At 67.1% G+C, this 57,671-nt stretch carries 49 protein-coding genes and 1 pseudogene (2 of these 50 cut by a window edge); 28 read left to right on the plus strand and 22 right to left on the minus strand.

The window, feature by feature from the left end; genetic code table 11:
* From ASD87_RS17465 to ASD87_RS17475, 3 genes are all read left to right on the plus strand, one after another.
* Positions 1-427, plus strand: partial view of a cyclase family protein gene (locus tag ASD87_RS17465; protein ID WP_056324183.1) — the 3' end only. It extends 578 nt beyond the left edge of the window; 427 of the gene's 1,005 nt are visible here — the last part of the coding sequence; the start codon falls outside the window, past its left edge; the stop codon is at positions 425-427.
* 65 nt (positions 428-492) lie between these two features.
* Positions 493-1,491 (plus strand): tripartite tricarboxylate transporter substrate binding protein, encoded by a 999-nt coding sequence (locus ASD87_RS17470; protein WP_056324186.1) that lies wholly within the window; start codon positions 493-495, stop codon positions 1,489-1,491.
* 66 nt (positions 1,492-1,557) lie between these two features.
* Positions 1,558-2,004, plus strand: coding sequence for a carboxymuconolactone decarboxylase family protein (locus tag ASD87_RS17475; RefSeq protein WP_056324655.1), 447 nt, complete (start codon positions 1,558-1,560; stop codon positions 2,002-2,004).
* Positions 2,005-2,061: 57 nt separating this feature from the next.
* On the opposite strand, the gene hpnE is transcribed toward ASD87_RS17475, so the two are convergent.
* From hpnE to hpnC, 3 genes are read right to left on the minus strand one after another with little or no spacing between them, the layout of a single operon-like run.
* Positions 2,062-3,384, minus strand: a complete 1,323-nt coding sequence (gene hpnE, locus ASD87_RS17480; RefSeq protein ID WP_056324188.1) for a hydroxysqualene dehydroxylase HpnE — start codon at positions 3,382-3,384, stop codon at positions 2,062-2,064.
* On the minus strand, positions 3,381-4,244 hold the full coding sequence (gene hpnD / locus ASD87_RS17485; RefSeq protein ID WP_056324191.1) for a presqualene diphosphate synthase HpnD: 864 nt from the start codon (positions 4,242-4,244) through the stop codon (positions 3,381-3,383). The genes hpnE and hpnD overlap by 4 nt, the downstream gene beginning before the upstream one ends.
* Before the next feature lie 13 nt (positions 4,245-4,257).
* Positions 4,258-5,088, minus strand: coding sequence for a squalene synthase HpnC (gene hpnC, locus ASD87_RS17490; RefSeq protein ID WP_056324193.1), 831 nt, complete (start codon positions 5,086-5,088; stop codon positions 4,258-4,260).
* A 149-nt stretch (positions 5,089-5,237) separates the two neighbouring features.
* Between hpnC and alr the strand changes: the two genes are divergently transcribed.
* From alr to ASD87_RS27360, 6 genes and pseudogenes are all read left to right on the plus strand, one after another.
* A complete protein-coding gene (gene alr / locus ASD87_RS17495; protein ID WP_056324196.1) occupies positions 5,238-6,365 on the plus strand; it encodes an alanine racemase in 1,128 nt (375 codons plus the stop codon).
* A gap of 127 nt (positions 6,366-6,492) precedes the next feature.
* On the plus strand, positions 6,493-7,212 hold the full coding sequence (locus ASD87_RS17500; protein WP_056324199.1) for an SDR family oxidoreductase: 720 nt from the start codon (positions 6,493-6,495) through the stop codon (positions 7,210-7,212).
* 134 nt (positions 7,213-7,346) lie between these two features.
* Positions 7,347-7,898 carry a sigma-70 family RNA polymerase sigma factor gene (locus ASD87_RS17505; RefSeq protein WP_235512732.1) on the plus strand — a complete coding sequence of 184 codons (552 nt, stop codon included), beginning with the start codon at positions 7,347-7,349 and terminating at the stop codon, positions 7,896-7,898.
* A complete protein-coding gene (locus tag ASD87_RS17510) occupies positions 7,895-8,878 on the plus strand; it encodes a FecR domain-containing protein (protein ID WP_056324203.1) in 984 nt (327 codons plus the stop codon). Before ASD87_RS17505 ends, ASD87_RS17510 begins: the two co-directional genes overlap by 4 nt.
* Before the next feature lie 87 nt (positions 8,879-8,965).
* Positions 8,966-11,392: a TonB-dependent siderophore receptor gene (locus tag ASD87_RS17515; protein ID WP_056324206.1), complete on the plus strand. Its 2,427-nt coding sequence runs from the start codon at positions 8,966-8,968 to the stop codon at positions 11,390-11,392.
* A gap of 2 nt (positions 11,393-11,394) precedes the next feature.
* A pseudogene (locus ASD87_RS27360) lies at positions 11,395-12,546 on the plus strand (PepSY-associated TM helix domain-containing protein); the annotation flags it as partial.
* A gap of 23 nt (positions 12,547-12,569) precedes the next feature.
* On the opposite strand, the gene hpaI reads toward ASD87_RS27360, so the two are convergent.
* The 3 genes from hpaI to ASD87_RS17530 form a co-directional block, all read right to left on the minus strand.
* A complete protein-coding gene (gene hpaI, locus ASD87_RS17520) occupies positions 12,570-13,370 on the minus strand; it encodes a 4-hydroxy-2-oxoheptanedioate aldolase (protein ID WP_056324208.1) in 801 nt (266 codons plus the stop codon).
* Between the two features lie 37 nt (positions 13,371-13,407).
* On the minus strand, positions 13,408-13,869 hold the full coding sequence (hpaR, locus tag ASD87_RS17525) for a homoprotocatechuate degradation operon regulator HpaR (protein ID WP_056324211.1): 462 nt from the start codon (positions 13,867-13,869) through the stop codon (positions 13,408-13,410).
* A 107-nt stretch (positions 13,870-13,976) separates the two neighbouring features.
* Complete coding sequence (locus ASD87_RS17530) at positions 13,977-14,663, minus strand: hypothetical protein (RefSeq protein WP_056324214.1); 687 nt, start codon at positions 14,661-14,663, stop codon at positions 13,977-13,979.
* Between the two features lie 419 nt (positions 14,664-15,082).
* On the opposite strand from ASD87_RS17530, the gene radA reads away from it, so the two are divergent.
* From radA to ASD87_RS17545, 3 genes are all read left to right on the plus strand, one after another.
* Entirely contained in the window at positions 15,083-16,444 is a 1,362-nt protein-coding gene (gene radA, locus ASD87_RS17535; protein ID WP_056324216.1) for a DNA repair protein RadA, read from the plus strand.
* Between the two features lie 28 nt (positions 16,445-16,472).
* Positions 16,473-17,252, plus strand: a complete 780-nt coding sequence (locus ASD87_RS17540; RefSeq protein ID WP_056324218.1) for a sulfite exporter TauE/SafE family protein — start codon at positions 16,473-16,475, stop codon at positions 17,250-17,252.
* A 146-nt stretch (positions 17,253-17,398) separates the two neighbouring features.
* On the plus strand, positions 17,399-17,617 hold the full coding sequence (locus ASD87_RS17545; RefSeq protein ID WP_056324221.1) for a hypothetical protein: 219 nt from the start codon (positions 17,399-17,401) through the stop codon (positions 17,615-17,617).
* A gap of 161 nt (positions 17,618-17,778) precedes the next feature.
* Here ASD87_RS17545 and ASD87_RS17550 read toward each other — a convergent pair whose 3' ends face one another.
* From ASD87_RS17550 to ASD87_RS17560, 3 genes are all read right to left on the minus strand, one after another.
* Positions 17,779-18,735: a 2-hydroxyacid dehydrogenase gene (locus ASD87_RS17550; RefSeq protein WP_056324223.1), complete on the minus strand. Its 957-nt coding sequence runs from the start codon at positions 18,733-18,735 to the stop codon at positions 17,779-17,781.
* Between the two features lie 131 nt (positions 18,736-18,866).
* Positions 18,867-19,838, minus strand: a complete 972-nt coding sequence (locus tag ASD87_RS17555) for a tripartite tricarboxylate transporter substrate binding protein (protein ID WP_056324225.1) — start codon at positions 19,836-19,838, stop codon at positions 18,867-18,869.
* 75 nt (positions 19,839-19,913) lie between these two features.
* Entirely contained in the window at positions 19,914-20,915 is a 1,002-nt protein-coding gene (locus ASD87_RS17560) for a tripartite tricarboxylate transporter substrate binding protein (protein ID WP_056324658.1), read from the minus strand.
* Positions 20,916-21,138: 223 nt separating this feature from the next.
* On the opposite strand from ASD87_RS17560, the gene ASD87_RS17565 reads away from it, so the two are divergent.
* From ASD87_RS17565 to garL, 5 genes are all read left to right on the plus strand, one after another.
* Positions 21,139-22,068, plus strand: a complete 930-nt coding sequence (locus ASD87_RS17565; RefSeq protein WP_056324227.1) for a dihydrodipicolinate synthase family protein — start codon at positions 21,139-21,141, stop codon at positions 22,066-22,068.
* Positions 22,069-22,183: 115 nt separating this feature from the next.
* Positions 22,184-22,957, plus strand: coding sequence for a FadR/GntR family transcriptional regulator (locus tag ASD87_RS17570; protein ID WP_142054650.1), 774 nt, complete (start codon positions 22,184-22,186; stop codon positions 22,955-22,957).
* 47 nt (positions 22,958-23,004) lie between these two features.
* Positions 23,005-24,117 carry an Ldh family oxidoreductase gene (locus ASD87_RS17575; protein ID WP_056324233.1) on the plus strand — a complete coding sequence of 371 codons (1,113 nt, stop codon included), beginning with the start codon at positions 23,005-23,007 and terminating at the stop codon, positions 24,115-24,117.
* A gap of 84 nt (positions 24,118-24,201) precedes the next feature.
* A complete protein-coding gene (gene araD, locus ASD87_RS17580; RefSeq protein ID WP_056324236.1) occupies positions 24,202-25,947 on the plus strand; it encodes an L-arabinonate dehydratase in 1,746 nt (581 codons plus the stop codon).
* 49 nt (positions 25,948-25,996) lie between these two features.
* Positions 25,997-26,764, plus strand: a complete 768-nt coding sequence (gene garL / locus ASD87_RS17585) for a 2-dehydro-3-deoxyglucarate aldolase (protein WP_056324238.1) — start codon at positions 25,997-25,999, stop codon at positions 26,762-26,764.
* Between the two features lie 13 nt (positions 26,765-26,777).
* Here garL and lysA read toward each other — a convergent pair whose 3' ends face one another.
* Positions 26,778-28,010, minus strand: coding sequence for a diaminopimelate decarboxylase (gene lysA / locus ASD87_RS17590; RefSeq protein WP_056324660.1), 1,233 nt, complete (start codon positions 28,008-28,010; stop codon positions 26,778-26,780).
* Between the two features lie 114 nt (positions 28,011-28,124).
* On the opposite strand from lysA, the gene ASD87_RS17595 reads away from it, so the two are divergent.
* On the plus strand, positions 28,125-29,042 hold the full coding sequence (locus tag ASD87_RS17595) for a LysR family transcriptional regulator (RefSeq protein ID WP_056324240.1): 918 nt from the start codon (positions 28,125-28,127) through the stop codon (positions 29,040-29,042).
* 127 nt (positions 29,043-29,169) lie between these two features.
* Here ASD87_RS17595 and rpsT read toward each other — a convergent pair whose 3' ends face one another.
* The 10 genes from rpsT to ASD87_RS17645 all read right to left on the minus strand — a co-directional run bounded on the left by rpsT (position 29,170) and on the right by ASD87_RS17645 (position 37,395).
* Positions 29,170-29,433 carry a 30S ribosomal protein S20 gene (gene rpsT / locus ASD87_RS17600; protein WP_043542310.1) on the minus strand — a complete coding sequence of 88 codons (264 nt, stop codon included), beginning with the start codon at positions 29,431-29,433 and terminating at the stop codon, positions 29,170-29,172.
* A gap of 264 nt (positions 29,434-29,697) precedes the next feature.
* A complete protein-coding gene (locus ASD87_RS17605; protein WP_056324243.1) occupies positions 29,698-30,669 on the minus strand; it encodes a FecR domain-containing protein in 972 nt (323 codons plus the stop codon).
* Between the two features lie 195 nt (positions 30,670-30,864).
* Complete coding sequence (murJ, locus tag ASD87_RS17610; protein ID WP_056324247.1) at positions 30,865-32,424, minus strand: murein biosynthesis integral membrane protein MurJ; 1,560 nt, start codon at positions 32,422-32,424, stop codon at positions 30,865-30,867.
* Positions 32,425-32,527: 103 nt separating this feature from the next.
* Entirely contained in the window at positions 32,528-33,286 is a 759-nt protein-coding gene (locus ASD87_RS17615) for a 3-hydroxyacyl-CoA dehydrogenase (protein ID WP_056324250.1), read from the minus strand.
* Between the two features lie 134 nt (positions 33,287-33,420).
* A complete protein-coding gene (gene adk, locus ASD87_RS17620) occupies positions 33,421-34,077 on the minus strand; it encodes an adenylate kinase (protein ID WP_056324253.1) in 657 nt (218 codons plus the stop codon).
* A gap of 91 nt (positions 34,078-34,168) precedes the next feature.
* On the minus strand, positions 34,169-34,933 hold the full coding sequence (gene kdsB, locus ASD87_RS17625; RefSeq protein WP_056324255.1) for a 3-deoxy-manno-octulosonate cytidylyltransferase: 765 nt from the start codon (positions 34,931-34,933) through the stop codon (positions 34,169-34,171).
* Between the two features lie 10 nt (positions 34,934-34,943).
* Positions 34,944-35,126, minus strand: a complete 183-nt coding sequence (locus tag ASD87_RS17630) for a Trm112 family protein (protein WP_056324258.1) — start codon at positions 35,124-35,126, stop codon at positions 34,944-34,946.
* Positions 35,127-35,195: 69 nt separating this feature from the next.
* On the minus strand, positions 35,196-36,365 hold the full coding sequence (gene lpxK, locus ASD87_RS17635; protein WP_056324261.1) for a tetraacyldisaccharide 4'-kinase: 1,170 nt from the start codon (positions 36,363-36,365) through the stop codon (positions 35,196-35,198).
* Positions 36,362-36,775 carry a biopolymer transporter ExbD gene (locus tag ASD87_RS17640; protein WP_056324263.1) on the minus strand — a complete coding sequence of 138 codons (414 nt, stop codon included), beginning with the start codon at positions 36,773-36,775 and terminating at the stop codon, positions 36,362-36,364. Before ASD87_RS17640 ends, lpxK begins: the two co-directional genes overlap by 4 nt.
* Positions 36,772-37,395 carry a MotA/TolQ/ExbB proton channel family protein gene (locus tag ASD87_RS17645; protein ID WP_056324265.1) on the minus strand — a complete coding sequence of 208 codons (624 nt, stop codon included), beginning with the start codon at positions 37,393-37,395 and terminating at the stop codon, positions 36,772-36,774. Before ASD87_RS17645 ends, ASD87_RS17640 begins: the two co-directional genes overlap by 4 nt.
* A gap of 350 nt (positions 37,396-37,745) precedes the next feature.
* On the opposite strand from ASD87_RS17645, the gene xseA reads away from it, so the two are divergent.
* The 6 genes from xseA to pcaF all read left to right on the plus strand — a co-directional run bounded on the left by xseA (position 37,746) and on the right by pcaF (position 47,950).
* Positions 37,746-39,113 (plus strand): exodeoxyribonuclease VII large subunit, encoded by a 1,368-nt coding sequence (xseA, locus tag ASD87_RS17650; RefSeq protein ID WP_056324268.1) that lies wholly within the window; start codon positions 37,746-37,748, stop codon positions 39,111-39,113.
* A gap of 45 nt (positions 39,114-39,158) precedes the next feature.
* On the plus strand, positions 39,159-42,362 hold the full coding sequence (locus ASD87_RS17655) for an ankyrin repeat domain-containing protein (RefSeq protein WP_200952204.1): 3,204 nt from the start codon (positions 39,159-39,161) through the stop codon (positions 42,360-42,362).
* Between the two features lie 154 nt (positions 42,363-42,516).
* Entirely contained in the window at positions 42,517-43,095 is a 579-nt protein-coding gene (gene sodB, locus ASD87_RS17660) for a superoxide dismutase [Fe] (RefSeq protein ID WP_056324270.1), read from the plus strand.
* Positions 43,096-43,373: 278 nt separating this feature from the next.
* Positions 43,374-45,089: a methyl-accepting chemotaxis protein gene (locus tag ASD87_RS17665; RefSeq protein WP_056324273.1), complete on the plus strand. Its 1,716-nt coding sequence runs from the start codon at positions 43,374-43,376 to the stop codon at positions 45,087-45,089.
* Between the two features lie 94 nt (positions 45,090-45,183).
* Positions 45,184-46,578 (plus strand): chloride channel protein, encoded by a 1,395-nt coding sequence (locus tag ASD87_RS17670; RefSeq protein WP_056324665.1) that lies wholly within the window; start codon positions 45,184-45,186, stop codon positions 46,576-46,578.
* A 166-nt stretch (positions 46,579-46,744) separates the two neighbouring features.
* Entirely contained in the window at positions 46,745-47,950 is a 1,206-nt protein-coding gene (gene pcaF / locus ASD87_RS17675; protein WP_056324277.1) for a 3-oxoadipyl-CoA thiolase, read from the plus strand.
* A 97-nt stretch (positions 47,951-48,047) separates the two neighbouring features.
* Here the strand turns inward: pcaF and ASD87_RS17680 are convergent, their stop codons facing one another.
* Positions 48,048-48,491, minus strand: a complete 444-nt coding sequence (locus ASD87_RS17680) for a DUF192 domain-containing protein (RefSeq protein ID WP_369818551.1) — start codon at positions 48,489-48,491, stop codon at positions 48,048-48,050.
* 195 nt (positions 48,492-48,686) lie between these two features.
* Positions 48,687-48,932 (minus strand): cold-shock protein, encoded by a 246-nt coding sequence (locus tag ASD87_RS17685; protein WP_006220277.1) that lies wholly within the window; start codon positions 48,930-48,932, stop codon positions 48,687-48,689.
* 226 nt (positions 48,933-49,158) lie between these two features.
* Here ASD87_RS17685 and clpS point away from each other — a divergent pair, with 226 nt between their 5' ends.
* The 4 genes from clpS to clpA all read left to right on the plus strand — a co-directional run.
* Positions 49,159-49,473 (plus strand): ATP-dependent Clp protease adapter ClpS, encoded by a 315-nt coding sequence (gene clpS / locus ASD87_RS17690; RefSeq protein ID WP_056324280.1) that lies wholly within the window; start codon positions 49,159-49,161, stop codon positions 49,471-49,473.
* A gap of 167 nt (positions 49,474-49,640) precedes the next feature.
* Positions 49,641-54,863 carry an alpha-2-macroglobulin gene (locus ASD87_RS17695; RefSeq protein ID WP_082586339.1) on the plus strand — a complete coding sequence of 1,741 codons (5,223 nt, stop codon included), beginning with the start codon at positions 49,641-49,643 and terminating at the stop codon, positions 54,861-54,863.
* Positions 54,860-57,070, plus strand: coding sequence for a penicillin-binding protein 1C (gene pbpC / locus ASD87_RS17700; RefSeq protein WP_056324282.1), 2,211 nt, complete (start codon positions 54,860-54,862; stop codon positions 57,068-57,070). The genes ASD87_RS17695 and pbpC overlap by 4 nt, the downstream gene beginning before the upstream one ends.
* 55 nt (positions 57,071-57,125) lie before the next feature.
* A protein-coding gene (clpA, locus tag ASD87_RS17705) for an ATP-dependent Clp protease ATP-binding subunit ClpA (RefSeq protein ID WP_056324674.1) crosses the window boundary here: on the plus strand, positions 57,126-57,671 show its beginning. The gene runs 1,767 nt beyond the window's last position; only the first 546 of its 2,313 coding nucleotides appear in the window; the start codon lies at positions 57,126-57,128; its stop codon lies off the right edge, out of view.

Consider the following 57,671-nt stretch of genomic DNA (forward strand, 5'->3'; position numbering starts at 1 on the left):
GATGCGCGCCGATGGCGTCGAGGTCCGGCCCGGCGATGTGCTGTGCTTGCATACCGGCCTGGCCGACCTGGCATTGACGCTGGGCGATGACGAGCAGGAGCGGCTAAAGACGAGCTGCTGCGTGCTGGACGGCGCGGATGCGGACCTGCTGGCGTGGATCAAGGACAGCCGCATCGCGGCCATTGCCGCCGACAACCACGCGGTCGAGCTGCGCAACCATCACCTGGACGCGGGCAAGGGGGCGCTGCTGCCCCTGCACGAACAATGTCTTTTCAAGCTGGGCCTGCCCTTGGGCGAGCTCTGGCACCTGACCCCGCTGGCGCAATGGTTGCGCCAGCACGGCCGGCATGCCTTCTTCCTGACCGCGGCGCCCATGTATGTGCCCGGTCTGGTGGGCGCGCCGGTCAACCCCATCGCGACCGTCTGACGACGGATCGCGCCACGACCCTTGAACGATTGAACATCCCCGCAGGGGAGATCCGAGGAGCACACATGAAGAAAACCCGCCGCACGGCCCTGGCCGCCATTCGCCCGCTGGCAGCCGCCATCGGCCTGGCCACCGCATTTGGCGCCACGTTTGGCACCGCCAACGCCGCCGGTTATCCGGAGCAGCCCATCACCGTGGTGGTGCCGTATTCCGCAGGTGGCGGCGCCGACAACGCCGCGCGCATCATCGCGCAAGGCATGGGCGAGGTCGCCGGCCAGAGCGTGGTGATCGAGAATAAGGGCGGCGCCAGCGGTTCCATCGGCGCGGCGTTCGTGGCGCGGGCCAAACCCGACGGCTACACGGTGCTGTTCGACGCGTCGTCCTTCGCGATCAATCCGGTGCTGCGCAAGCTGCCCTACGACGCCAAGAAGGACTTCATTCCGGTTTCGCAGGCCATCAGCGTGCCCAACATCCTGGTGGCCGCGCCGGGCTCCAGTTTCAACAACCTGCAGGACTTCATTGATGCCGCGCGCGCCAAGCCCGGCCGTCTGACGTTCGCGTCCTATGGACCGGGCAGCCTTGCGCAGATGGCCGCCGAGCTGCTCAAGAAGGATGCGGGCCTGGATATGGTGCACGTGCCCTACAAGGGCGGCGCACCGGCCATCGTGGACGTCATGGGCGGTCAGGTCGACGTCTACTTCGCCAACGCCGCGTCCAGCCTGAACTACGTCAGCGGCGGCAAGTTGAAGGCGCTGGCGGTCTCGTCGGACAAGCGCATGCCCGAACTGCCCAATGTGGCAACGGTCGGCGAAGCCGGCATCAAGAACTTCAACGTGGTCGAGTGGAATGGCTTCTTCCTGCCGGCCGGCACCAGCCCGGAAGTGGTGGCCAAGCTGCAGGAACTCGTGCAAAAGGCGCTGACTCGTCCCGATACCCGCGAGAAGCTCGCCAAGCTGGGCCTGACGCCGGTCGGCAGCAGCGCCGCGGACTTCGCCAAGTTTGTCGACGCGGAACAGACCCGCTGGGCCGAGGTCGTGAAAACCAATAACATCCAGGTGAATTGATCCTCCGGGGGCGGGCGCGGCATCGTTTGCACGCGCCAGCCCCCGATCCGAATGGAGATTGACCTGATGAGCCGGCAAGACGATTTCGAACGCGGCCTGGCGAACCGCCGCGCCGTGCTGGGCGATGAATGGGTGCAGCGATCGCTCGATCGCGCCACCACGTTCACCGCCGACTACCAGAACATGATCACGCGCTACGCCTGGCACGACATCTGGAGCCGCCCCGGCCTGCCGCACAAGGCGCGCCGCATGATGGTGCTGGCGGTGACGTTGTCGCTGGGCCGCTGGGAAGAATTCGAGCTGCACGTGCGCGCCGCGCTGACGGCGCAGGATGCCTCGCGCCTGACGCCCGACGAGCTCAAGGAAGTGCTGCTGCAGAACGCCATCTATGCAGGCGTGCCGGCGGCCAATACCGCCTTCAATCTTGCGCAGAACATCCTGCGCGAGGTCGCCGCGCAGATCGGCTATGAGCTGGCCCCGGCGGACCCGCGCCAAGCCGATCTGTTCGACTAGCAGGCCGGCTGACCGGCCCTTTCAAGGCAAGGGCGACGCACGATTCGCCCGGCCTTTTCAGTCCGCGCGGGGGTTGAGCACGCGGGCAGCCAGCAAGCCGCTGCGCACGGCGCCTTCCAGCACCCCGGGGTAGCCCGTGTCGGTCCAGTCGCCGGCCAGCGCCAGCGTGGGCCACGGCGTGGAGTTCAGCGGGCGGATAAGTCCTGGCACCGCGGCGAACGTCGCGCGCTTTTCAATGAAGAGTTCGGCGGCCGACACGTCCGGCATCGGCGGCAGCCTGAGCGGATGTGCGGCGGCCTGTTCGGCCACCTGGTCGATCAGGGCTTCGATCACCTGCCGCCGGTTGCGTTCGCCCAAGCCGACCGCGGCGCTGGCCACGAGCGCCAGTTCGCCGGCCTTGGTGTCGCCGGCAAGCTGGGCGCGGTCGAACACCCACTGGCCGGCATGACCGCGGGCCGCGTCCTCGCGCAGCATCATCATCGGCTCGGGCAAGCGCCACGGGCTTGCCAGGCGGATGTTCAGCGTCGCGATGGGCAGGTAATCGAAGGCCTTGAGCGCATCGAGCAGCCCGGTGGCGCCGGCCTTGCGCAGCGGGCCGTCCAGCAGCCGCGCGGCGAAGGTGGGCGGCACGGCCAGCACGGCGGCGTCAAAGCGTTCCTGGTTGATGTCGATGCCATCGGCTGACGGATGCAGCTGGCGCACCGTGCTGCCATATCGCATGGTGACCTGGCGGGCGGCAGCGTCCGGCCACAGCGCCGACAGGTCGGTGCAGGGCAGAAGCAGATCGCTGTCCTCGCGCGCGCCGGCCAGGCTGTCGCGCAGCACCCGGGCGAACAGCACGGCGCTCGCCGTGGCGATCGGCGTGTTCAGCGCGGCCAGGCATAGCGGTTCCCATACCTGCCGGATCAGCACGTCGGACTGCGCGTGATAGTGCAAGAGATGCAGCACCGTCCAGTCGCGCGGCGGCGTCCAGGACATGGTCTTCAAGCCGCGCATCAGGCGCAGCATCGCAAACCGGTCGCCCCACGAAAGGCCGCGCGCACGCAGCACGGCCAGGGCCATGTTCAGCGGCGCCGGAATGCGAGGTGCGGACAGGTTAAAGCGCCCATCCAGGCTGGCAAGCCGCAAGGGGCGCCGCATCAGCAGGGCGTCCGGGTTGCGGCCCACGCGGCGCATCAGCGCCAGGGTTTCCTTGTAGGCGCCGCACAAGAGGTGCTGGCCGTTGTCCAGCGGCGCATCGAATTCGTCGTGAAAGACGCGCCGCGCGCGTCCGCCCGGGGTGTGCCCGGCCTCGAACACCGTGACTTTCGCGCCGGCTTCACGCAGGGCGACGCTGGCCGCCAGCCCGGCCCAGCCTGCGCCAATGACTGCCGCCTTCACCGCGCCAACCGGCGGACCAGGCCGCGTCCGCCGCCCACCCAGGTTTTCCAGGCAAGCCAGAGTTTGCGCAGGGGCGTGAGCGAAATGCGCTGGTGCAGCACCTGCCAGTTGTCGCGCTCGATCTCGTCGAGCAGCGCGTGGTAGATGGCGGCCATCATGAGTCCGGGCCGCTGCGCGCGGCGGTCCGCCTCGGGCAGGTTGCTCATCGCCTCGCGGTACAGCTCGCGGGCGCGGTCGGCCTGGAACTTCATCAGCGCGCTGAAGCGGTCGGAGTACTCGCCATTCAGGATGTCCGAGGCCTTGACCTCGAACTGCTGCATGTCGTTGACCGGGATATAGATGCGGCCGCGGCGGGCGTCGTCGCCCACGTCGCGGATGATGTTGGTCATCTGGAACGCCAGGCCCAGCTTTTCGGCGTACACCAGCGTCTTGGGGTCGGAATAGCCGAACACGCCGGCGGACAGCTCGCCCACCACGCCGGCGGCATGCCAGCAATACTTGCGCAGGCCGGGCCAGTCCAGGTAGCGGGTCTGGTCCAGGTCCATTTCCATGCCGTCGATCACGGCCAGCAGGCGGGCGCGGGTGATCGAACAGGTCTCCAGATGCGGCTGCAGCGCGCGCGTCACGGGGTGATCGGGCTTGCCGTCGAACATCTGGTCGACCTGCGTGCGCCACCAGGCGAGCTTAATGCGCGCCAGCGACGGATCGGTGCATTCGTCGACCACGTCGTCCACCTCGCGGCAGTACGCGTACAGGGCCGTGATGGCGCGCCGGCGCTCGGGAGGCAGGAACAGGAAGGAATAGTAGAAGCTGGAACCGCTTTTGGCGGCTTTTTCCTGGCAATACTCGTCAGGGGTCATTAGGCACGGCCTGTTACTTGATGGAGCGCCACAACATGATGGCCCAGTCATTGGCGCCCAATTCGGGGCGATTCATGAAAACATCGTAGCCGCTCGCCTCGATCCGCTCCAGGACGCGCAGCCCGCCTTGCACCACCAGGCGCAGCTCCAAACCGATGCGGCCGGGCAGGCGGCGCGCCAGCGGAGCGCCGAAGTGTAGCAGCGCCCGCGTGCGTTCGACCTGGAAGGCCATCAGCTCGCGCCAGGCGGGCGTAAGGCGGCAGGCGGCCAGGTCTTCGTCCGAGACGCCGTGGCGGCGCAGGTCTTCCTGCGGCAGATAGACGCGGTGCTTGTGCCAGTCCACCCGCACGTCCTGCCAGAAGTTCACCTGCTGCAGGCCCGTGCAGATGGCGTCGGACTCGGTGATGTTCTGCGGCGTGCTGGCTTCAAAAAGGTGCAGCATCAGGCGCCCGACCGGATTGGCCGAGCGGCTGCAGTAGTCCATGAGGGCAGGGTAGTCTTCGTAGCGCTTGACGGTCAGGTCCTGCTCGAAGGCGGACAGCAGGTCGTAGAAGGGCGTGATCGGCAATTGGTGCCGGGCGATCGTCTGGGCCAGCGGCGCGAAGATGTCGGACAGGGGCGGCAGGCCGGGCGCCGGGGGCGTGCCGGGTTCGGCGCCGATGCGGTGCAGCTCGGTGCGGAACGCGGCCAGTTGGGCCAGGCGCTCCTCGTCGGTCGCGCTGCCTTCGTCGGCAATGTCGTCCGCGGCGCGGGCGAACCGGTAGATATCGGTCACGGCGCCGCGCAGCCTGCGCGGCAGCAGCAGCGAGGCAACGGGAAAATTCTCGTAGTGATCGATGGACATGGAAAGTAGCCTGTGAACAGACCAGGTCTGCAAAGACGGCGCAAAGCGGAAAACGGTCTCATTTTAGAGTAGTCGCCCGCGCTTGATCTGACCGCCTGCCGTCGGGGGCGCCGGATCAGTTAGACTTGGACGCCACAGGATCTCACACCATGCCGCGCCCAATCTCCGCTACCGTTTCCGTTTCTGCCCTTGCGCACAACCTTGACGCCGTGCGCCGCCACCTGGACCAGACCGCCGCCGCTGCCGGCGGGGTGCCGCCTTCGATCTGGGCCGTCATCAAGGCCAACGCCTACGGACACGGCATCGAGCAGGCGGTGGCCGGCTTTTCCAAGGCGCAGGGCCTGGCCATGCTGGACCTCGAAGAGGCCGTGCGCTGCCGCGAGGCCGGCTGGGGCGGGCCGATCCTGCTGCTCGAAGGGTTCTTCAACCCATCCGACCTGGACATCGTCGACCGCTACCACCTCAGCACCACCGTCCATCAACGCGATCAGCTCGACATGCTGGCCCGGGCCCGCCTGTCGCGCCGCGTGGACATCATGCTCAAGCTCAACAGCGGCATGAACCGCCTCGGTTTCACCCCGGCGGCCTTTCCCGCCGCCTTCGAGCGCGCCATGCTGCTTCAGCAGCAAGGCACGCTGGGCTCGGTCGGCAAGATGACCCATTTCGCCTGCGCGGACGGTCCGCAGGGCGTGAACGAACAACTCAGCGTCTTCAATTCGGTGACACATAAGCTGCCGGGCGCGATCAGCGTGTGCAATTCGGCCGCCGCCTTGCGCTTTGCCGACATCGCCGTCGGCTCCGAGAGCCAGTCGCACTGGGTGCGCCCGGGCATCTGCCTCTACGGCGCGTCGCCCTTTGCCGACGCCGAAGCCGCGTCGTTCGGGCTCAAGCCCGCCATGTCGCTCAATTCGGAAATCATCGCCGTCCAGGAAATCAAGGCCGGGGACTCGGTGGGCTATGGCGCCTTGTTCCGCGCGGAACGCGCCATGCGCATCGGCATCGTGGCCTGCGGCTACGCCGACGGCTACCCCCGCCACGCCTCCACCGGCACGCCGGTCGTGGTCGCCGGCATCCGCACCCAATTGCTGGGCCGGGTGTCGATGGACATGCTGGTCGTGGATCTGGGGCCCGTGCCGTCCGCAGGCGTCGGCTCGCCGGTTTGCCTTTGGGGCGAAGACGGCCCCTCCGTGGATGAAGTCGCCAGCGCGGCCGGCACCATCGGCTACGAATTGCTCTGCGCGCTGGCCCCGCGGGTGCCCGTCACCCGGGATGCCTGACGCGTCCGGTGGGCAAGAATTGCTACGCAAATTACAAGACACACGACGCCGGATGGTGTCTACTTTGAAAACCGGGCGCTCAGGCGCCCGTTTTTGACCAAGAAAACAGACTGCGAGGTTTCATCCCATGAAGGACAAATGTGTGCTCATCACGGGCGCCACCAAAGGCATAGGCTGGGCGCTTACTCAGCGGTTGTCCGACATGGGCTGTCATGTGGTGGGCATCGCGCGCAACACGGCCGACGTCGATTTTCCGGGGTACCTGTACGCCTGTGATCTGGCGGACGCCGGCCGTACTGAAGAAGTCCTGCGCGAAATCCGCGAAAAATTCCCGGTCGACGCCGTCGTCAACAATGTGGGCATCGTGTCGCCGCAGCCCCTGGGCGAAATCGACCTGGCCACGCTGTACAACGTGCTGGACTTGAACGTGCGCGTGGCGGTGCAGGTCACGCAGGCGTTCATCGAATCCATGAAGGCCCGCCGCGCCGGGCGCATCGTCAACGTGGTCAGCCGTTCCATTCACGGCGCACTGGACCGCACCGCCTATTCGGCCGCCAAGAGCGCGCTGGTGGGCTGCACGCGCACCTGGGCACTGGAACTGGCCGAATACGGCATCACCGCCAATGCCGTTGCGCCGGGCCCCATCGAAACCGAAATGTTCCGCGCCACCCGGCCCGCCGGCAGCGACAACGAAAAGCGGGCGCTGGCATCCGTGCCCATGAAGCGGCTGGGCACCCCCGCCGAAGTGGCGGCTGCCATTGCCTTCCTGCTGTCGGATGACGCCGGCTTCATTACCGGGCAGGTGCTGGGCGTGGACGGCGGCGGCAGCCTGGCCGGCCGTTCGTGAACCCGGCACTACCCGCATGAACCCACGCACCTTCGGGTGCGTTTTTTTTGCCTGCCGCAAAGGGAGATCCCGGCCAACCCGCCCAGCCGTTGTTTGTATAATAATAACTATCATTTCCATTTTGGATGCTCGCCGTGTCGGACCGAGAGCACGCAGTTGCCGCATCGCTTTCTGCCCTGTACACCGCGCATTGCGGCTGGTTGCAGAAATGGCTGAATCGCCGTCTTCAGGACAATCATCAGGCCGCCGACCTGACGCAAGACACCTTCGTGACCTTGCTGGTGCGACGTCATGCGCTGGCCGACGTGCGCGAGCCGCGCGCGTTCCTGACCACCATCGCGCGTGGCCTGCTGGTCGATTTCTGGCGTCGCCGCGACATCGAGCACGCATGGGCCGAGACCCTGGCGGCGCGTCCTGAAGTCACCCACCCATCCCCCGAAGTGCAGGTCCAGGCGCTCCAGGCGCTGGTCGAGATCGATCGCAAGCTTCATCGCCTGGGCGTGCGCGCGCGCGCAGCCTTCCTGATGCATCGCATCCACGGCATGACGCACGAGGCGATCGCGGCGCAATTGCGGGTGTCCGAACGGACCGTCCGCAACGACATTGCACAGGCCATGCTGTGCTTTCTGCTCGACACCGATCTGCAGCCGGACGGCTTGAGCCGCGGCACGGCGAGTAGCCGATGAGCGCCGCCGCCGTCGACTCACGCATCCTGGAAGCGGCCGCCCATTGGTATGCGCTGCTTACCTCAGGCGCTTCCAGCGCAGAAGAACGCGAGCGCTGGCAGGCTTGGCTGGACGCCGATACGGCGCATCGCCGGGCTTGGCAGCGCGTCGAGGACGTTGGCGCGCACTTCGATGCGTTGATCGCGCAGCCGATGGGCCGTGAAGCCAGCGTGGCAAGCCTGAACGCCGCGGCGCAGGGCCGGCGTGAGCGCCGCAGGTTGTTGACGGTTGCGCTGATCGGCGGCGCAGCAGGATTGTTGGGATTGGGCGTCGCGCAGTCGCCAGTGGGGCGCCGCACGTGGGCGGCCTGGCAGGCTGACCTGGTCACGCCGGTGGGCGGCTCACATGAGGCCCGGCTTGCCGACGGCACCCGGGTCCGGCTCAATACCGATACCGCTTTGAAGGTGGACTACACCCGCGACCAGCGCCGCCTGGTGCTGCTGCGCGGCGAGGTCATGATCGCCACCGCAGCCGACCCGGGGCGCACCTTCGTGGTGGACACGCCCGAAGGCCGGATGCAGGCGCTTGGCACGCGGTTCAACGTGCGCAGCCATGATGGAGAAACCACGCTGGCGGTGCTGGAGGGCGCGGTGCAGGCGCATTTCACGGGCGCGCCGCCGGCGGGCTATCGGGTCGACGCCGGCATGCGCATGCGCGGCGGCGCGCAAGGCATCGAGGCGCCCGCGGCGCTGCGAGCCGCCGACCACAACTGGACGCGCGGCATCGTGCAATTCGAAGAGGCGCCGCTGGCGCAGGTCGTGGCGGAACTGGCGCGATACCGCCGCGGGCATCTGGGCTGCGCAGACGACGTGGCCGCGCTGCGCGTGACGGGCACGTTCCCTCTGCATGACAGCGATCGCGCGCTGCGCCTGCTGAGCGAGGCCTTGCCGCTGCGGATCAGTCAGCCGATGCCGTGGTGGACGACCCTGCAGCCACGCTGAGATCCCGCCGTTACAAATTAGTTTGCCGCTTTTGCCGCGCTCATCCGGCCTATGGGCAATTCAACACCCATATCGCGGATTCGTGGCATGACCAACCCCCTGATTGTTTTTCCCCTCCGTCCGATCCGCCGTGCGCGCATCCTTCCGCTGGCGCTCGCGGTCGGCGTGGCGCTGGGCGTCGCGGCGCCCGTCAGCGCCGTCCACGCGCAGGCGGCCGAAACCCAGGTCCGCCAGTTCGACATTCCACCCGGCCCATTGAGCCAGGTGCTCAATCTGTACTCCGCCGAAGCCGGTCTGTTCGTCAGCGGCCACGGCGACCTGAGCGCCGGCCGCCATAGCCCCGGCGTGCGCGGCCGCTATTCGCCCGAGGCCGGCATGGCGGCGCTGCTGACCGGCACGGGCCTCGTGGCCGAACGCCTGCCCGACGGCGGTTTTGTGCTGCGCCAGGGGCGCCAGGACGTGACCTTGCTGGAACCGATTGCGGTCACCGCCCAGATCGAACGCCCGGACGGCCCGGTGCTGGGCATCGCGGCCACGCGCAGCGCGACAGCCACCAAGACCGACACGCCGATCATCGAAACGCCGCAATCGATTTCCGTGGTGAGCGCGGCGCAGATCAGCGATCAAAAGGCGCAGAGCTTGCAAGAGGCGCTGGGCTACACCCCTGGCATCATGCCCGGCCTCGTCGCCAAGAGCTCGGTCTTCGAAGACACCATGTTCATCCGCGGCTTCGAGGCCAACCCGCAGACCGGCAGCTACTACCGCGACGGCATGCGCTACATGATCAATCAGTACAACGGCAAGCAGGAGCCGTACGGCCTGGAACGCGTGGAGGTGCTGCGGGGGCCGTCATCGGTGCTGTACGGCGCCGCCGCGCCGGGCGGCATCGTCAATACCGTGACCAAGCGCCCGCCCGGCGAATCGATGGGCGAAATCAATGTGGACGGCGGCAGTTTCGACCGCCGGCAGATTTCCGCGGACATCGGCGGCCCCATCGATGAGGCTGGCGTGTGGTCCTATCGTCTGACCGGCCTGTTCCGCGAAAGCAAGCAGTTCGTCGATTACGGCTCCGACGATCGCACCTACTTCGCGCCCGCCCTGACGTGGCGTCCGACGACGGCCACCTCGGTCACGCTGCTGGCCAACTATCAGCGCAGCAAGACGTTCAATCCGCCGGAAGTGCCGGTCACCGGCTCGCTCTGGACCAACCCGAACGGCCAGATCCCGCGGTCGCGCTTTCTGGGCGAGCCCAACCACAATCGCTTCGATATCGAATCGACCTCGCTGGCCGTGCTGATCGAGCACGCGTTCGACGACACGCTGAAGTTCCGCCAGTCGATGCGCTATTACGACGCAGACCTGAACATGCGCTATGTGCTGTTGCAGGGCGACGTGGATGCGGCGACGCAGCGCCGGGTGACCCGCTCCGCACGCGGCTTTAACGACCGCACCACGGTGCAGACGATCGACACCAACATCGAGAAGCGGTTCGAGACCGGCCCCGTCACGCAGACGTTTCTTGCGGGCTTCGACTACACGCGCTCGACCTATAACAGCGACCGCCTGCGCGGCAATCTGCCGCCCATCGATGTCTTCGATCCGGTGTACCTGCCCGGCGACGTCGTGGCCTTGCCCTGGCAGCAGCGCCGCAACACCGAGCATCGCCTTGGCATCTACCTGCAAGATCAGATCAAGATTGCGGACAAGGTCGTGGTGCTGCTGGGCGGGCGGCATGACAACGTGCGCGCGGAGAATCGCGCCTTGCATGCGCCGTCCACCAATTCGAACGACAAGGACTCGGCGTTCACGGGCCGCGCGGGTGTCGTGTACCTGGCCGACAACGGCCTGGCGCCGTATGCCAGTTTCAGCCAGTCGTTCGAACCCACCAGCGGCCGCGATCGCAACGACGGCAGCTTCGAGCCCAGCCGCGGGACGCAGTACGAAGTCGGCATCCGATACCAGCCCGCGGGCGAAGACGTAATGCTGAGCGCCGCGCTTTTCAACCTGGAGCGCAAGAACGTGCTCACGCCGGATCCGGTCGATCCGACCTTTCTGGTGCAGACCGGCAAGGTGCGCTCGCGCGGCCTGGAACTGGAGGCGCGTGCGCGCGTCACGCCGCAGGTCGACGTGATCGCCGCCTACACCTACACCGACGCCCGTGTGGTCCAGAGCAATCTGCCGGGCGAGGAGGGCGAGCGCTTCAACACGCCGTTGCATGCCGCGTCCATATGGACCGACGTGAACCTGTCGGAATGGGTGTTGATGGGCCTGAAGGCGGGCGCCGGCCTGCGCTATGTGTCGGCGCGTCCCGACCGGCCGTCCAGCGGTTCGCTGGGGGGCGCGGGCTACACCTTGATCGATGCGCGGGTCAGTTATGAAAGCGGCCCGTGGCTGTATGCGCTCAACGTCACCAACCTGACGGACAAGACCTACATCCCGTCCATTTGCTACAACGGCGCGTGCAACTACGGCGAGCCGCGCCGCATCATCGGCACGGTGAGCTACCGCTGGTGAACGTGCGCGCGGCGCTGCTAAGCCTGCATCGCTGGACCGGCCTGGTGCTGGCCGGCTTTCTCTGCCTGGTCGCGCTGACTGGCATTCCGCTTGCGTGGTATGACGCGCTGGACGCCGCGGCAGCTCCCGCGTTGCACCGCGTGCCGCCGCCATCGGACGGCGCCGCGCGGCTTGACGCCTTGGCGCTGCGCGAGCGCGTGGCCCGCTTTGTGCCGGCGGCAGTAATGCCCGCCACGCCGCTTGGCGGGCAGGCCGGACGCAGCGTGGCGTTTCCGGTGTGGCTGCACGAGGACGGCGCCGCAGGACCCGTGCTGCACGAGATATTTGTCGACCCGTACGATGGCGCCATTCTGGGCCAGCGCCGCTGGGGCGATCTGCGCGAAGGGCTGCGCAACCTGATGCCGTTTCTGCATCGCATCCACACGGCGCTGCTGTTCGAGGGCATCGGCGAACTGTTGCTCGGCATCGTCGCATTGGCCTGGACGCTCGATGGTTTTGTCGGCGCCTGGCTCACGCTGCCGCCGCGGAACCGCTCGCGCAGGCAGGCCCCGTCCTCATCCATGCGGCAGCGCTGGGCGCCCGCCTGGCGAATCCGTTGGCAGGGTGGTCCCCACAAACGCAATTTCGATCTGCACCGCGCCGGTGGGCTGTGGCTGTGGGCGGCCTTGACGCTGATGGCATGGAGCAGCGTCGCGCTCAATCTGCCGGCGGTCTACGATCCGGTGATGCGCGCTGGCTTGAGTTATCAACCCGATCCCCGGCGCGGCGCAACCGCCACGGCCGGCGACCCGATGCCCCCCGAGCGCGCGCGCGACGCGGGCCGGCAATTGATGGCGCAGCTGGCCGCCCGCGAGGGGTTTGCGGTGCTGGGCGAACACTGGTTGGCGCTGGATGCGCGCCGCAACCTGTACCGCTACAGTGTGCGCAGCAGCCGCGATCTGCGCACGCGAAGCGGGGCCACGTCGGTGGTGTTCGATGCCGTGAATGGACAGCTGGTGGGCAGCCATCTGCCGACGGGCCGGGCGGCGGGCGACACGGTCAAGCATTGGCTGACCAGCCTGCACATGGCGGCGCTATGGGGCTGGCCGTTGCAGGTGGCGGTGGCGCTCGTCGGCGTCGTCACGCTGGTGCTTAGCCTGACCGGCGTCTGGTTGTGGTGGACGCGCCGCCGCGCCCGTCAGTACGGACCGTTGCCCGCGGCCACTGCCGCCACTTCCTTGAACTCGCCCGCCAGCGCTTCAGCCGCGCGTGCCAGCAGCACCGCGTCCACGCCTACTGCCACGAACGTGGCGCCCAAGGACAGATAATGCTTGGCCTGCGTCACGCCGCTGTGCAGGATGCCCGCGGCCTTGCCGGACCGCACGATGCGCGTGATCGCGTCATCGATGGTCTTTTCGACTTCCGGGTGCTCGGGCTGGCCCAGATATCCCATGCTGGCCGACAGATCGGCCGGTCCGATGAAGACGCCATCCACGCCGTCCACGGCAAGGATGGCGTCCAGCGCCTCGATGCCGGCGGGCGTCTCGATCTGCACCAGCACGCACATTTCGTCGTTGGCGCGTTCAAGGTAGTTCGGGATGCGGTTCCAGCGCGACGCGCGCGCCAGCGCGCTGCCCACGCCGCGGATGCCTTGCGGCGGATAGCGCACGGCGGCCACCGCGTCGGCGGCTTCCACGGCGGACTGGATCATGGGCACCAGCACCGTCTGCGCGCCGGTGTCCAGGATCTGCTTGATCTGGACCGGGTCGTTCCAGGCCGGGCGCACCACGGGCGCCACCGGGTAGGCCGCCACGGATTGCAGTTGGGCCAAGGTGGAGTCCAGCGTGTTGGGCGCGTGTTCGCCGTCGATCAGCAGCCAGTCGAAGCCGGCGCCCGCAAGAATTTCCGAGGTGTACGCGCTGGCCAGGCCGGCCCACAGGCCGATCTGAGGTTTGCGGTCGCGCAGGGCTTGCTTGAACGAATTCGTCAGAAGGTCCATGGACGTTGAATTGCCTAAGAGGGAAGGGGGAACGGCGTCAGGGCGTGCCGGCATCGCGCGTGGGGCCGTCGCGCTTGATGAGATCGACCATGGCGTCTACGTCGCGGTACAGGCGATCGAGCAATTCCTTGCCGATCCTTTCTTCGATTTCCTGGTACTTGGCGTCAACCATGGGACGCATGCGGTCGATGAGCTTGTTGCTTTTGACGGTCAGGGAAATTTCCTGACGGCGCTGGTCGGCGCTGGAGCGCGTGCGCTTGATGAGTCCTTGCTCTTCCATGCCGGCCAGCATGCGCGTCAGGCTGGGGCTCAGGATCTGACAGGCGCGGGCGATCTGGTTGGGTTCCAGCGAGCCCACCTCGCTCAGCGTGCGCAATACCCTCCATTGCTGTTCGGTGACGCCCGCCGCGTGCAGCACGGGACGGAAATGCGCCATCAGCGTTTCGCGCGCATAGAGCAGCAAATGGGGAAGATTGCGGTGGTGGAAGCTCGGACTCATGGCGGCTATGTTAGCAAGAAGCCGCCCAAAAATTGCTCAATTCTTCGGGCCTGGGGGTGGCCCGCGCCGGCGCGGGGGCGGGCCGGCGCAGGGGCCGGCCCGGTGGATCACGCCGGGTTTTGGCGGGACAGCTCCTGCAGGTCGTCCGGCAGCGCGAAATCCGGCGCGCCGCGCTGCAACTCGCGCAATGCGTGAACGGCGTCTTCTTCGCGGTCGTCCACGATCAGGCCCCGAATCTGGGCCACCCGGGCTTCGATGTCCTGCTCGGTGAAGGCGGCGACCTGTTGCGATTCCGCGGGGGCTTCCTGGGCAGCGGCCGGCGCCGCTTCCTGGGCCGCAGTCTCGGCTGCCGCCGTTTCAGCCGCTGCCGGGGCGGGCGCTGCGGGAGCCGCGGCAGTCACGGCCATGGCCGGTTGCGCCGCGGCAGGTTGGGCGGGAACCGCCGGTTCCTGCTGCAAGGCGACGACGCGGCGCAGGGGCGGCGCATCGCTGGCCGGCGCCGCCGACGCCGAGGCGGCCTCTTGCGTTGCCTCGTTGGCCTGCACGGCGACCAGCTGCATCTGGGGTTCGGTGTCGTCGATGGCCTCGCGCATGTCGGTCCAGGCGAACAGGCCCGCCACCATCACGGCGCAAGCGGCAGCGCCCCAGCCGGGGTGCCAGCTATGGCCAGGGTGCCATCTGCGTCGTACCGCCGCATCCAGTTCCGGATTGGCGCCGGGACCCGGCTTGCGGTACAGGGCGCGCAGATCCCGTTCATCGTCTTCGTCAAATGGGGGGCGATAGGTAATGCTCATGCGCGTACTCCTCGCATATACGCCGGGTGGCACGACGTATCCGCGTTTGACCTTTGCGTGCGCCGCGCCGGTGGTCCGGCGTCTAGTCGTGCTGGGGTCGTGTTCCGGTTTGAGCGGCCTCTGGGGGAGGCTGCGGGTGATTGCGCCGCGATTGGCCACGAAGTGCGTCCAGAGGACGTCCATCGTGCCGGATGCCGTCCGGTCTGGACGGTTCGACAAGATGCGCTGCACTTGGCGATTATGCGCGATTTGAAACGGATCGGGCAGTAAATTTCTTGTGTTTGCATCATGTAACTGCTGTGTGTCCCTTTTTGTGAAAGCTGCCTGAAAGAAATGACCTTCGGGCCACGTCTCGCGGCGTGACATTCCGGTCATTGTTCCCGCGCGGCGCGGGCGCGTTGCCGGGTACACTTTCGCGCATGGCAAAAACCCGTACCGTTTATGTGTGCGCCGACTGTGGCGGCACCACCCCGAAGTGGCAGGGCAAATGCCCGCATTGCAACGCCTGGAACACGCTTGAAGAAACGGTGGAGTCGTCCGCGCCCGCGGCCGCCGCGCACCGCTATGCGCCGCTGGCCTCGTCCAGCCCGGTGCGCAGCCTGTCCGAAATCGAGGCCCGCGAAACGCCGCGCCAGCCCACCGGCCTGGACGAATTCGATCGCGTGCTCGGCGGCGGCCTGGTGGCCGGCGCCGTGGTGCTGATCGGCGGCGATCCCGGCATCGGCAAGTCGACGCTGCTCTTGCAGGCGCTGGCCTCGCTGTCCGAAACCACCAACGTGCTGTACGTGACGGGCGAAGAGTCCGCCGAACAGGTCGCGTTGCGCGCGCGCCGGCTTGGCCTGCAAACCGGCAACGTCAATCTGCTTGCCGAAATCCGCCTCGAAGCCATCCAGGCCGCGGTGTCGGAACAAAAGCCCACCGTCGCCGTCATCGACTCCATCCAGACGCTCTACAGCGGCGAACTCACGGCGGCGCCGGGATCGGTGTCGCAGGTGCGTGAATGCGCGGCGCAGCTCACGCGGCTGGCCAAGCAGACCGGCATCGCCATCGTCATGATCGGCCACGTCACCAAGGACGGCGCGCTGGCCGGACCGCGCGTGCTCGAGCACATCGTGGATACCGTGCTGTATTTCGAGGGCGACACGCATTCGTCGTTCCGCCTGGTGCGCGCCTTCAAGAACCGCTTCGGCGCCGTCAACGAGCTTGGCGTGTTCGCCATGACCGACCGCGGCCTGCGCGGCGTGGCCAATCCGTCCGCGCTGTTCCTGTCGCAGCACGAACAGCAGGTCGCCGGTTCGTGCGTCATGGCCACGCAGGAAGGCACGCGTCCGCTCCTCGTTGAAATCCAGGCGCTGGTCGACAGTTCCCATGCGCCCAATCCGCGCCGGCTGACGGTCGGCCTGGAAGGCAACCGTCTCGCCATGCTGCTGGCTGTGCTGCACCGGCATGCCGGCGTGTCGACCTTCGACCAGGACGTCTTCGTCAATGCGGTCGGCGGCGTGCGAATCACCGAACCCGCGGCCGACCTGCCGGTGCTGCTGGCCATCATGTCGTCGCTGCGCGACCGGCCGCTGCCGCGCGGGTTGATCGCATTCGGCGAGGTGGGCCTGGCCGGCGAGATCCGGCCCGCCCCGCGCGGCCAGGAACGTCTGCGCGAAGCCGCCAAACTGGGTTTCTCGGTGGCGCTCATTCCCAAGGCCAACGCGCCGCGCCAGCCCATCGAGGGCCTGGAGATCTGGGCGGTCGATCGCCTGGACGCGGCACTGGAAAAGCTGCGTTGATGCGTCGCGACGTCTGTTGGAGCAACAAGTGAGTCTGTTCGTCATCGCCGCCTGCCTGGCAGCCGGCGGCCTGATCGGTTTCATGGGCGGCGTGCTGGGCATCGGGGGCGGACTGATCGCCATTCCAGCCCTCGTCCTCCTGATGGGAATGTCCCAACAGCTTGCGCAGGGCACGGCGCTCATCATGGTGTTGCCGACCATCATGATGGCGGTGCGCAAGTACAACCAGCAGACCCGCATCGACAAGCGCGTCGCGCTAGCGGGCGCGGCGGGCGCCGTGGTGTTCACGTGGGTGGGCGCGCGGATGGCGCTGGGCATCGACTCGACTTTGCTACGCCAGAGCTTCGCGGTGTTCCTGTTCTTCATCGCGCTGTTCTACGTCTGGCAGACCTGGCGCGCCTCGCGTCCGGCGGCGCGCCGCGCGCCACCGCCCAAGCGCCCGGCGCCGGTCTTCACGCCGCGCCGCGCAAGCGTCCTGGGCATCCTGTGCGGAACGCTGGGCGGATTCTTTGGCGTCGGCGGCGCGGTGCTGGCCGTGCCCATCATCACCACGGTCTTTCGCCTGCCGCAGACCACCGCACAGGCGCTCGCGCTCAGCATGGTGATCCCGGGTTCCACCATCGCACTCATCACCTATACGTGGGCGGGACAGGCGAACTGGATGGTCGGCGCGCCGCTAGCCATCGGCAGCCTGATCTTCGTGCCCATCGGCGTGCGGCTCGCCTACCGGCTTCCTGAACGCAAGCTGAGAGCTTGCTTCGCACTAATGCTGTTCGCCACCGTGGCGTTGCTGGCGTTCGAGGGATAGCAACAATTCTTGAGTGACGGAAAAATAGTAGTTCTGGAGTGAACCTTCTGAAGGGGCAGGCTTCAAACCGCATACGGGACTTGCGGCATCGTGCCGCCCCGTAACGGCAAAAGGCCTTTGGCCTTCACCAACCAGGAGTACCACAAATGACGACTCACTCCCGCATTGCTGCGTTTCTTTCCACCTCGGCCCTGTGCCTGGGCCTCGCCGCCGCACCGTCGGCGTTTGCGGCCGGCGCCAGCAAGACCGGCGACACCAAGACCCAGGCGCATCACAAGCATCACAAGGCTGACAAGTCGTCCGCCAAGCATTCGGCAGGCGCAGCAAACACGCACAAGTCTGGCGCCACGACGCCGACGAAGTAACCGCGCCGGGCGGCAACGCCCACGTTCCTTTGCGCGACAAAGACTGACCGGACACGCGGGGGCCGGAAAGTCGAAAGCCTCTCGGTATGGGCGCCGAGAGGCTTTTTTGTGTCTGATGCCCGGCCGGGCGCCGCGCAGGCGGCCCGGACGAACAAAGCCGGTTATTCCACCGGCGTGATCACGCGGCCGGTCTCAAAGAACGACTGCAGGTTTTCCAGCATCATGTTTTCCATGGCCAGGCGCGTTTCCTCGGTGGCGCTGCCGATGTGCGGCAGCAGCACGGCCTTGTCGCTCTTCATCAGCGCTTCGGGCACCTTGGGTTCGTGCTCGAAGACGTCGAGCGCCGCGCAGCCCAGCTTGCCGTCTTCCAGGGCCGCGACCAGCGCGGTTTCGTCGATGACCGGGCCGCGCGCGATGTTGACGATGATGCCCTTCGGGCCCAGGGCTTCCAGCACGTCGCGATTCACAAGGTGGCGCGTGCTGGGACCGCCCACGGTGGCCACGATCAGGAAATCGGCCCACTTGGCCAGGTCCGTCAGCGACGCCTCGTAGCCGTAGGCCACGTCGTCGCGCTTTCTGCGGTTGTGATACCGCACGTCCATGTCAAAGCCCGTGCCGCGCTTGGCGATCGCTTCGCCGATGCGGCCCAGCCCGACGATGCCCAGTTTTTTGCCGCTGACGCGCAGGCCCAGCGGGATGCTGCCATGCACCTGGCCCCATTGGCCGGCCCGGACGAAGCGTTCGCCCTGACCCATGCGGCGCGCGCCGGCGATGAGCAGGCCCCAGGCCAGGTCCGCCACGCAATCGGTCAGCACGTCGGGCGTATTGCTGACCAGCACGCCACGCTTGCGCGCGGCCTCGACGTCGATCGTCTCGTAGCCCACGCCCCAGCTGCAGATGGCCTTCAGGTCCGGCAGCGCGTCGATGAGCTCGGCGTTGGCGCCGAAATTGGCGGACGTGACGACGGCGGTGACGCCCTTGCCGTGTTCGGCCAGCGCAGCCTTGCGGTCCGGGTACTTCCACAATTCGATGACGTCATAGCCATCGGCCAGGCGCTGGTTGGCGGAAGGGGAGCCGGCCAGCGAGCCGACCTGGATGATGCGTTGCTTGGTGGTCATGTTGTCGTACGGTTGGGTGGCGAAGGTTTCATGCTACTTGATTCAAGCGGGGACCTTGCGGGCCCGGGCGCGCAGCCAAGGCGGCTGCGCACCCGCTGCGGGACGCCTGCACGCAGGCATCCCGCGAAGCGTTACTCCAGCTGGATGTTGGCCTTCTGGATCACGTCCTTCCAGCGCTTGACTTCAGCCTGCTGGAAATCGGCGAACTGCTGCGGCGTGTTGGCGACGACTTCGAAGCCCATGCCTTGCAGCGTTTTCTGGGTCTGGGGCTCGCGCAGCGCGGTGCGCAGCGCCTCGGCCAGCTTGTCGACGACGGGCTGCGGCGTGCCCTTGGGCACGGCAAAGCCCTGCCAGGAATACACCACCATGTCCTTGATGCCGGCCTCCGTCAACGTCGGCACATCGGGCAGGTCCGGCGTGCGGGCGTCGCCCGTGATGGCCAGCGCCTTGAGCTTGCCGGCCTTGATGTGGTTCTGCACCGCGCCCAGGTTCTGGAAGGACACGTTGACCTGCCCGCCGATGAGGTCCGCGATGGCCGCGCCGCCGCCCTTGTAAGGCACGTCCACACCGGTGCTTTGCGTGCGCTGGCGGAACAGCACGGCCGACAGGTGATCCGACGAGCCCGTGCCCGACGAGGCGTACGACACGCGATTCGGATTCTTCTTCGCGTAGTCGACCAGCTCGGCGACCGTGCTGGCCGGGAACGAAGGCGCCGCGACCAGCACGTTGGGATTGCGCACTGCCTGCGTCAGGTAGGTGAAATCCTTGCTGGGGTTGTACGACAGGTTCTTGTACAGGGCTTCGTTGATGGCGAAGGTGCCGATGGAGCCGACCATCATGGTGTAGCCGTCCGGCGTGGAGCGGGCCAACGCCTGGGCGCCGATGGCGCTGTTCGCGCCGGGCTTGTTCTCGACGACGAAGGTCTGTCCCAGGGTCTTGGACAGCGCCGGCGTGACCGAACGCGCGGTGATGTCGGAGGACCCGCCGGGCACGAAGGGCACGATCATGGTGACGGGCTTTTCGGGGTAACCGGCGGCATGGGCCGCCGGCGACCCAAGCACAACGGCGCCCGCCGCGAATACGGCGCTGATCAGTTTGTTCATGGTGTCTCCTGGTTCGCGTGATGATGAAGAGCCCGCCGCTCACGCGTTGCGGGCAGGCCCCGGATCGGTGCAGGGTCAGTCGACCTTGGCGCCGGATTTCTTCACAACGTCGGCCCACTTGACGGTTTCCTGGGCCATGAACTGCTTGAACTGGGCGGGCGTGTTGCCGGACGGCGTCGCGCCTTGCGCCTGAAGCTGTGCGCGCACGGGCTCCTGCTGCAAGGCGGCGGCCACGTCGCGCTGGACCTTCTCGACGATCTCGGGCGGTGTGCCGGCCGGCGCCAGCAGCCCGAACCAGCTCGATGCCTCGTACCCCTTCACGCCGGCTTCGGCCATCGTGGGCACGTCGGGAAGGGCAGGCGAGCGGTTGGCCGTCGTAACGGCCAGGGGACGAAGCTTGCCGGCCTTCAGAAATCCCATGGACGAGGGCAGGTTGTCGAAGATCAGGTCCGCCGATCCGGCCATCACGTCCGTCAGCGCGGGGCTGCTGCCCTTGTAGGGCACGTGCGTCATGCGCGTGCCGGTCATGCTCTGGAAGAGTTCGCCTGACAGGTGCGTGGAAGTGCCGTTGCCCGTGGACGCCATGTTGACGCTGTCGGGATTGGCCTTCAAGTACTTGATCAGGTCGGCCACGGTGCGGATGCCATGCTTGTCGGCGAACTTGGGGTTGAGCTCTAGGATATTGGGCACCGGAATCACCAGCGTGACGGGCACGAAGTCCTTGACCGGGTCATACGGCAGCTTGGCGTACACGGACTGGTTGATGGCGTGCGTGCTGACGGTGCCCATCAAAAAGGTGTAGCCGTCGGGCGTGGCGCGCGCGGCTTCGGCCGAGCCGACGTTGCCGCCGGCGCCCGCCTTGTTGTCCACCACCACGGGCTTGTTCCAGCTTTTGCCCAATTCGGCCGCCACCACGCGCGCGGCGATGTCGGCGGTGCCGCCGGCGGGGAAGGGGACGATGATCCTGACTTCCCGCTCGGGGTAGTCGGCGAAGGCCGGCGAGGCCGGCAGGGCAAAGGCGGTGGCCGTCAGGAGGGCGGCGGCAAGAAGCCGGCCTCGCGCAGGGGCTGCATACATGGAATTCGTCTCCTCGGTGTGCGCGTGGCCGCGCATCGTTTCTGGGGGTATTCCGCTCCCGGCGAGCCGGGAACTCGAAGACGCATGCGGCCCGCGCCTCATGCGCCTTGCGTGCTGCCGATCAACTTGTAAAACAAATATAGGTATTGAGCTATAGCTTGTCAACCAAGTATACTTTTTCGACCCTACTTCTCTGACAACTGCATCCGCCAGGAGCCCTTCCATGAAAACCACCCCGGTCACCGCCCAGGATCTGCAGCGCTCGGTCATCGCCGTGCCGCCGCTGGCCCGCAATGCCGACCTGTCGCTCAACGAATCGGCCAACAAGGCGTTGCTCGGCCACCTGGAAGCGGGCGGCGTGCGCAACGTCATGTATGGCGGCAACGCCAACTTCTACAACGTGGGTGTGAGCGAATATGCCCGCATCGTGGACATGCTGGCAAGCCTGGCGGGCCCCGACACCTGGATCCTGCCGTCGGTGGGCCCCGACTACGGCAAGATGATGGACCAGGCCGCCATCCTGCGTTCGCGCGCCTTCCCGACGGCGATGCTGCTGCCCATGTCCTTTCCGTACACCGACGCGGGGCTTGCCGACGGCGTGCGCCGTTTCACGGATGCGCTGGGCAAGCCGGCGGTGGTCTACATCAAGTCGGCGGACTACCTGGCGCCGGAAACCGCGGCGCGCCTGATCGAGGAAGGCCGCCTGGTCGCCTTCAAGTACGCCGTCGTGCGCGACGATCCGTCCGAAGACGCCTACCTGTCGGCGCTGCTGCAGGCCGTGGATTCGCGCTGGGTCGTCAGCGGCATCGGCGAGCGCCCGGCCATCGTCCACTACCGCGAATTCGGGCTCAAGAGCTTTACGTCCGGATCGGTCTGCGTGGCGCCGCGCGGGTCGATGCGCCTGCTGCATCTGCTGCAGGAAGGCCGCTACGACGAGGCCGAAGCCGTGCGCGAACAGTACCTCGGGCTGGAAGACTGCCGCGACAGCATCAGTCCCATCCGCGTGCTGCACGACGCCGTGACGCTGTCGGGCGTGGCGGACATGGGCCCGATGCTGCCGCTCTTGACCGGCATCTCCAGCGCCGAGCGCGAACGCGTGGCGCCCGTGGCCCGCGCGCTGGCCGCCTGGGACCGCGAGACCGCCACGGCGTGACGGCCGCGGCGCGCCGGACCCGCATTGCGGGTACGATGAGCGCCGTCCGCGTGTCGCAGCAGTCTGTCAGGGCCTGTTCCCCGCGCGTGGACAGGCCCTACTACGAGGAGGTTACGTGGCTCGACCCAAAGCATCCCCCCAACCCGCGCCGACTGCGTCCGGCGACCCGGAGGCGTCCGCCGCGCCGGTGCTGGAACGCGGGCACCGGGTACGGCTGGCGGACCAGCTTTACGGCCAGATCTTCGAACAGATCGTCTCCGGCGGACTGAACGTCGGCGACAAGCTGCCCTCCGAAAACGAAATTTCCGAACGCTACGGCGTGTCGCGGCCGGTCGTGCGCGAAGCGTTGCTGCGGCTGCGCGCCGACGGCCTCATTACCGCGCACCAGGGCTTGGGCACCTTCGTGAGCCACCAGCCCGCGCCGCGCCTTAAGGCGTTCAACGACGTGCAGAATGTCGGCGCCTATCTGCGCGCGCAAGAGGTGCGCGTGGCGCTTGAAGGCGACGCCGCGCGCCTGGCGGCCTTGCGGCGCACCGACGAACAGCTGGGCAAGATCGCCGACGCGCATGCGGCATTTGCCGATACGCTTGCCAAGGGCCAGGTGTCGGCGGAAGCGGACCTGGCGTTTCACGCCAGCATCGCCGAGGCCAGCGGCAACGACTTCTATCTGGGCGTGCTGGAAAGCATCCATGAATCCATCAGCGGCTTCATGCGCCTGACGCTCAATCTGACGCGCACGGGTTCGCGCCAGCGCGCGCAGCGCGTCGTGGACGAGCACGCGACCATCCTGGAAGCGATCCGCGAACAGGACGGCGAACGCGCGCGCGTCGCGATGCAGTTCCATCTGGGCCAGGCCCGTCACCGGTTGGTCGACCGGGACCGGGACTGACGCCGCCAACGCCGCCCGCCACACCACAAGACAACAGGAGACAGACAGTGTCAGGGAACGGAGCAAACGCCACGGCCGTGCCGGTGGAAGAGGTGCGTGAGCAGATCTTGCAGGTGCTGATGGCGTGGGGCATGGCCGAGGATCTGGCCCACACCACGGCCGGCCTGATGGCGCGCACGGACCTCTTCGGCATCGATTCGCACGGCATCTCCATGCTGCCCGCCTACGAGGAAAAATGGCGCGCCGGCACGCTGCGGCTGGACGCTCGCGCGCGCGTCGTGCGCGACAGCGGCGCCAGCGCGCTGATCGATGGCATGGGCGGGCTGGGCTATCCGGTTGCGGCGCAGGCCATGAACCTGGCCGTGGACAAGGCGCTGGAGCATGGCGTGGGCGCGGTCTCGGTCTGCAACTCGCACCACTTCGGCGCGGCGGGCGTCTATGCGCGCATCGCGGTCGAACGCGGCGTGGTCGGGCTGGTCACCAGCAGCGCCAACGGCGTCATCATGGTCCCCACGCGCGGCGCGATGCCGATGCTGGGCACCAATCCCATCGCGTTCGGCGCGCCCGCGGCCTACAACGAGCCCTTCGTGCTCGACATGGCCACGACCACCGTGGCGGCCAACAAGGTCAAGGTCTACGACTTCCTGGACAAGCCCTTGCCGCCGGGCTGGGCGGTGGACGGACAGGGCGCGCCGGTCACGGACGCGGACGCCGCGATGCAGTTCATCTTCAAGCGCCCGGAAGGCGGCCTCACGCCGCTCGGCGGCACAACCGTCATGAGCAGCCACAAAGGCTATGGCCTGGCGATGATGGCACAGATCCTGGGCGGCACGCTCAGTGGCAGCGCGTTCGCGGCCCGGCGCGCCGCCACGCGCCGTCCCGGCGAACCCGACGACGTCGGGCACTTCTTTCTCGCGCTCAATCCCGACGCCTTCCGCGCGGCGGGGTCGTTCGAGTCGGACATGGACGACATGATCGACGCCATGCACGACACGCCGCCGGCCGACCCGTCCGAACCGGTGCTGGTGGCCGGCGAGCCCGAAGCGGCCGAGCGCGTGCGCCGGTTGCGCGAAGGCATTCCGATTCCCGCGGCGCTGGCCGAACGCCTGCGCGGCATCTGCGAGCGCGCCGGCACGCCGTACCTGCTGGATCCCGCCTGAGTCCGTCTTGTCGATCGCGCCCCGACGGGGCGTCTTATGGTATGAACACGCATTGACCCCGCCACAGAGCAGAGGAAGCGAGACATGAGCCATTCCAACAATCGCAAGAAACCCGAAGACCTGCGCAGCCACCGCTGGTACGGCGTGAAGGACCTGCGGTCCTTCGGCCACCGGTCGCGGACCGCGCAGATGGGCTATCACCGCTCCGATTACGCGGGCAAGCCGGTGATTGCCATCATCAACACCTGGAGCGACATCAACCCCTGTCACAGCCACTTCAAGCAGCGCGTCGAAGAGGTCAAGCGCGGCATCTGGCAGGCGGGCGGATTTCCGGTGGAGATGCCGGCGATGAGCCTGTCCGAGCCCTTCCAGAAGCCCACCACGATGCTCTACCGCAACCTGCTGGCGATGGAGACCGAGGAACTGCTGCGCTCGTATCCCGCCGATGGCTGTGTGCTGATGGGCGGCTGCGACAAGACCACACCGGCGCTCATCATGGGCGCGGTGTCGATGGACCTGCCCACCATCTTCGTGCCGGCCGGGCCGATGCTGCGCGGCAACTGGAATGGCAACACGCTGGGCTCGGGGTCCGACACCTGGAAGTATTGGGCGGAACTGCGCGCGGGCGACATCACCGAGGAAGATTGGCAGGGCGTGGAAGACGGCATCGCGCGTTCGCCCGGCCATTGCATGACGATGGGCACGGCGTCCACCATGACGGGCGCGGTCGAGGCCCTGGGCTTGTGCCTGTCGGGCGCATCCTCGATCCCCGCACCGGATTCACGCCACGCGCAGATGGCCAGCCTGACGGGCAAGCGCATCGTCGACATGGTCTGGGAGGACCTGAAGCCCTCGGACCTGCTGACCGCTGCCTCTTATGACAACGCCGTGCGCACCGTGCTGGCGTTGTCGGGCTCGACCAATGCCGTGGTGCACCTGATCGCCATGGCGCGCCGCAGCGGCTTCGGGCTGGACCTGGACCGCTTCGATCACCTGGCGCGCACCACGCCCGTCCTGGCCAATCTGCGGCCGGCGGGCAAGTACCTGATGGAAGACTTCTACTACGCCGGGGGCCTGCGCGCGATGCTGGTGCAGCTGGGCGACCTGCTGGACACCGCGCAGCGCACGGTGGATGGCCGCACGCTGGGCGAGAACATCGCGGGGGCGCGCATCTTCAATGAAGACGTGATCCGTCCGCGGGCGCAGGCGCTCATCGAACGCGATGGCCTGGCGGTGCTGCGCGGCAATCTTGCGCCCGATGGCGCGGTGATCAAGCCGCCCGCGATGGAGGCGCGCCTGCAGGTGCACACCGGCCGCGCCGTCGTCTTCAAGGATTACAACGACATGGCCGAGCGCATCGACGATCCGGATCTGGACGTGGATGCCGATAGCGTCATCGTGCTGCAGAACGCCGGGCCGCAAGGCGCGCCGGGCATGCCGGAATGGGGGCAGCTTCCCATCCCGCAAAAGCTGCTCAAGCAAGGCGTGCGCGACATGGTGCGCATTTCCGATGCGCGCATGAGCGGCACCAGCTATGGCGCCTGTGTGTTGCACGTCGCACCCGAATCGTATGTGGGCGGACCGCTCGCGCTGGTGAAAGACGGCGACCGCATCACGCTGGACGTGCCGAACCGCCGGCTGGATCTCTTGATCCCGGACGCGGAACTGGCCGAGCGGCGTGCGGCCTGGCAAGCGCCGCCGCCCCGCTTCGAGCGCGGCTTCGGCGTGCTGTATCTCAAGCACATCGGCCAGGCCGACACCGGATGCGACTTCGATTTTCTGCAGTCCGAGGAGCGCGCGGCGCCCGCGGGCGAGCCCGAAATCCATTGATGCCGATCGTCCGGGAGACACGGCATTTTTTTCTGACATGAAGGCGGCAATGAACTCACCTCTTCCCAATCGGTTCCGGCAGCGCATCCTGGCCCGCGAACGGCTTATCGGATTCTGGATGTGCATGTCCAGCCACATCACCGCCGAGCTCGTCGGCCTGGCCGATTTCGACTGGCTGCTTCTGGATGGCGAGCATTCGCCCAACGAGGTGCCGATGTTCCTGCAGCAGTTGCAGGCCCTGCAGGGCAGCGCCAGCGCGGCCGTCGGCCGTCCGTCCTGGAACGATCCGGTCGAGATCAAGCGCCTGCTGGATATCGGCTTCTACAACCTGCTGATTCCCTTCATCGAATCCGAAGAGGATGCGCGCCGCGCGGTGGCCGCCACGCGTTATCCGCCGCAAGGCATGCGCGGCGTGGCGGGCGCGCAGCGCAGCAACCGTTATGGCACGGTGCCCGACTACCTGCACACGATCAACGACAACATCTGCGTGCTGTTGCAGATCGAAAGCCGTCCCGGCATCGAGGCGGTGGATGAGATCGCCGCCGTCGAGGGCGTGGACGGCGTGTTCATCGGCCCGTCGGATCTGGCGGCGGCGCTTGGCCATCTGGGCAATCCCGGCCACCCCGAAGTGCAGGAAGCGATCCGCCATCTGTACCAGCGGGTGACCGCGCAGGGCAAGGCCGTGGGCATTCTGGCGCCCGTGCATGCCGACGCACGGCGCTACCTGGACATGGGCATGCACTTCGTGGCCGTGGGCACCGACCTGGGCGTGTTCAAGCAGGCGACCTTCGCGTTGCGCGAGGCGTTCCCGACCTGAGGCCCAGGGTCGCTCAAGCCTCGAGTGCCAGCAGCTCCGCGACGGTCTGGCGCCGGCGGATCAGGCGCGCCTCGCCCTTGTCCAGCAGGACTTCGGGCGCCAGCGGGCGGCTGTTGTAGTTCGAGGACATCGACGAGCCGTACGCGCCGGCGTTGTGAAAGACCATGAAGTCGCCGATGCGCGGACGCGGCAGCAACTGGTCGGACATGACGCCGCCTTCGTTCTGCGTGAACACATCGCCCGATTCGCATAGCGGACCGGCCACCGCGATGCGCGTTTCGGGCGCGTCCTGCGGGGGCGTGCCATCCGGCGCGTGCACCGAGATCCGGTGATAGCTGCCGTACATGGCCGGGCGCATCAGGTCGTTAAAGCCCGCGTCGACCAGCGCGAAATCACGTTCGGGACGGCGGTTGATGGCATGCACCTCGGCGACCAGCACGCCGGATTCGGCGATCAGGAAGCGCCCGGGTTCGATCTCCAGGCGGATCTCATGCCCCAGGTACGCTGCGATGCGCTGGCGCGCCGCATCCCATTGCGAGAAGTAGTGATCGCAGTCGATGCGCGGCTCGCCATCGCGGTAGGGGATCGACAGCCCGCCGCCCGCCGAGATGGCCTCGATGTCGTGATCCAGCGACTTCACCACGTCCACCATGGCATCGCACACGCTGGACAGATGGCCGTAGTCGACGCCCGAGCCGATGTGCATGTGCACGCCCACCAGCTTCAGGCCGTAGCGGCGCACGATGGAAATAGCCTCGGCCACGTCGCCGATCCAGATGCCGTGCTTGCTTTGCGGGCCGCCGGTATTGGTCTTGTTGCTATGGCCGTGGCCAAAGCCGGGGTTGATGCGCAGCCAGACGCGATGGCCCGGCGATGCCTTGCCCACGCGGTCCAGCATGTCCAGCGACCCGGCGTTGACCGTGATGCCGTGCTTGAGCGCGGTGGCCAGCGTGGCGTGGTCGATGAGGTCCGCCGTGAAGACGATGCCTTCGGGTTCGCTGCGCGGATCAAAGCCGGCCGCCAGGCTGCGCTCGATCTCGCCCAGGGACACCGCGTCCACCACCACGCCTTGCTCGCGCATCAGGCGCAGGATGTGCAGGTTGGAGCACGCCTTCTGGGCGTAGCGGATCGTATCGAAGCGGCGCAATTGCGCAATGCGTTCGCGGATGACGGCGGCGTCGTACACCCAGAGCGGCGTGCCGTGTTCGGCGGCAAGTTGGGTGAGCTGGCGCGGATCGAAGGTCATGATGGAAGCGGAACCGTGAGGAAAGTGAATCGAAGGCGGCATGATGCCTGCCCTACGTCATCCAGTAAAATGCTTTGATTTTCGGGATCGATTCATTCCTGATATGGAGTTGGGATGCTGACGCATCGCCACATTGAAGTCTTTCGTGCCGTGATGATCGCCGGCAGCGTGACCCGCGCGGCCGAGTTCCTGAACACGTCGCAGCCAACCGTGAGCCGCGAGCTGGCGCGCATGGAACAGACCATCGGCTTCGCGCTGTTTGAACGCGTCGCGGGGCGTCTGCGGGCCACCAGGCCCGCGCTGGCGCTCTTTGAAGAGGTGCGGCAGTCCTACGCCGGCCTGGAGCGCGTGGCGTCCGCCGCCGCGCGTCTGCGCGCGTTCCGGGAAGGGCAGCTCTCGGTGATCTCCCTGCCGGCGTTCTCGCATTCGATCCTGCCCGATGCGTTTCTGCGCTTTCACGGCCGCCACCCCGGGGTAAGCCTGTCGGTCGAAACGCAGGAGTCGCCGCTGCTGGAAGAATGGCTGACCGCGCAGCGCTACGATCTGGGCCTGACCGAGCAGGATTCGGCTCCCGCCGGCACGCGGCTGGAGTTGCTGACTCAGGTTGATGAGGTCTGCGTGCTGCCTGACGGCCATCCGCTGCTGGCCCGCGCGGCTCTCGGCCTGGCCGATTTCGAAGGGCAGGCCTTCGTCAGCCTGTCCGCCAACGATCCCTACCGCGTCCAGATCGACGAAGCATTCGCCCAGGCGGGCGTGCTGCCCCGGTCCATCGTGGAAACGCCCACGGCGGTGTCGGTTTGCACGTTCGTGCGTCAGGGGCTGGGCGTGGCCATCGTCAATCCGCTGACGGCGCTGGACTTCGTGGGGCGGGGGCTGCACATCCGGCCGCTGACGCGGTCGTTTCCGTTCCGCGTCAACGTGGTGTTTCCGGAACATCGACCCGGCAACCCGCTGGTCGGCGCCTTCATGGAATCGCTGCGCGACGCCGCGGCCGCCATCGAGGCCAAGCTGGCAGCCGCGCAGGGCACGTAGCAGGGACGGTGGCCTGTGGCGTCTTGCGGCCGCGAAAACCGGCAGCCAACAAAAAAAGGATGCCCGCGGGCATCCTTCTTCATTTGCCGTATTCGTGACGCCCCGAAAACCGGGGCGGCAGAATGGCTTAGGCCAGCGCCTTGATGGCGGCAGCCAGGCGGCTCTTGTGGCGAGCGGCCTTGTTCTTGTGGATGATGTTCTTGTCAGCCACGCGATCGATCACGCTGGTGGCCTTCTGGAACACTTCGCCAGCCGCAGCCTTGTCGCCAGCGGCGATGGATTGGCGAACGCGCTTGATGGCGGTGCGCAGCATCGAGCGCAGGCTGGAATTGTGCTTGTTGCGCTCAACGGATTGGCGAGCGCGCTTGCGGGCTTGGGCGGTATTGGCCATGTTGCTTTGTAAGTTGAATTCGGCAAAGTCGAACATTGTAGCAAGCCCCGTGGGGAATGCAAGCTTTTAATGTCGCTTCAACCGATGGAGCGCCCGTCAACCGGGCGGGAGGGCGCTGCTGGGAAGAATTCCCGGGTTGGAGAACCCTTGCGAGTGATCCTCTTGAAAACGCGAGGAAAATTCGCGGCGCCTACTGGATAAAAACACGGTGCGTAGTATACAACGGAAAGCGCCGCGCCCGGCAGACCTTCGTGGCCGCCGTTGTCAGGCCGCGACGCTGATGGACACGAACCAGGGCGTGAACCGGCGCACCTGGATCGGCATCAGGTCCTGCAGGCTGTCCAGCGCGGCGTCGGTGTCGTCCAGGGGGAAGTGGCCTGACACGGGCAGGCCCCCGGCGGCCATCGACACGCGCAGGGTGCCGCTGCGATAGGGGCGCAGGGCGGCGATGACTTCCGCCAGCGGGCGGCCGCGGGCTTCGACCCACCCGGACTCCCAGGCGGCTTCGGCCATCAGTTCGGCACGGGGGGTGTCCATGCGGGCATTGTCGAAGCGGGCGCCGGTGCCGGCGCGGATGGTGCCGTGAGCGCCCGACATGGTCTCGACTTCGACTTCGTGCTCGTGCACGACCACGACCGTTCGTTGCGCCTGCTGGCGCACCATGTAGCGGGTGCCCAGTGCGCGGACCGTGCCCTGCGCCGTCTGGACCAGGAACGGACGGCGGGCGTCCGGCGCGACCGACACCGTGACGGCGCCATCGAGAAGACGGACCTGGCGGTACGCGGCTGTGAAATCCAGGTCGACGCGGCTGCGGGCGTCGAGCAGGAGCTGGCTGCCGTCGGACAGCAGATAGCGGCGGCGTTCGCCGGTTGCCGTGGCTGCGTCGGCGGCGACGTTGTTCAGCGGGTAGAAGGCGTTGCCGACGTAAGCGGCGGCCGCGCCCGTACCGGCGAGCGCAAGCGCACCAGTCAGGAATCGGCGGCGGGGCGGCATGATGGCCGCGGGCGGGGGAGGGATCAGCGAGGCGGCCGCGCCCGAGGCGCCGCCGCCGCTGCCGGTGGCGTAAACATCGCCAAGCCGGCCGAACGACGATCCCGCCAGGGTGCCCGTCAATTGCTGCCAGGCGTTCTCATGGACAGGGTCGGCCGCTCGCCACGCCAGGAAGTCGTTGTAGTCCTGGGCCGTTGCTTTGCCGGAGCGCAGCAATAACAGCCAATTGATCACCTGGTCCGCCATGGGTTGTCCTTGGGCGTACTTCACTTCATATTCCCGCCAGCCGGGGCCAGCAGGGGGTCCTCTCAGTCGCAATTTTTAAATCATAAAGGTTTTTTACCAAAGATTACGGCCCGCTTGTCAATTCTTGACGAATTTAGTGCGAAAAGCCGGCGTTTGGCCGGCTTTTGGATGGCAATGTAGCCCAAACAGGGGGAATTACGGCTTCGGGCGTCGTCCGAAGTCCCTGGGGCGAAATCCAAACAGTAACAACATGCCGAAATACACCACGCCGCTGGCGGCCAGAACGCCGGCCAAAAGGAGCGCGCGCTGGCCGGCATGCGCCTGCAGGGCGATCCAATCTATGCGGGTGTCCGCATACCAGAGCAGCGCGGCCAGTCCGGCCAGGGCGGGCACCAGGCGCAAGGCAAACGCCGTCCAGCCGGCGCCCGGCTGGTAGACGCCGCGGCGGCGAAGGCCGATCAACAGCGCCAGGGCATTCAGGCACGCGCCCAGGCCGATCGCCAGGGCAAGTCCGGCATGCGCCAGCGTGGGGACCAGCGCCACGTTCAGCAGCTGCGTCACCACCAGCACGGCAATGGCGATCTTCACGGGCGTTCGGATGTCCTGTTTGGCGTAAAACCCGGGGGCCAGGATCTTGACCGCAAGCAGGCCGATCAATCCCGCCGAGTAGGAGATCACTGCCAAGCGCGTCTGCAACACGTCCTGCGCGTCAAAGGCGCCGTAATGGAACAGCGTGGCGACCAGCCCATCGGACAGCAGCGCCATGCCGACGGCGGCGGGCAGGCCCAAGAGCAGGACCAGGCGCAGTCCCCAGTCGAGCAGTGCGCTGTAGCCGCCGTGATCGTCGCGGGCGTGCGCGGCGGACAGGCTTGGCAGCAGAACGGTACCCAACGCCACGCCCAGGAGCGCCGTGGGAAATTCCATCAGGCGGTCGGCGAACGACAGCCACGTCACGCTGCCGGGCGTCAGCCACGTCGCGATATTGGTGTTGATGAGCAGCGAGATCTGCGCGACGGATACGCCCAGCGTGGCGGGCGCCATCTGCTTGAGGATGCGCTGCACGGTGGGATCGGCCCAGGCCTGGCCAAAGCGCAGCGAAAACCGCGGCGTGAGGCCCAGGCGCGCCAGCGCGACCCACTGAACGGCCAGTTGCGCCACGCCGCCGATCATGACGCCGACCGCCAGCGCATACACCGGCACGTCCATGCGCGGCGCAAGCCAGATGCAGGCGCCGATCATGGACAGATTCAGCAGCACGGGCGTGAAGGCCGGAACCGCGAAGCGGCGCCACGTGTTGAGCACGCCGGACGCGAAGGCGATCAGGGACATGCAGAGGATGTAGGGGAACATCATCCGCGTCATCCAGACCGCCGCGCCGAATTCGGTGTCGCGCGCCGCCCCGCGCAGGCCGCTGGCCATCGCCGACACCACCCAGGGCGCCGCGATGATGCCGATCAGCGTGACCAGCATCAATGCGGCGGTCAGCAGCAGGGCGACGCGGTCCAGCAGCGTGCGGACTTCGTCCTCGGAGCGGTTGTTGCGCGCGGCGCCCAGGATGGGCACGAAAGCCTGGGCGAAGGCGCCTTCGGCGAACAGGCGGCGCAGCAGGTTGGGAATGCGGAAGGCAACCCAGAACGCGTCGGTAATGGGGCCGGCGCCAAAGGCGCGGGCCACCAGGATGTCGCGGACCAGGCCGGAAATACGGGACAGCAACGTGAAACTGCTGACCGTGGCGGCCGAACGGAACAGGCTCATGGATGACTACTGAAGAGAATGCGGGCCGGATCGCCGCGGAGGAGGGGGACGGAATGCCGGCCGCCAGCACGGCCGGCCCAGGCGGGCCGGCCATTGCGCTGGATTACTTCGGCGGCATGCGGATGGCGCCGTCCAGACGGATCGTTTCGCCGTTGAGCATGTCGTTGGTGATGATGCTGTGGACCAGCTTGGCGTAGTCTTCGGGCCGGCCCAGGCGTGCGGGGAAGGGGATGCTGGCGGCCAGCGAATCCTGCACTTCCTGCGGCATGCCGAAGATCATCGGGGTGCCGAAAATGCCCGGGGCGATGGTCATGCAGCGGATGCCGGTCTTGGCCAGGTCGCGCGCGATGGGCAGCGTCATGCCGGCCACACCCGCCTTGGAGGCGGCATAGGCCGCCTGGCCGATCTGGCCGTCAAACGCGGCGACCGACGCCGTGTTGATCATCACGCCGCGCTCGCCGGTGGGCTCGGGCGTATTGGCGCTCATGGCCTCGGCGGCCAGGCGCATCATGTTGAAGCTGCCGATCAGGTTGATCGACACGACCTTCTGGAACAGGTCCAGCGGATGCGCGCCGTTCTTGCCGACGATCTTGGCGGCGGGGGCAACGCCCGCGCAGTTCACCAGACCGAACAGCGAGCCCAGTTCCAGCGCGGCGGCCACGACCTTCTTGCCGTCGGCTTCCTGCGTCACGTCGCAGTGCACGTAGCGCTGGCCGAGTTCCTTGGCGAGGGCTTCGCCCGGCTCGTCCTGCAGGTCGGCAATGACGACCTTGGCGCCATTTTCAACCAGCATGCGGGCGGTGCCGGCGCCCAGGCCGGATGCGCCGCCGGTAACGATGAATACCTTGTTCGCGATTTCCATGTGTGTACCACCAGATCAGTTCAAGGGAAGGAAGGCGGCGCGCCGGGCGCCGGATGCGACAAGGCCTTCGGGCCAGGGCCGGAACGCGGTGCGTCCGGCCGGCGCCGAAGGCCTTTGGGCCGTCGAGGCGCCGATCAGCTTTGAACGGCTTCGAACAGGCGCGACTTGATTTCGTCGACCGCGCCCACGCCGGAGATCTTGCGGTACTTGGGGGCGGCGGCGGGATCCTGCTGCGCCCAGGCGGAGTAGTAGTCGACCAGGGGACGGGTCTGTTCGCGATAGACCGACAGGCGGTGGCGCACGGTTTCCTCGCGGTCGTCGTCGCGCTGGACCAGGTCTTCACCGGTGACGTCGTCCTTGCCTTCGGTCTTGGGCGGGTTGAAGCGCACGTGGTAGCTGCGGCCGCTGGGCTGGTGCACGCGGCGGCCACTCATGCGTTCGATGATGTCTTCTTCGGGAACGGCGATTTCCACGACGTAGTCCAGCTTGACGCCGGCGCTCTTGAGCGCGTCGGCCTGCGGGATCGTGCGGGGGAAACCGTCGAACAGGTAACCGTTGGCGCAGTCGGGCTGCGTCAGGCGATCTTGCACCAGGCCGATGATGATCTCGTCGGAAACCAGGCCGCCGGCGTCCATGACCTTCTTGGCTTCAATACCCAGCGGGGTGCCCGCTTTCACGGCGGCGCGCAGCATGTCGCCGGTGGAGATTTGGGGAATGCCGAAGTGCTGCGTTAGAAACGCAGCCTGGGTGCCTTTGCCGGCGCCGGGGGGTCCGAGCAAGATGAGACGCATGAGTGCTCCTGAAGGGGTTTATTTTTTGTGATCCGGGGGATTATGCCGCAACGCAGCAGCCAATGCGGGGCTGCGCCATGCGAAATAACCCTTATATCGGTTTGCTGTAGATCAAGCGGACGCGCTCCAGGTCGGCCGGGGTATCTACCCCGCCTGCAGGAGGCGTCGACGCCCGATGGACGACGATTGTGTGGCCATGCTCCATGGCGCGCAGTTGTTCCAGCGATTCGAAGCGTTCCAGCGTGCCTTGCGGCAGCGTGGGGAACCGGCGCAGGAACGAGGCGCGGTAGGCGTACAGGCCGATGTGATGCCAGGCGGGCAGGCCGTCGGCCAGCACGCGGGCGCCGCCCGCCAGCGCGTCGCGCGCCCACGGAATGGGGGCACGCGAAAAGTACAGCGCGCGATCGTCCGCGGCGCAGACGAGCTTGACGACGTTGGGATTGAACAGCGCCTCGGCGTCGGCCAGCGGGCACGCGCAGGTGGCGATGTCCGCCTGCGGATAGGCCTGCAGCTTGGCGGCGACTGCGTCGATGAGTTCGGGTTCGATGAGGGGCTCGTCGCCCTGCACGTTCATGACGATCGCGTCGTCGGGCAGGCCCAGTTGCTCGACCGCTTCGGCCAATCGGTCCGTGCCGGTGGGGTGGTCGCCGCGGGTCATCAGGGCGCGCAGCCCGTGCGCCTGCACCGCCTGCTGCACGCGCACGTCATCGGTCGCGATGAAGATCTGCGAGGCGCCCGACAGCGCGGCGCGATCCGCGGTACGCACGACCATGGGTTTGCCGGCGATGTCGGCAAGCGGCTTGTCGGGCAAGCGGGTCGAGGCGGTGCGCGCCGGAATGATGGCGATGAAGCTCACGATGCGGCGGTCAGCGGGGGGCTGCGGCGTCGTCCAGCGCGCGCGCTTCGGACTCCAGCATGACCGGAATGCCGTCGCGGATCGGGAAGGCCAGGCGATCCGCACGGCAGATCAGCTCGGCCTGCTGGCGGTCGTGTTCGAGGCGGCCCTTGCACAAGGGGCAAACGAGGATGTCGAGAAGGCGGGATTCCATGACCGGGATTCTAAAACAGTTTTGCCGCCGGACAGCGCGCGGCTCGTCGGGCTTGCGGCAAGCCGACGGTTACGCCGTCGGGTTGTGACCCCGGTTTTTGGCGCCGCCGTTCTGGCCTCGGCCCGGGCGCGCTTTTCGGGCGCGCAGCGCGTCGGCCAGCCAGTCAAAGAGCGCCGGGTCGGAGAACGCGGCTTGCACGGGCACTTCCCACAGCCGGGGATCGTTCAGGGCGCCGCACTTGATGGCGTCCTTGGCGGTGACGAGGATGACGTCGGCGTCCAGCGCCTGGAACGGCGACGTGGCGTAGTCGTGGTGGTCGGGTAGCGGGAGCGTCGCGGACAGCGTGATGCCGGCTGCCCGCAGCGTGGTGAAAAAGCGCTCCGGATTGCCGATACCGGCCGCGGCCGCGATGCGGGTCTGGCCGGCAAAGGCGGAGAGCGGCTGCGTGTCGCGTCCCCCGATATGGCGCGCCAGACCGGGTTCGAGCCACATCTGGACTTGGCGGGGGAGGGTGCTGGCGGTGTCTGACACCCTGGGGAGACGGCCGTCAGGCTGCGAACGTGCCTCAAGGGTGTCAGACACCGACAGAGGGGTGTCTGACACCGCAGGACCGGCGCCGGGCGTGCCGATATTGGTCACCACGGCGTCCACGTCGGCCAGCCGGCTGGCGGGCTCGCGCAGCGGGCCGGCGGGTAGCAGGCGCCGGTTGCCCACCCCGCGCTGGTCCTGCACCACGATTTCGATGTCGCGCGCCAGCGCCAGGTGTTGCAGGCCGTCGTCCGAGACGATGACATCCACCCGGGGATGGGCGTCGAGCAAGGCCTGCGCGGCGAGGGCGCGCCTGGGGTGGATGGACACCGGCGCACCGGTGGCGCGGGCGATCAACGCCGGTTCGTCGCCGAAGCGGGCGGCTTCCAGGTCGCCCAGTCCCACGCGGGGGTGTGGGCCGACCTTGACCCCGTAGCCCCGGCTGACCACGCCCGGCGTGTAGCCGCGCGCCCGCAGGTTCTCGACCGTGGCGATCACCATCGGCGTCTTGCCCGTGCCGCCGACGTAGATGTTGCCGATCACGACCACCGGCACAGGGGCGCGGTACGCCACCTTGGCGCCGCTGGTGTAGCGTTCGCGCTTGCGCGCCACCGCCCAGGCGGTCAGCGCGGACAGGGGGCGCAGGGCGGTGGACAGCCAGCCGCCGCGCTGCCATTGGCGGGCCAGCAATGATGCGCGTCTGTTTTTCAACGGTTGGTCTGGGCAGCGAAGTTGACGCGGCCGATGCCGGCGAGGCGGGCGGCTTCCATGATGTTGATCACGGACTGGTGGGTGGCCTGGGCGTCGGCGTTGATGATGATGAGCGGCTCGGTCTTGCCGGCCGCGGCCTGGCGCAGGGCCTCGGCGATTTCGGGCGGGGTCGAGACGTCGATCAGGGTGCCATTCAGGGCGTAGCGGCCATCCTGGCTGACCGCGACTTCCAGCGCGGGCGGCGTGTCCTGTTCGGAGGACGCCTGCGGCAGCGTTACCTTCAACTGCGTGAAGCGTGTGAACGAGGTGGTGGCCGCGAGGAAGATCAGGATGACCAGCAGGACGTCGATGAGCGGGATCAGGTTGATGTCCAGCTCATCGCGATCGGCCCGGGATCCGCGGAAATTCATGGACGGGCCTCGCGGGGGGCGCGCGCCGGCGCGAGGGCGCGGATCAGGCGCGAGGCGGCCTGTTCCATTGCATTGAGGTAGTTATCGACGCGGCCGCGCAGGTAGCGGTGCGCGATCATGGCGGGAATGGCGATGAGAATGCCGAAACCGGTGTTGTACAGGGCGATCGAGATGCCGCGCGCCAATTGGGCCGGATCGCCGCCGCCGGGGGTGTAGGAGCCGAAGATTTCGATCATGCCGACGACGGTGCCGAACAGGCCCATCAGCGGCGCGACCACGGCGATCGTGCCGATGGCGGAAATGTAGCGGGAAAGATCATGCGCGACGGCGCGGCCCGTGTCTTCGACCACGTTGCGCAGCTCTTCGCGGGGCAGGTGACGGTGACGCATCACTTCGGCCAGCACGCGGCCCAGCGGCGAATTGCGTTCCAGCCGGTGGATCGATTCGGGTGTGTCCTGGTGATTGCGCAGCATATCGGCGACCTGATCGTTCAGGCCGCGCGGCATCACCAGGCTTCGGCGCAGGGACAGGAAGCGCTCGAAGATCAGCGCCAAGCCCAGCACGGATGTCGCCAGCAGGGGCCAGATGGGCCAGCCGGCCTCGCGCAGAATGGAAAGCAAAGCGTCAACTCCTGAGAAGCCGAAGGCGCCGGAGGGGGCGCGTCGTGGCGTCTGAACAAGCCGAAACTGTAACGGCGCGGCGCGCATGTGGCAAGGCGGGGCGATCCCAAACTATCCACAGAATCTGTGGATAATTCTGTGTAGAACTCAGCCAGAAGGCTTATGGGCACAGGGCTTGCGCTTGTTTGCTTCAATTGAGCGCAGCGCCTTATCGCATAAAAATATAAATAAATCATGTACTTGCACCGAATTTGCTGCGTTTCTGGGCCGTTGCTGCAAATTCCTGGGGACGCGGTATCATTGCGGCCCGCTCCGCCTGCCCTGTGGACAGGTTCGCATCGGAAAGTCCCATGACAATTGAACTCCCAGTCACAAACAACGCATTTGCGCGGGAAATCCTTACAGTTGCCCAGTTGAATCAAGCAGTGGGGCAGTTGTTGGAGCGCAGCATCCCGGCGCTGTGGGTGCGTGGAGAGATTTCCAACTTCACGCAGGCGGCATCCGGGCATTGGTATTTCACGCTCAAGGACAGCCGGGCCGCCGTGCGGGCGGTGATGTTCCGCAGCCGCGCCAGCGCCGTGGGTTTCGTGCCCCGGGCGGGCGACCAGGTCGAGATCCGCGCCCGGGTTTCCCTGTACGAGCCGCGGGGCGACTATCAGCTGCAGGCTGACGCCATGCGACGGGCAGGATTAGGCAATCTGTACGAGGCCTTTCTGCGACTGAAAGAGCAGCTTGCTTCCGAGGGGCTGTTCGATCCGGCCCGCAAGCGCGAGCCGGTCCGGCTGCCCCGCGCGATCGGCGTGATCACCTCGCTGCATGCGGCGGCGCTGCGCGACGTGCTGTCGGCGCTGGCTCGGCGGGCGCCGCAGGTTCCGGTCATCATCTATCCGGCCCCGGTTCAGGGGGCGGACGCCGCGAGCAAGCTGGCCGCCCAATTGCGTCTGGCCAATGAACGAGCCGAAGTGGACACGCTGCTGCTCGTGCGCGGCGGCGGCAGCATCGAAGACCTCTGGAGCTTCAACGACGAGGACCTGGCGCGCCAGGTGGTGGTCAGCGAGATCCCCGTCATCAGCGGCGTGGGTCACGAAACCGATTTCACCATCGTGGACTTCGTATCCGACCTGCGGGCGCCCACGCCCACTGCCGCGGCCGAATTGGCATGCGCGCCGCGCGCCGAATTGCTCGGCCGCGTCATGCAGACCCTGCAAACGATGGTGCGGGGCCAGCAACGGCGGCTGGAGCGGGCGGCGCAGCGCCTGGATCGCGCCACCGCGCAGCTCGTTTCCCCGGCGCAGCGCTTGCAGCATCAGCGCGAACGCTTGAACAGCCTGCAGTACCGCCTGGCCTCGGCCTGGTCGGCGCCGCAAGGACGGCGCGCCGCGCGGGTCAATCTGCTGGCCCAGCGCCTCAGTCATCGCGTGCCCGACACGGGCCGGGCCGCGGAACGCCTGGCCGGCGCCGTGCGCCGTCTGGGCCAGGCCCAGGCGCGATTGCTCGTCGAGCGTCGCAACCGGCTTGCCGCCGCGTCCGCGCAGTTGCGCGCGTTGGATCCGGGCAACACGCTGGCGCGCGGTTACGCGATTGCCCGAGACGAGCAGGGCCGCATTGTTCGCGACGCGGCCGCGCTATCGGCGGGCCAGCCGCTGGACCTGAGTTTCGCGCAGGGCGGCGCGCAGGTCCAGGTGCAATCCACGCGTTCCACGCGCGACCCAAGCTGATCTTTCCGCGCCGCAAATCCTTTCCCCCCAAACCATGGCGGCAGGATGTTCCAAGACAGAAATCTGAAATGGGCGGCTACCGGTCTGGCCGCGGCGATATGGGCAACGGGGGTTGGCTCCGTGGCGGCGGTGGCAGCGCCCGCAGCTACTGCGCCCTCAGTCACGCCGCCCGCAGCCGCAGCCGCCGATTGCAACTGTGCGTCGCCGTACCGCGAATACAAAAACGCCGACACCCCGCAAACCGAGGCGCTGTTCGCGGCGGTCAGCCGCAACGATGAGGCGGCGTTTCTGGCCGCGCTGGCGCAGGTGGATCGCCCTGGCGACTATGCCTTGAACGGCGTGCCGTTGCTGCACGCTTTGCTGATGCCGCCCCGCGGCCTGCGATCGCAGTATGTGTATTGGGACCTGACGCCGGAAGATTCCGCGCGGCTGCGCCAGGCCCACGAGGCCGGCCTGCCGGCCCGCGCGCGAATGCTGGCGGCATTGCTGGCCACCAAACCCGCGCTGGATGACATCACGTACGAATCGCGGCGGCCACCGTTGCACCTGGCCCTGCTGTACGGCTCGCCAGAGACGATGGAGGCGCTGCTGGCCGCGGGCGCCAACCCGGACCAGCGCGGCGACGCCAACGAAACGCCCCTGGAATTCCTGCTGAATCGCGATTTCGAATATGCGGTGCGCATGACCTACCTGCCGCGCCTTGTCGATCGCAAGAACATGACGCGGATGGTGGTTGCCTTGTTCGGCGCCGGCGCCAGCCGCCCCTATGCGGCGCTGGACGCCGCGGACAAGGCCGCCGCGTCGAGCGCAATGACGGACGGACAAGGCCGGGTGCGGCCGGCGGCCGACTTCCTGTGCTGGCTCCCGTTGGTGGAATTGACCGAAGGGGCAGAAGCGCTGCGCGCGTTGGCCGCCTCGGGCAGCCGTCCCGCTTATGAAGAGGAGCTGACCGCGCTGGCGTTCGCCGCCTACCAGGGTGATGCGCAGGCGGTGTCGTTCTTGATGGAGCAGGGACCTCGCACGATCCCCGCCACGGGGTGGGGCGAGAGCGGGGAACGCGATGTGTGGCTGGACGCGGCGCAGGCGGCGGTCGAAGGCGGGCACCCCGAGGCCGCCGGGTTGCTGCTGCGCGCGGACATGCCCTTTGCGCAACGCGGCCCGCAGGTAGGCTCAGGCGGTCTGATCTTCGCCAAACCCGAGATGGGCAACCGGCCCATCATGAACCTGGCCGCACAGCGCGGCGACGCGCAGACGGTGCGGCGCCTGCTGGCCCTGGGGGCGCCGGTCGATGGCGACGCCGCGGAGCCGCATGGCAACACGCCGCTGGCTGATGCCGTGCAAGCCGGCAAGTCTGACGTCGTCAAGACGCTGCTCGCCGGGGGCGCCGATCCCGGCTTGCGGCGCGACGGCTACGACCGCCAGTCGGCGCTGGATGCCGCGGTGCGGGCCGGGGACACGACGCTGCTGCGCACCCTCTTGTCCGCGATGACGCCCGGCGCCTTGCGCGCGGCGCTGCAGGATCCCGGCAACTCGCCGGTGGCGCAGCTGTTGCGGCAACCGGGCGGGCAGGGCGCGGCGGTCCTGCACATGTTCGCGGACGCCGGGTTCGACATGAAAACCCTGGACGCGGGCGCCATCCGCCAGGCGCTGGAAAACAGCGATACGGCGCTCGCCCTGATGCTGATCGACGCTGGCGTGCCGGTGAATCCGCCGGCGCCCGGGCGGAATGCCGCGCCAGCGGGGGCGGAGGATGCGGGCGGCACGCCGCCCCTGTTGCTGGCGGCCACGTCCGGCCACGTCGCCGTCGTCGACGCGCTGCTCGCCAAGGGCGCGGACCCGGCCGCCATCGCACCGGACGGCGAGAGCGCCTTGTATTGGCTGATCGGCCGTCAGGACGCCGCCATGCTGGATCGGCTGCTGCGCGCCGGCGCCCGGTTCGACGACCCGCGCCTACCGGCAGCGCCCAACCCGTACGCGCTGCTCAACGCCGCCGTGGTGTCGGGCGACATCGACATGGTGCGCCGCGTGAGTGCCGCGAATGGCCAGGCGATCGCGCAGGCCTGCCTGCCGGACAACGCCGAGTTCGTGCTGGTCGACAAGCCCGGCTACTTTGCGCAACTGCATGCGGCCGGGTTCACCGGCCACGAATCGGCATGCGCGCGTGATGGACGCCGCTTGCCCGAGCGCGTCGTGTCGATGCTGTTGCACAGCCGGCAACTGATCACCGCGCGGCACGACACCGTGGTCCAGGTCCTGCGCCAGTTCAAGGACGCGGGAACCGACCTGGACGCGCCGGTGGCCGGCGACGACACGCCGCTGACGGCTGCGATACGGCTGGGCCGCCAGGATCTGGCGAATGCGCTGCTGGAGGCAGGCGCGAGCCCTGACGCCGGCGCCGCCTCGGGGCGTCGGCCTGCATGGGTTGCGCTCGAAACCGGCCAGCCCGGGATGCTGGCCTTGCTGGCGCGGCATCGCGCGCGGTTCGACGCGGCTGTCGCGCCGCCCGGGCAGTCGTTTCGCATGGCGCTCGTCTGCCAGTCCGATCCGGTCTTCGCGCAGACCCTGCAGGAGGCGGGCGTTACGCTGCAGGCGGAGTGCGGGCCACCGGCCGCGCAAGGCCGGCGCCTGGGTGCGAAGGCCGCGAACAAATCCACCGAAGCCATCCGCGTTCCGGGACACTATTTTCTGAGCGGTGTTCGGGAGGTCGGCAGCGAATTGCTGCTGCGCGACGACGGCAGCTTTGAATACTTCCTGAGCTATGGCGCCGTCGACATCAACGCGCACGGCGCCTGGCGCGCCGACGGCAAGCAGATTTTCCTGGACACGCCGCCGCTGCGGCCGTTTTCAGCCATCGCCGATGTGCGCGCCGACAGCCTGCCCGCCGAGCCCGGCATGCTGACGGTGCGGGTGTATCACCGCGGCAGGCCGGTCAGCATCGATGTGGCGGCGTCGTCGGCTGATGCCGATTACGGCGGCGGGCCGCGCCGATCGGAGGGCGCGGACGGCGTCAGCGTGCCCATCGCCGAGGGCGCGCTGAAGTCCCTGGCCGTATTCGTGCCGTTGCCGGCTGGCGAACGCTGGCATGAGGTGGACGTGAGCCGCATCGATCCGGCCACGCGGTCCATTCGCATCGATATCGACGTGCCGGACGGCGCGGCCAGCGCGCCGCTGCACAAAGTCCTGGCCGTGGCCGACGACGGCGCCTTGGTCGAGACGGCCGGCGGTAGGGAACTGCGCTACACGAAGTGACCAGATGCCCGCGGTCGCGCGCGGGCGCGGGAACGGCCCGGTAATAAGCATGTGCCCGTTAACCCCGCGCCAGCGCGGGGTTAACACGGTATCCTCAGGAGTTGCCGATACAATTGACCGGCTTGATCGTGCTCTCAACAGAAGGAACCATCACATGGCACATACTCTTCCCCCCCTGCCTTACGAACTCGACGCCCTGGCGCCGCACATCTCCAAGGAAACGCTGGAGTTCCACTACGGCAAGCATCACCAGACGTACGTCACGAATCTGAACAACCTGATCCCGGGCACGGAATTCGAAACGCTGTCGCTGGAAGACATCGTGAAGAAGTCCTCGGGTGGCATCTTCAACAACGCCGCTCAGGTCTGGAACCACACCTTCTACTGGAACAGCCTGGCTCCCAAGGCCGGCGGCGCTCCCACCGGCGCGCTGGCTGACGCCATCAACGCCAAGTGGGGCAGCTTCGACGCCTTCAAGGAAGCCTTCAACAAGTCGGCTGCCGGCAACTTCGGTTCGGGCTGGACCTGGCTGGTCAAGAAGGCCGACGGCTCGGTCGACATCGTCAACACCAGCAACGCCGCCACCCCGCTCACGACGGCCGACAAGCCGCTGCTCACCTGTGATGTCTGGGAACACGCGTACTACATCGACTACCGCAACGCGCGTCCCAAGTATCTGGAGAATTTCTGGGCACTGGCAAACTGGGATTTCGCCGCGAAGAACTTCGCCTGATTTCCAGTTCCGGGCGCCTTGCGGCCCCCCCGCCGCACCCCGTGAAAACGACCCCTCGCCCCGGCGAGGGGTTTTATTTTGTTCAGACAAAATTCAGTTTCAAAAACCCCTGTCGACTGTCGATTTCATTACACGAAACTGACACGGGAACTGGCTTCTCTTCAGGGTAAGCCCTAAGCCAAACGTCGCTATCGTTTCCTCCGGCCTGCGCCTGCTCCCCGGAGCGCAGGGCTGCGGCAACGCCGCCACAAGCCGGGGCACTCACAGGGAAGGGAAGCATGTTGCGGTTATTTTCGGGAATGCGCATCGGGGCACGCCTGACGGGCGCGTTTTTGCTGGTGGCGGTGATAGGCGGTGCGATCGGGGCGTTCGGCGTATGGGGGCTGTCGCGAATCAATGAAATGAATGACAGGCTTTACAACACCGAACTGCGCGGCATTTCGGATCTGAAGGAAGCCAACCTCAACCTCATCTACGCGGGGCGTGCGCGTAACGCCTACCTGGCCGCCTCCTCCGAGGACGCGCGGCTGGCGCTGCGCAAGCAGTTCGACGATGCGGTCAAGACCATGGACGGCCTGCGGGACAAGGCGGCCGAGAATTTCTACGGCGAACCGGCCAAGCGCCTGCTGGCGCAATTCAATGAAACCGAGCAGGCATGGAAGCGCGAGGCCATGGCGTTCTTCGAGGCGGCCAAGTCGCAGCCGCTGACGCAAACCGACGCGCGCGTGGCCGAGACGGAACGGCGCGTCATCGCGACGTCGCAAAAGCTCGATGACCTGATGACCGACCTGGCGGTCAACAAGGAAAAGTCCGCCGAGCTTTCCGTGCAGGACGGGACGGATCTTTACAAAACGGTTCGCACTGTGATGATCGCGCTTGCGATCGCCGGCGTGGCCATCGGCATGCTGCTGGGGTGGCTGGTGACGCGAGGCATCGTGCGTCCGCTGAGCGAGGCCGTGTCGGCGGCGCGCCAGGTGGCCGCGGGCGACCTGACTGCCGATATCCGCGTCGCCACGCGCGACGAAACCGGCGACCTGATGGCGGCGCTCAAGGCCATGAACGAAAGCCTGGCTCGCATCGTCAAGGACGTGCGCGACGGCTGTGAGAACATCGCTTCGGCGTCGTCCCAGATCGCGCAGGGCAACTCCGACCTGTCGCAGCGCACGGAAGAGCAGGCGTCCTCGCTGGAAGAGACCGCGGCGTCGATGGAGCAACTGACCAGCACGGTGCAGCAAAACGCCAACAACGCCGGGGAAGCCGACCGTCTGGTCAGCCAGGCGTCCAGCGTTGCCGTGCGCGGCGGCGAAGTGGTCGAAGGCGTGGTGCAGACCATGAGCGCAATTTCCGACAGCTCGCGCCGCATCGCCGACATCACGGGCGTGATCGACGGTATTGCATTCCAGACCAACATCCTGGCGCTCAACGCCGCGGTGGAAGCCGCGCGTGCGGGCGAGCAGGGCCGCGGCTTTGCCGTCGTGGCGGGCGAGGTGCGCACGCTGGCCCAGCGTTCCGCCGTGGCCGCCAAGGAGATCAAGGCCTTGATCGATGAATCGGTGACCCGCGTCGAAGGCGGCACGCGTCAGGTCGACGAAGCCGGACGCACGATGCGCGAAGTGGTCGACAGCGTGCGCCAGGTTGCAACCCTGGTGCGCGAGATCTCGGGCGCCTCGGAAGAGCAATCGGCCGGCATCGGCCAGGTGAATCAGGCCGTGTCGCAGATGGACGCCGTGACCCAGCAGAACGCCGCCCTGGTCGAGGAAGCGGCAGCGGCCGCAGCCAGCATGCAGGAGCAGGCCACCCGCCTGGCGCAGGAAGTGCGCCGCTTCAAGGTCGATGCGGGCGGCGCGACGGCGGTTCAGGCGCAAGCCCGGTTGCTGCCGTCGGAACGCACCGCCGCGCGCAAGCCCGCCGCTGCCGCGCAGGCCGCGCGCCCGGTGCAGGCCCGGCCCGCGCTGGCCAACGCCTCGCAGGACGACGACTGGTCGTCCTTCTAAGGCGGCCGGCCCCGCGATGGGCGGCGGCCGTTCGGTTACGGGTCAGGAGGGGATGGTATGGTTGGCAACCCGCCACACCACCCATTTCTCGTCCATGCCCCTGCCCGACCCCGTCCGCCGCGTCATTGCCCGAACACGCCGGCTTACGCGCCGCAAGGTGCGTCAGGTCAACCGGCTGTCACGCAAAAGCGTGCAACTGGGGCTGCTGCTGGGTGGCGCCGCGCTGGTGGCGCTCATGTCGCTGGGTTTTGCCTATCTTGCCGACAAGGCGCTGGCGTGGAACCGGCAGTGGGTGGCCTACAACGGATGGCTCGCGCTGCTGGTGATGCCGTTCGGCCTTGCCGCCTTGCGCTGGCTCACGTTGCGCTTCGCGCCCAACGCCTCGGGCAGCGGCATTCCCCAGGTCATTGGCGCGTTGTCGCTGCCGCCGGGGCCCAGCCAAAGCAGCCTGGTGTCCTTGGCGCAAAGCCTTTGGAAAATCCCGTTGGCGTTCTTTGGCATGCTGGCGGGCGCGTCGATTGGCCGCGAAGGGCCTTCGGTGCAGGTCGGCGCAGCGCTGATGCTGGCATGGGGCGACTTCTGGAAGCGCCGCGGCCTGCAGTTGCGCGGCTTTCACGCCAACGAGCTGATCGCCGCGGGCGCTGCGGGCGGCCTGGCCGCGGCGTTCAACGCGCCGCTGGCCGGGGTCATCTTCGCGATCGAGGAACTGGGCCGCGGCACGGTGCTGCGCTGGCAGCGGCTGGTGCTGATCGGCGTGTTGGCCGCCGGCTTTCTGGTTGTGGCCGTTGAAGGCAACAATCCCTATTTCGGCGTGTTCGGCGGCGCGCCGCTGTCCCAGAACATGCTGATGTGGATCGTCATCTGCGGCGCGCTCAACGGCGCGCTGGGCGGCATCTTCGCGCGGTTGCTGGGCAAGGGCCCCGTCCTGGCGGCGCCGCAATCGTGGCGCGGCTGGATCCGGGCGCATCCGATCTGGACAGCGTTCATCATGGGCCTGGCCCTGGCGGTCATCGGCCTGTGCACCGCGGGCAGCGTGTACGGCACCGGCTACGCCGCCGCCGCCGATCTGCTCAACGGGAAGGATTCGGTGCCGGACGGCTTTGGCATCGCCAAGCTGTTCGCGACCGTGGCGTCGTACTGGGCGGGCATTCCCGGCGGCATCTTCACGCCGGCGCTGACCACGGGCGCGGGCATCGGCCACCACATCTGGGAGCTCGCGGGCAATGGTGTCGATCAGCGCGTGCTGGTGCTGGTGTCGATGGCCGCCTTTCTGGCGGCCGCCACGCAGGCGCCGTTGACGGCCAGCGTGGTGGTGATGGAAATGACGGGCAGCCAGCCCATGCTGTTCTGGCTGCTGGTGGCGTCGCTGCTGGCGTCCGGCGTGTCGCGCCAATTCTGCCCGCAACCTTTCTACCATCTGGCGGCCGGCCGTTTCCGCCGGCAAGCCATCGTCGAGGCGGGCCGCGCGGCCAAGGCCGGGACGCCCTGATCGCGTGCACGGGCGCCCGTTTTCGGGCGCCGCACGGCCGGTTAATGTGAACGTCCATTGGACACTGTCCGTGCAGCGGACATCCGTGCAACGCACCAACTTGGCGCGAAACCGCTGCGTTAAGATCGTCCGATCCCGAGTTCTTTCACTTCACTCCGAGCTTCCCATGACCGTGAATGCCTTTATCTGTGATGCGATCCGTACCCCCTTCGGCCGCTATGGCGGTGCGCTGGCTTCCGTGCGGCCCGACGATCTGGCTGCCGTAGCCATCAAGGCCCTCGTGGCGCGCAACCCCGGCGTGCGCTGGGAAGAACTCGACGACGCCATCATGGGCTGCGCCAACCAGGCGGGCGAAGACAACCGCAACGTGGCCCGCATGGCCACGCTACTGGCGGGCCTGCCGATCGAAGTGCCCGGCGCCACGGTCAACCGTCTGTGCGGTTCGGGGCTGGATGCCATCGGCACCGCCGCGCGCGCCATCCGCGCCGGTGAAGCCGGCCTGATGCTGGCCGGTGGCGTGGAAAGCATGAGCCGCGCCCCGTTCGTCATGGGCAAGGCCGACAGCGCGTTCTCGCGCAGCGCCGCCATCTACGACACCACCATCGGCTGGCGCTTCATCAACAAGCTGATGAAGGCGCAGTACGGCGTGGACTCGATGCCCGAGACCGCCGAAAACGTCGCCGACGACTTCAATATCAGCCGCGCCGACCAGGATCTGTTCGCGCTGGCCAGCCAGCAAAAGACCGCTCGCGCTCAGAAGGAAGGCGTCTTCGACGCCGAAATCGTGCCCGTGTCGATCGCCCAGAAGAAGGGCGATCCCATCGTCGTGTCCAAGGACGAGCACCCGCGTGAAACGTCGCTGGAGTCGCTGGCCAAGCTCAAGGGTGTGGTCCGCGAAGGCGGCAGCGTCACCGCCGGCAATGCGTCGGGCGTGAACGACGGCGCCGCCGCGCTGCTGCTCGCCGACGAAAAGGCCGCCGCCCGTCATGGCCTGACCCCGCGCGCCCGCGTGGTCGGCATGGCGACCGCCGGCGTCGCGCCGCGCATCATGGGTATCGGCCCGGCGCCCGCCACGCAAAAGGTGCTGGCCCAGACCGGCCTGACGTTGGATCAGATGGACGTGATCGAACTGAACGAAGCGTTTGCGGCGCAAGGCCTGGCCGTGCTGCGTCAGCTCGGCATTGCCGACAACGACCCGCGCGTGAACCCGAACGGCGGCGCCATCGCCTTGGGCCACCCGCTGGGCGCCAGCGGCGCGCGTCTGGCCACCACGGCCATCAACCAGCTTCATCGCACCGGCGGCCGCTATGCCCTGTGCACGATGTGCATCGGTGTCGGCCAAGGCATCGCGCTGATCGTCGAGCGCGTGTAAGGCAGTGACCCCGGGCGGACAGTACCCGCCGCCCCAACGACAAGGGAGCCCTCGGGCTCCCTTTGTCTTGTATCGGTGCTGACAGTTGCGGGCCGAATCAGGGCAGCCCGTCCAGCTTCTTGCCCGCGGAGATGCCGTGGGCGTCGAACCACCCCTGCGCCATCTCCAGCGCGTAGCGCACGGGCTTTTTCGCGCAATGGGGATCTTCGGTCTGCGGCGCCATGTCCTCGATGTTGACGATCGTGCCGTCGTCGGCGATAAAGGCAATCGACAGGGGCAGCAGCGTGTTGCGCATCCAGAAGCACTGCACGTCCGGGCGGTCAAAGACGAACAGCATGCCGTCGTTGCCGGGCAATTCCCTGCGGAACATCAGGCCGTCGCGCCGCGTGGCGTCCGTGTCTGCGACTTCCGCGCGGATAATATGGATGCCTGCCGACAGCTGGGTGGTCGGCAGCTTGGGTTGCGGACCGGTCTGTTGCTGGGCGCTGGCCGGCAAGGGCAGGGCGGCGGTTGCGAACGCGATGGCTGCGGCGGCAATCACCGAACCCTTGCGGCCCGCCGAAGTTCCCGCTGACGATGCCTTGGTGAACGTTGTTTTGAACAGTGAGCGCACAATGGGAAACAAAACTGCAATCTTCAGCATGGTCCGGCGGAGTAATTAGAAAATAACAAGGCGGGGCCCGAAAGCCCCGCCTGGATAATGGCGCAACCTTACCGTTGCGCTTTAAAGGGTAACTCAGGCTGCCGTAATATTAAGCGCCTGTTTGCCTTTAGGCCCCTGAATAATCTCGAAGGCCACTTTCTGGCCTTCTTTCAGGGTTTTAAAACCATTCATCTGGATGGACGAGAAGTGGGCGAACAGATCTTCACCGCCATCGTCGGGCGTAATGAAGCCAAACCCCTTTGCATCGTTGAACCATTTGACGGTGCCCGTCGATTTGGGATTGTCCCCTTGGACGGCGGTTGCGGTCGTATCAGACATGCGGCCTGCCTCATTGAATCGTATGTTGACAGAAGGGCATTGTGGTCTAGACCCCTGTCCCCCCTCCGGCTTCCTGGCAGATTTTCGGTGAATTGAAAACCCCAGAATGCGTGGATAATGCGCCGCTTTTCTTGACCTAGTCAAGTATGGATACTACGTATTTCTGCGTGTAATTTTCAGTAAGTTGAGTGGTTGCCGTCCCCAGTTTAAATAGAATACCCGCCCTATGAGTTCTACCTTGGATTCCCAGCATGACTTGGTCGTCGAAAAGGCGCCGGCTCGCGCTGCGCCGCCACCGATGTACCAGGTGCTGCTGCTCAATGACGACTACACCCCGATGGAGTTCGTCGTGAAAGTGCTGCAGAAATTCTTCAATAAGAATCAGGAAGAGGCGACGCGGATCATGCTGCAGGTCCATCACGAAGGTCGAGGCGTCTGCGGCGTTTACCCGCGCGACCTCGCGGCCACGCGCATCGCGCAGGTCGGTCAATATGCGCGGGCGCGCCAGCACCCGTTGCAATGCGTGATGGAACCGGTTTGAAAACGGAAAAAGACAGCGCCGCCAGCAATGGCGGCGTTGTGCTGCCGGTTGCATCCGGATGACGGGATGAACGGTTTTGCCGCGTAACGGGAAGCGCGCGGCGCATGCGGGTCGGCAGCTCCGCCGCTAAGGAGCGTTGCATTCTAGTGGGCGGGGAGGGTTTCGCCGTGAGTGGAAAGTTCAACAAGACCTGGCTGGCAGTAGCCGGGGTCGCAGTCTTGGCCGGCGCCCTTGGCGTGGGCTGGTGGATGGGCAAGGGACAGCAGCCGGCAACGCCGGCCGCGGTTCCGGCGGCGCAGACGGCAACTGCCGCTGCCCCGCAGGCGGCGAACGGCGGTGCGCCAGCGCTGCCGGCCACTGCAACGGTGGGTGCCGCGGATCCCTTCGCCGCGTTGAACTGCCAGCCTCGCCAATACAACGATGCCTTGTCGCTGGCCGTGACCTTCACGCAACCAGTGGATGCCAAGAGCAATCTGGATGCCTTCCTTCAGGTGACCGACACGGGTTCGACTGCGGGCAAGGCCGACGAGGACAGCGAATCGGCCGCCGCGGCGGGCCAGCAGCCGGCCTCCGTGCGTCCTGGCGATTCCGCGCCCAAGGGCAAGATCGTCAAGGGAAACTGGGTCGTCGGCGACAACCCGCGTGTCGTGTACTTCCCCTACGTGCAGCCGCAGCGCTCGTACGCCATCACGGTCCGCTCGGGCCTGCCGGGCGCGGGCGAGAAGGTCGCGCTGGCCGAGGCCTCGCATTGCGAAGTCAGCACGCAGGCCATGCCGCCTTCGTTCTACTTCGCCAGCCGCGGCGTGGTACTGCCCGCCGGCCAGAACGGCGGTCTGCCGGTGGCCACGGTCAACGTGCCCGAGGTCGACGTGCAATTCCTGCGCGTATCGCCCGAACGTGTGCCCGAACTCTTCGACACCGTGTTGGGCGTGGGCCGCACCCCGGCCGCCTCGGACGACGAGGACGACAACGGCTACGACGAGAACGACTGGCGCTATGCCGGTAACCGCAGCCTGAAGGGCTCGGTCAGCAACTGGGACCTGGACCGGCTGAATTCGCTGACGACCAGCGTCTATCAGGGCCGCTTCATCACCGACGACAAGCCCAACCGCCGCCACGTCACGTTCCTGCCGGTCGAAGGCATCAAGGAACTGCAGGAGCCGGGCATCTATGTCGCGGTCATGAGCCAGCCGGGCCGGTTCCGTTACGAATATCAGGTCACCTATTTCTACGTCAGCGATATCGGGCTGCACGCGCGCCGTTACAGCGATCGCATCGAAGCGTATTCGGTGTCGCTTAAGTCCGGCCAGGCGATTTCGGGCGCCGTGTTCGAACTGGTGGACGGCGCCGGCAAGCCGCTGGCCAAGGCGGCTGCCGATGCGCAGGGCCATGTCCGCTTTGACGGCAGCTTTGCCAACGCGCGCGTCATCCGCGCCTCGCGCGACAAGGAAATGACCGTGCTGGCGCTGGGCGAACCGGCGCTGGACCTGTCCGAGTTCGACACGGGCGGCCACGCGTCGCGCGCCAATAATCTGTTCGTCTATGCGGGCCGCAACCTGTACCGCCCTGGCGAAACGTTCCATGTGTCGGTGCTGCCGCGCGACCTGGACGGCCGTGTGCTGACGCCGTCGCCGCTGACCGCCACGATCAAGCGCCCCGATGGCCGCACGGTGCAGACCGCACTGTGGCAGCCGCAGAAGGACCTGCCCGGCTATGTCGAGCGGGCAATCGATCTGCCGCTGGATGCGCAGACCGGCACGTGGATGCTGGAGTTGCGCGTCGATCCGGCCTCGCGCGCCCCGGATGCGTCCTGGAAATTCCAGGTTGAAGAATTTTTGCCCGAACGCATGAAGATGGCGCTGACCTCGGGCCAGGACGTGTTGTCCCCCGACGAGGAACTGACCGTCGATGTGCAGGGCGATTACCTGTACGGCGCGCCGGCGGCGGGCAACCGCCTGCTGGCCACCTTCCAGGTCAAGCGTGACCGCTTCGCGCTGGCCCAGCAATGGCCCGGCTTCATCTTCGGCGACGTGGCCGACGATACGCGGCGCAGCTTTGGCGAATTGCCGGAAACCGCGCTGGACGACAAGGGCCGCGCGCAACTGGACGTGAACCCGAACGCCTCCGGCACGCATTCGCCGATGAAGGTACGCGTGTCGGCCAGCCTGCTGGAATCCGGCGGCCGCCCGGTGGTGCGCTCCATCGAACGCACCGTCTGGCCCGCCGACAAGCTGATCGCCGTGCGTCCTCAGTTCGACAGCGACGTGGCCCGCGAGAACGCGCCGGCAGGCTTTGAAGTGATCCGCGCCAACGCGCAGGGCAAGGTCGAACCGCTTGCGCAGGCGCAAATGCGCCTGTTCCGCGAAGAGCGCCAATACTATTGGCGCTTCGACGACCAGCGCGGCTGGAACAGCGGCTATACCGAAACCGAGGAACTGGTGGATTCGCGCGAAATTGCGCTGAAGGATCGCACCCAGCTGACGGTGCCGGTCAAGTGGGGCCGTTACCGCCTGGAAATAACGGATCCGGAAACCGGCGAAACGATGCGCTATCGCTTCTATGCCGGTTGGAATGCGCAGGACGCCGACGCGATGGGCAACCGTCCCGACCGCGTGCAGATGAAGCTGGAAGGCGTGCCGGCCAAGCCGGGCGACACCGTCAAGCTGACGCTCACGCCGCCGCATGACGGCCAGGCGCTCATCACCGTCGAAGGCGACCGCATGTTGTGGTCCAAGTGGGTGGCGGTAAAGGCGACCGGCACCGAGGTCGAGATTCCGGTCGACAAGGAATGGAAGCGTCACGACCTGTACGTGGCGGCCGCGGTATTCCGCCCGGGCAGCGAAGGCGACCGCGTCACGCCGGCCCGTGCGCTGGGCCTGGCATTCCTGCCGATCGCCAGCGCCGACCGCAAGCTGGACGTCAAGCTCACCGCCGCGCCCAAGGTCGTGCCGGAGACGAAGACGACCGTGCGCGTGAAGGTCGACGGCGCGCAGGGCAAGCAGGCGATGGTGACGCTGTCTGCGGTCGACGTGGGCATCCTCAACATCAACCAGTACGCCACGCCCGATCCGCTGGATTACTTCTTCGGCAAGCACCGCTACGCGCCCGAGTTGCTGGATATGTACGGCAAGCTCATCGAAAAGATGGACGGCACCAAGGGCAAGCTGAAGTGGGGCGGCGACGCCGCGATGCGCGGCGACAGCAAGAGCCTGCCCAAGAAGGTCAAGCTGGTGGACCTGTTCTCGGGGCCCGTTGCGCTGAACGCGCAGGGCGAGGCCGACATTCCGCTGGATCTGCCGGACTTCAACGGCACCCTGCGCCTGATGGCCGTTGCGTTCACGCCCGACAACTACGGCAGCACCGACGCCGAAATGGTGGTGGCCGCGCCGATCGTGGCCGAACTGAACACCCCGCGTTTCATCACGCCGGGCGACCAGGCCGCCATTGCGCTGGACGTCACCAACCTGAGCGGCGCCGAGCAGAAGATCTCGGTCAAGCTCGAGGCGCTGGATCCGCTGGCCATCGTCGATGGCGTGCGCACCGTCACGCTGAAGGACAAGCAGCGCACGACCCTGCGCTTCACGGCCACCACCACCGGTTCGTACGGCCTTGGCCTGATGCGCCTGACGGTGGACGGGCAGGGCGGCGCCAAGCCTGTGCACATCGTGCGCGAGTCCGTGCTGCAGGTGCAGCCGGCGCACGCGCCCGAGCGCCAGGTCCGGCGTCTGCGCCTGAATCCGGGCGAATCGCAGCCGGCGCAGGCATCGTGGGTCGCGTCCTACTACCCGGACTCCACCACCGTCAGCCTCACGGTGTCCAACCGTCCGCCGTTCAACGTCAACCGCCTGGTCGAGGACCTGCTCAACTATCCGTACGGATGCACCGAGCAGACCATCAGCGCGACCATGCCGTGGGTGATGCTCGATGAGGATTCGGCCAAGCAGTTCGGCCTGAAGCCGCGCACCCAGGCCGAGCGCGCCGCCAAGGTGGCGGGCGCCATTGGCCGCCTGTCCGGCATGCGCAATTCGGTGGGTTCGTACAACCTCTGGAGCGGCTCGTCCTCGCGCGATGTGTGGCTGACGGCCTATGCCGTGGGCTTCATGCAGGACGCCCGGGACCGCGGTTTCGACGTGCCCGAATCGTCGCTGGACCGTTCCCGCACCTGGCTGCTGGAACAGGTGCAGCAGAGCACGGGCGCGTTCGGTACGTGGTCGGCCAACCTGCGCCGCAACGTCGAGGCCAACCGCATCGACAGCAGCGACGCCAACGTGCTGCGCGAAGACCATCGCCGCTTCGCCGGCCTGGCCACCGCCGCGCTCGTGCTGGCGCGCGACAAGAAGGCCCCGTTGTCGACGGTGCGTCAGCTCTTTGACAACTACCAGGAACGCGCACGTTCGCCGCTGCCGCTGGTGCAACTGGCTGCCGCCTTCAAGCTGATGGGTGACGAAGGGCGCATGAAGCAGGCGCTCGACCTGGCCATGACGCGCGCCTATGGCATCAACATCAACAACCGCAGCAGCGCCTACTACGACGAATGGATGGGCGATTACGGCAGCAGCGTGCGCGACTACGCGCTGTCCTATGCGCTGGTTTCGCAGTACGAGTTGCGTCACGAGCGCAGCGAAAACCTGCTGAACCAGCTCTCCAGCCGCCTGGGCAATCGTTCGTACCTGTCCACGCAGGAACAGATGGCGCTTCTGTTGGCCGCGCGTGCCGCGGGCGGCAGCAAGAACACGCCGTGGGAAGCCGTGCTGACCGTCAATGGCGAGCGCAAGCCGCTGTCCGGCGGCAAGACCGACCAGACGGTCTCGCTGGCCGCGGCGGACCTGGCGGGCACGCAGCTCCAGAACACCGGCAGCCAGTCTCTGTTTGTCGAGTACGACATCCAGGGCAGCCCGACCGCGACCCCCGCGCCGCGCAACGACATCATCCAGCTCAAGCGCGGCTGGTACCGTCCGGATGGCCGCCCGTGGGATGGCGGCACGCTGCAGACCGGCGACATGCTGGTGGTGTGGGTCCAGGCCAGCGCCAACCAGAACATCCCGGACGGGCTGCTGGTTGACCGCGTGCCGGCGGGCTTCGAGGTCGAAAACCTGAACCTGTCGCAAAGCCCCGAGATGCAGGACTGGAAGATCGGCGGACGCCGCGTGGCCGACGCCATGTCGGATTCCAACATCAAGCATCGCGAGTTCCGCGACGACCGCTATGTGGCGGCGGTATCGCTGGGCCGTGGCAAGGTGGACGTGTTCTATCTGGTGCGCGTCGTGACGCCGGGCCGCTATGCGGTGCCGTCGACGGTGGCCGAGGATATGTACCGCCCCGAAATCCGCGGCGTGGGTGAGCAATGGAGCACGGTCGAAATCCGCGATCGCGGCGCCAAGCGTCCTTGAACGCCGCCGCCGCAACCGGGGCGGGCGCATCGCGCGCCCGCCGCTGGCGGCGGCGCGGCATCTTCGCGGCCAGCGCGTTGTCAGCGCTGGCCGCGTTGTTATTCGCGCTGGACCGCCTGTATCCGCTGCCCCCCATCGACTCGGGCGGGGCGGCGGTCGTCGTCGCGGCCGATGGCACGCCACTGCGCAACTATCCCAGCCGCGACGGCATCTGGCGTTATCCGGTCCAGCCCGGCCAGGTCTCGCCCCGCTATCTGGAAACCTTGCTCACCTATGAGGACCGCTGGTTCTACTGGCATCCGGGGGTGAACCCCGTGGCCCTCGTGCGCGCCGGGTGGCAGTGGGCCACCAACCGCCGCATCGTGTCGGGAGGATCGACGCTGACCATGCAGGTGGCGCGGCTGATCGATCCGCAGCTTGCCGGCAAGCCGTCGCGCACGATGTCGGCCAAGCTGCGGCAGGCCTGGCGCGCCGTGCAGCTTGAAATGCACTACAGCAAGGACGAGATCCTGTCCCTGTACCTGACGCATGCGCCCATGGGGGGCATCGTCGAGGGCGTCGAAATGGGTTCGCGGCTGTGGCTGGGCAAGCCCGCCCGCGACCTGGGGCCCGCCGAAGCCGCCATGCTGACTGCCTTGCCGCAGGCGCCGTCGCGGCTGCGCCCCGACCGCCACCCCGAAGCCGCTCAAGCCGCGCGCGACAAGGTGCTGGACCGCATGGCCGAACTGGGCCGCTGGACGCCGGCCGAGGTGGCCGACGCCAAGATCGAGACCGTGATTGCGCCACCGCTCAGGGCGCGCTGGCTGGCGCCCCTGGCCGCGCAGCGCCTGCTGCTGGAGGCGGGCGGCCCGCGCCGCGCCGGCGGACGGCCGCCACTCGTCACGTCCACGCTCGATGCCGACATGCAGGCGTCGGTGGAACAAATGTTGCTGGACCGGGTCGATAACCTTCCGCCCAAGGTGTCGATGGCGGTGCTGGTAATGGACAACGACTCGCTGGAGGTCAAGGCTTACGCCGGATCGGCAGATTTTTCCGACGATTCCCGGTATTCCCATGTGGACATGGTGCGCGGCGTGCGTTCGCCGGGCTCCACGCTCAAACCGTTCCTGTATGCGCAGGCGTTGGACGAGGGGCTGATCCACTCGGAAAGCCTGCTGATGGACGCGCCCATGTCGTTCGGCGGGTACGCGCCCGGCAATTTCCAGGCGGCGTTCGCGGGGCCAGTGAGCGTGGCGCAGGCCTTGCAGCGGTCGCTCAACGTGCCTGCGGTGGACCTGCTGGACCGGGTCGGACCGGTCAGTTTTGCCTCGGTTATGCTGGCGGGAGGCGTGAAGTTACGTATGCCCGCAGGGGCGGAGCCGAATCTGAGCTTGATTTTGGGCGGGGGCGGCACCACATTGGAAGAACTGGTCGGCGCTTATCGCGCGCTGGCCCGGGGCGGCGTCTCGGGGCGGCCCCGCCTGACGGCGGAGCAACCCCTTGTCGAGTCCCGTATGATGAGTCCTGGCGCGGCCTGGATCGTCCGGGACATCCTCGAAGGCGGTGGACACCCGGACCGGCCGTTCTACCAGTCGGGCAGCCCCGGACGGCAACTGGCCTGGAAAACCGGGACCAGTTTTGGCTTCCGGGACGCCTGGGCGGTCGGAGTGACCGACAGATGGACGATCGGCGTATGGGTCGGCAGACCCGACGGTACGCCGAACCCGGGATTTTTCGGGGCGAATGTGGCGGCGCCGCTACTGCAAGACATTGTGGCGGCGTTGCCGGAAGGCGCCCAGCAGGTCCGCGTCAGGCCCGAAACGGTGCAGGCGGTGGTGACATGCTGGCCCCTGGGTTACAGGCTGGGCAGCGAGCCCTCGGGCGCGTGTCCCGAGCAGCGGGCCGCCTGGATGCTCAATGAAACGGCGCCGCCCTCGTTTGCGGGCTATGCCGATGCCACCCAGGGACCGCTGCGGCTCGGCGGCGTGGCCAACGGTTCGGTGCTGCGGCCCGTGCCCGGCATGCGGCAAGTTGCGCTGGACGTCGACGTCCAGGGCGCTGAAGGCGAAGTATGGTGGATGCTCGATGGTCGTGTCGCAAGTCATGGCGCCGCGGGTCATCCGTTTAATTTGGTGCTGGCGCACGACGGCCGGTATACGCTAACCGTCATGGATACACATGGCCGGCACGACAGCGTGGTTTTTGAAATCGCTGGCGTTACGCCATGATCGGCATAGAATATGAATCGTGTATTAGCCCGCTTCGATGCGTTACGGAGGAAGCGTGATTTCTCAAGAGCTTGAAGTCAGCCTGCATATGGCTTTCGTCGAGGCCCGTTCGGCCCGGCACGAATTTATTACCGTCGAGCACCTGCTGCTCGCCTTGCTCGACAACGCTTCGGCGGTCGAGGTCCTGCGCGCGTGCGCGGCCAACCTGGATGACCTGCGCCGCAACCTGCGCCAGTTTGTCTCGGAAAACACCCCGGTGATCCCCAGCGGCGCCGAAGTCGACACGCAACCCACGCTAGGTTTCCAGCGCGTCATTCAGCGCGCGATCATGCATGTTTCGGCCGGCGGCACGGGCAAGAAGCCCGTCACGGGCGCGAACGTGCTGGTGGCCATTTTTGGCGAAAAGGACTCGCATGCCGTGTACTACCTGCAACAGCAGGGCGTCACGCGTCTGGACGTGGTCAATTTCCTGTCTCATGGCATTACCAAACAGCCGCAGGTGGAGTCCGCCGCCGTGCAGAAAGAGCAACAGCCCAATGGTGAAGAGCAGGGCGATTCGCGTCAGTCGCCGCTGGATCAGTACGCCACCGACCTGAACGCC

The sequence above is a fragment of the Achromobacter sp. Root170 genome (assembly GCF_001428165.1).
In the GTDB taxonomy this organism is placed as follows: Bacteria; Pseudomonadota; Gammaproteobacteria; order Burkholderiales; family Burkholderiaceae_B; genus Achromobacter; species Achromobacter mucicolens.

What these genes read in the sequence shown, in the direction of transcription:
- ASD87_RS17470 (WP_056324186.1), top strand. Translation starts at nt 493, where the DNA reads ATGAAGAAAACCCGCCGCACGGCCCTGGCCGCCATTCGCCCGCTGGCA.
- ASD87_RS17475 (WP_056324655.1), top strand. Translation starts at nt 1,558, where the DNA reads ATGAGCCGGCAAGACGATTTCGAACGCGGCCTGGCGAACCGCCGCGCC.
- hpnD (WP_056324191.1), bottom strand. Translation starts at nt 4,244, where the DNA reads ATGACCCCTGACGAGTATTGCCAGGAAAAAGCCGCCAAAAGCGGTTCC.
- hpnC (WP_056324193.1), bottom strand. Translation starts at nt 5,088, where the DNA reads ATGTCCATCGATCACTACGAGAATTTTCCCGTTGCCTCGCTGCTGCTG.
- alr (WP_056324196.1), top strand. Translation starts at nt 5,238, where the DNA reads ATGCCGCGCCCAATCTCCGCTACCGTTTCCGTTTCTGCCCTTGCGCAC.
- ASD87_RS17500 (WP_056324199.1), top strand. Translation starts at nt 6,493, where the DNA reads ATGAAGGACAAATGTGTGCTCATCACGGGCGCCACCAAAGGCATAGGC.
- ASD87_RS17510 (WP_056324203.1), top strand. Translation starts at nt 7,895, where the DNA reads ATGAGCGCCGCCGCCGTCGACTCACGCATCCTGGAAGCGGCCGCCCAT.
- ASD87_RS17515 (WP_056324206.1), top strand. Translation starts at nt 8,966, where the DNA reads ATGACCAACCCCCTGATTGTTTTTCCCCTCCGTCCGATCCGCCGTGCG.
- hpaI (WP_056324208.1), bottom strand. Translation starts at nt 13,370, where the DNA reads ATGGACCTTCTGACGAATTCGTTCAAGCAAGCCCTGCGCGACCGCAAA.
- hpaR (WP_056324211.1), bottom strand. Translation starts at nt 13,869, where the DNA reads ATGAGTCCGAGCTTCCACCACCGCAATCTTCCCCATTTGCTGCTCTAT.
- ASD87_RS17530 (WP_056324214.1), bottom strand. Translation starts at nt 14,663, where the DNA reads ATGAGCATTACCTATCGCCCCCCATTTGACGAAGACGATGAACGGGAT.
- radA (WP_056324216.1), top strand. Translation starts at nt 15,083, where the DNA reads ATGGCAAAAACCCGTACCGTTTATGTGTGCGCCGACTGTGGCGGCACC.
- ASD87_RS17545 (WP_056324221.1), top strand. Translation starts at nt 17,399, where the DNA reads ATGACGACTCACTCCCGCATTGCTGCGTTTCTTTCCACCTCGGCCCTG.
- ASD87_RS17550 (WP_056324223.1), bottom strand. Translation starts at nt 18,735, where the DNA reads ATGACCACCAAGCAACGCATCATCCAGGTCGGCTCGCTGGCCGGCTCC.
- ASD87_RS17555 (WP_056324225.1), bottom strand. Translation starts at nt 19,838, where the DNA reads ATGAACAAACTGATCAGCGCCGTATTCGCGGCGGGCGCCGTTGTGCTT.
- ASD87_RS17560 (WP_056324658.1), bottom strand. Translation starts at nt 20,915, where the DNA reads ATGTATGCAGCCCCTGCGCGAGGCCGGCTTCTTGCCGCCGCCCTCCTG.
- ASD87_RS17565 (WP_056324227.1), top strand. Translation starts at nt 21,139, where the DNA reads ATGAAAACCACCCCGGTCACCGCCCAGGATCTGCAGCGCTCGGTCATC.
- araD (WP_056324236.1), top strand. Translation starts at nt 24,202, where the DNA reads ATGAGCCATTCCAACAATCGCAAGAAACCCGAAGACCTGCGCAGCCAC.
- garL (WP_056324238.1), top strand. Translation starts at nt 25,997, where the DNA reads ATGAACTCACCTCTTCCCAATCGGTTCCGGCAGCGCATCCTGGCCCGC.
- lysA (WP_056324660.1), bottom strand. Translation starts at nt 28,010, where the DNA reads ATGACCTTCGATCCGCGCCAGCTCACCCAACTTGCCGCCGAACACGGC.
- ASD87_RS17595 (WP_056324240.1), top strand. Translation starts at nt 28,125, where the DNA reads ATGCTGACGCATCGCCACATTGAAGTCTTTCGTGCCGTGATGATCGCC.
- rpsT (WP_043542310.1), bottom strand. Translation starts at nt 29,433, where the DNA reads ATGGCCAATACCGCCCAAGCCCGCAAGCGCGCTCGCCAATCCGTTGAG.
- ASD87_RS17605 (WP_056324243.1), bottom strand. Translation starts at nt 30,669, where the DNA reads ATGGCGGACCAGGTGATCAATTGGCTGTTATTGCTGCGCTCCGGCAAA.
- murJ (WP_056324247.1), bottom strand. Translation starts at nt 32,424, where the DNA reads ATGAGCCTGTTCCGTTCGGCCGCCACGGTCAGCAGTTTCACGTTGCTG.
- ASD87_RS17615 (WP_056324250.1), bottom strand. Translation starts at nt 33,286, where the DNA reads ATGGAAATCGCGAACAAGGTATTCATCGTTACCGGCGGCGCATCCGGC.
- adk (WP_056324253.1), bottom strand. Translation starts at nt 34,077, where the DNA reads ATGCGTCTCATCTTGCTCGGACCCCCCGGCGCCGGCAAAGGCACCCAG.
- ASD87_RS17630 (WP_056324258.1), bottom strand. Translation starts at nt 35,126, where the DNA reads ATGGAATCCCGCCTTCTCGACATCCTCGTTTGCCCCTTGTGCAAGGGC.
- ASD87_RS17640 (WP_056324263.1), bottom strand. Translation starts at nt 36,775, where the DNA reads ATGAATTTCCGCGGATCCCGGGCCGATCGCGATGAGCTGGACATCAAC.
- xseA (WP_056324268.1), top strand. Translation starts at nt 37,746, where the DNA reads ATGACAATTGAACTCCCAGTCACAAACAACGCATTTGCGCGGGAAATC.
- ASD87_RS17655 (WP_200952204.1), top strand. Translation starts at nt 39,159, where the DNA reads ATGTTCCAAGACAGAAATCTGAAATGGGCGGCTACCGGTCTGGCCGCG.
- sodB (WP_056324270.1), top strand. Translation starts at nt 42,517, where the DNA reads ATGGCACATACTCTTCCCCCCCTGCCTTACGAACTCGACGCCCTGGCG.
- ASD87_RS17665 (WP_056324273.1), top strand. Translation starts at nt 43,374, where the DNA reads ATGTTGCGGTTATTTTCGGGAATGCGCATCGGGGCACGCCTGACGGGC.
- ASD87_RS17670 (WP_056324665.1), top strand. Translation starts at nt 45,184, where the DNA reads ATGCCCCTGCCCGACCCCGTCCGCCGCGTCATTGCCCGAACACGCCGG.
- pcaF (WP_056324277.1), top strand. Translation starts at nt 46,745, where the DNA reads ATGACCGTGAATGCCTTTATCTGTGATGCGATCCGTACCCCCTTCGGC.
- ASD87_RS17685 (WP_006220277.1), bottom strand. Translation starts at nt 48,932, where the DNA reads ATGTCTGATACGACCGCAACCGCCGTCCAAGGGGACAATCCCAAATCG.
- clpS (WP_056324280.1), top strand. Translation starts at nt 49,159, where the DNA reads ATGAGTTCTACCTTGGATTCCCAGCATGACTTGGTCGTCGAAAAGGCG.